Genomic DNA, 57,671 nt, shown 5'->3' on the forward strand with positions numbered 1-57,671 from the left:
TGATCCAGTTAAACAGGAAGAATATTTACGTCAATATTCCCCTGAATATGCTAAAGCGAGTCAATCCAATCAAGATTGGGGCATGGGCGGTAATAAGAGTCGAGCGGTGAATGCGGTCACGATGGCTGTGACAGGTGCATTGGGTGGACAAACGGATATGCAGGTTGTAGCGAATACACTTGCACCTTATGTTGCACAAGGAATCGGGCAGCAGTTTGGACATGGTGAAGACAAGAACAAAGCGGCTCAACTGGTCAGCCATGCGATTTTGGGCGCAACGCTTGCTTATGTGAATGGTGGGAATCCCGCAGCAGGCGGCAGTGCAGCGGTTGCAAGTGAAGCAGCAGCAGACTATTTAGCAAACCAGTATAAGGATAATCCTGCTTATCAAAATGAGAAGGGCGAATTTATGCCAAATCTGTTACCCGAAGATGTGAAGACACAAATTCGAGATTTGACTGCAGCCATTGGAGCAGTGGTTGGGGGAACAGTTGGAGATTCGGCATTTGAAGCGCAGATCTCTGGTGTGGTTGGGCAAAATGCGGTGGAGAATAATTATCTTACATATAAAGAGGCGCTTAGTAGAGAACAAACAAAAGCTAAACTGGCTCAATGTAATCAATCAAAAAAATGTAATAGTGCGGAGATTAGTCAATTAGAGCTGTCGTTGCAGTTATTGGAACGAAAAGATCAAGTTACAGATGCTAAAATAATCGAGGTATGTGGTTCAAACCCAACATCATTAGGATGTCAGGCACTTAAAGCTCAACTAAAAGATGCTGCGACTTCCTTCTTCTTTAAGCAGACAGATCCTCAATATAAAGATGCTTTAACGCAAGAGCAGAAGCAAAATCTAGGGTTGTTGACTAATTTACCTAAACACTCTTTGTTGCCAGCAGATCATACTCAAGGCAATGGATTTATAAATGATGTGGCACCAAATGTTTTGACTGGAGCGGAGTTCTTAAGTGGAGCTGGGTTAGGTAAGATAGCTGGAGGAGCCATAGGAGCTCTGGTCGGCTCTGGCCAAGATGGTGATATCAAAGGAGCTATGATTGGTGGAGCATTAGGTGTATTAGGGGGAACTAAGGTACCTAAAGGTGGTACGACAACTGGTGCTGAAGCATTAAATTTAGTTGAAGCTAATGTTTCTAGTAAATTTACAGGTAAAACATCAAATAGTTATAGTGAGAAATCTATTTTTAATAAATACCCGAACTATACTGAATTGAAATTTAACTCAATAGATGAACAAGCAAAATTTCTGTCAAATTCAATTGAGGGATTATCTGTTAATCAAGCTAAGATTATTTTAGAAACAGGAGTGAATAAGAATACATCAATAGTGCTGGGCGGAAGTCGTATTAGAGGTGACAATACGATAAATAGTGATATCGATGTTGGGTTTGGTTCATTAAATTCAAATCAAGGCTGGAAGGCGATTAAACAAATTCAGAGTAAATCTAATAAACTGGAAGGAGCTCTTAAATTAGAGGAAACAAGAATTACACCTGGTAATTCAACAAAATCTATCCCATTAATTAAATCTCCTGAAGAGTTTTTTCAACGGAATGGTATTAGGGGAGTTAATGATAGTAAAGCTGGTCAAGTCTACTTGGGTTCAGGATCTATTAGTGTATTTCCAGATGGTCGTATAGAAATAATGCCACCAAATTACAAAGGAAATTAAAATGTTTGAAGTTGATGGTAATTTTTTTGATATAAAAAAACAAGTTAGTCATAGAGATTTAGGGTATGGTAGAAATGATTTAAAAGACAGGGCGAAGAATTTTGTTTGGACGGAATCTTTAGATTCATTTATGGAGGTGTGTGAGATAGATATTGATGACTTTATTGAGCAATGTCGGATTGATGATAGAAATCAAATAGAACCTGATATTGATTTTCTATATAGGTTGAATTACCCAGATTCTCGCAAACTATTAAAAGAAGATTCTACTTTATTCTGCGAATTATTGTATCAATATCCTATTATGCTTGTTTCTTATTTTGATAAGAACCCTAATGCTCTATCTGGTTCTGGGTTTTCAATTAATAATATTGATAGTGTGGTTGTTAAAGATGATTTTATAATAATAAAAGGCTTGGGATATTATTATTAATGTTAATAATGTTAATAAGGGTTTTAAAATATATGAAATTATTTGGGTTGAGGCTTTCAGTGCTGGTGTGGCGGCAGGTGGTACAGAAGCAGCAGCGGATTATTTAGCTAAACAGTATAATGATGGTAAAACAGCTATAAATCCTAAAACTGGTGAGTTTGACCCTAATTTATTGCCAGAAGATGCTAAGACTCAAATCAGAGACTTGACCGCAGCCATTGGAGCAGTGGTTGGGGGAACAGTTGGAGATTCGGCATTTGAAGCTCAGATCTCTGGTGTGGTTGCTCAGAATGCCGTGGAGAATAACTCTTTATTAGGTGACGATACTCGTAAAAAAGTAAATGAATTTTTTAACGGACTTTCATCTAAAGCAAAACATCCAATAGATCAAGGTGCTATCAAGGGTGTTGGTAGTGTTGCCGATGGTTTGTTGATGATAGCAGATGCATTTGGTGATACCGCCGTATCAGCAATACATTGTCCATTAGGCACATCAGCTTGTGCAGATGCGATGGAGAATAACCGTCAAAAAGGCCAAGCTGTCGTTGATTTTTTAACCAACTTAGATTTAAAAGAACAAGCAAATAAAATTAAACAATCTTATCAAGATTTAAATAGTGGAGATCCTGAAAAAGTAGCAAATGCTCAAAGAACTCAAGCGGAAGTGTTTACGAGTTTGGGGTTGAGTGCAACGAGTATTAAAAAACTTGGAGCTAATAATGCCTCTGACTTAAAGCTATTAGAAAAAGCAAGTGAGGCAGCTAAGCAAAAAGAAACGATTAAAGCAAATATAGCTGAGAGTCAAAAAGCCAGAGAGGCTTCTAATTTAAACAACTTTAATCAAAAAGCAAAAGAAATTGAGGCTTATGAAAAGTTAAAGAGTCAAATAGACTCTAAAGTTGCACAATCACAGAGAAAGCATATCAAAGATGATGCTCAACATAGCCATGGAAGTTATTTTAACAATACTCAAGAAGCACAAAAAGTATTAGATGCTTTTCACAAAGGAGAAGTAAAAATAGTTGGCTATAACAAACAAGGTCAGCCTATTATTAAATATGATGGAGTAAAAGGAGTATACGCAACAAAAAATAAAGAAGGCCAATCTTTTGAGTCAGCAACAAATTATTTTTTAATTAAGGGTACTAAAAAAGTTAGTATAGTTCCAGCAAGTCCTAAAGGTCCAAAATAGGTGAAATTATGAATATTTTTCAAATTACATTTTTTTTAAGTCGTAGTTGTTTAGGTGAAATTTCTGATAACTTTCAAAGGATTTATTTTGCAGTAAATGAGAAAGATATAACGGTATTTTTTTTACTGAAAGTAGAAAATCAGGATGAGATAGATGATATTAAATTTGAGATCATGCCTGATTTTGAAATGTTAATGGGTGATGAAGAAGATTTTGAAGACTACGATATTAATTGTGAAATAGTGATTGGGGCGGAGAAATATCTTAAAGATGAAGATTTTAATATATTGGTTGAGTTTTATCGTAAAAAGGAATGACATGTGCTTATATATTTAGAATTCAAGCGGTTTAGCTAATATCAAGCAGCTTTATACATAGAGTTCACCTTTGATCTGGAAAGATTGGTGTTGGTGTGTTTGTCTGCACCTATCGCGAGTGGTGCAGGTATTGCAGCCTCTACATTGAGTCCAGCTGCAAGCTATGAAATTGGTCAATACTTTAAGGGTAAAGATGCTGAAAGCAGTGCAGCGCATATCTTGGCCCATACAATTTTAGGTGCAGCAGTTGCCGCGACAGGTGGTAATAATGCCTTGAGTGCGGGTATTGCAGCAGGTGGTGCTGAGGCGGCGGCGCCGTTACTTGCGGAGTATTTGTATGGTAAGAAAGCTAAAGATCTAACCGCAAGTGAGAAATCTACAATTAGCTCTATTGTCGGTTTAGCAGGGAGTGCTGTTGGTGCAACCACAGGTGATGTATCAAGTACAGTTCAAGGTGGACAGTCTGCCCAGAATGCAGTGGAGAATAATAAAACCTCTGTTAAACAGGATATTAAACATGCTTTAACCTGTTGGGGAGCGGAATGCCGTCAGCGATATAAAGACTTAGATGTCGCACAGCAAGCAGCCTATCAGAAAGGTAAGGATCAAGCGGTCACTAAGTTTGTTAATGATTTGAAGAATTTACCTAATGTACCCAAAGAGCTATATGATGCTCTGAAAAATGATCCTCAAGGTACAGCGAAGGCAATCTATGAAGGGGTAAAACAAATCCCAGGAGACCTCATAGACACAGGTAAAACAATAGCCACTGTGAATACAGTAGGAGATACCCCAGCCGAATTTGAAAAATTGGGCAATGTGGAAATGACGGTATCACTAAATGCTCTGACAGCGGCAATTAGTGCAGGCACTGTTACAGTAGCGAAAAAAGGTGGTGGCATTGTTATTGAAGCAGCTAAAGATATCAATCGTGTCTTAAAAAATGACCCAGCCAAATTACCTTCAGTTAAAGTATCATCTTCAGGGAACATAAGTGCTAAACAAATATCTGAAAATGGTAAGATCATTGATCCACCGAAAGAGGTTTTGAGTAAGCAACAGGAGTTGTTGAATAATTCAAACCATAATCAAACAGGTGCATTAAGGGAGCAGATTTCTGATAGTTACTTTAAGAGTGGTGGCTATACCAAGCTTGAAAGTAAGTGTGGAAGTAACTGTTTTGATGGTGTTTACACAAAGAATGGAGAAATTTATATAGTAGAGGTAAAGCCGTTGAAAGAAAGAGGTTCAGTTAAGTTAAGCTCAGCAAATCCGTCTACTGGGCTAGATGTACAGATGTCTGATGCGTGGATTAAAAGTCGAGCAAATGAACTTTCTAATCAAAAAAATAATTCAGCTGCTAAGGCTACTGGAGATAAACTTTTACAAGCGATTGAAAATGGAAAACCGATTAATAAGATTGTTGTTGGTGTTAATGAGGGGCGTGCTGTAACACTCAATTTGGGAAATAATGTAAAATGATTGTAAGTGTTGATAAAAAAGAAATTGTTGAAAATGGTAAAGAAGTTGCAGATGGACGAAGCGAAAGACGAATAGATGCTATTCGTTCCAATCTAAAAGAAAAAAAGCCAAAAGGTGTTCTGTATGACTTTTTGGCGATAGACTCTGTTTATTATGGATTCTATGAATTATATTCTAAACAGAATTCAGTGGATACGAAACAATGGTTCTATGTATCTAGCTTACTGCGAGCAGAAAGTTGTAAATATGATGGTGGTTGGAATATGTGGACGCCACATGCTTTTATATTTCCGCTGTTAACTGACAATGTGGATTTAATAAAAACCTATAGTACATTGAAAACAGTAAATGATAATGACCATCATAAATCATTATTAGAAGCAATCAATTATCCAACAGAAGGTCGTTTTAATGTTGCAAGATTTCAAGCAGTTTTGCGACAAGATTGGAATATGGTCAATCAAATGAAAGAAATATTTCATGAAAAAGTTAAAAAACCTAAAGACTTTGAAGTATGGGAAGTTGATTTCTATGATGCTTTACAAAATAAAGATGCAAATGCTGCAAAGCAGATAATTAATGAATATTTGCAGCCTAAAATACACAAATATTTAAATCAGCATCTCGTTGAAGAATTTAATGGTGAGATTTGGTCGCATCACCCAGTCATGTTTACTAAGCTTGCGTGGATGAATGGTCTAGAAATTGAAATAGATAATCCGCTTGTTCCCATGGAGTTAATGCCAGTAAAACCATTGGATCACTATGACTACCATTATGACTTTTTAGATCCGAACTGGAAGCCAAAAAGTTTTTGGTCTAAGTTATTTAAAAAATAAGTTTTTATAAGTACTGTTTTTAATTTTTGAAGGTTTTTTATGTTTGATTTTCTATTTAATTTTAATGGGAGAGTAGCTAGGCTTCCATACTTCCTTGCTCTGTTAAGTATTTTGGCTATTTTTTTAATTTTAATTTTTTTAGTAAAAAATATATCTGTAATTTATGCAGGTTTATTAGTCTGCTTATACTCTGCTGTCGTTATACAAGTGAAAAGGTGGCATGATATAGGTCTATCTGGATGGTTTATATTATTAAGTTTTGTTCCTCTGGTAGGCATAGTATCAGGATTATATTGCTTATTTAAAGGTGGAGAGAAAGGAGCTAATAAATATGGTATAGCTCCAATACCAAAGAAAATCTGGTAATTGACTGGATTGAAGAAATAGAAAAAGAATTATGGAGTAAATTTGATCTGAGATTAAAGTTTTTGTGAATAAAATAATTTTGATAGATTAAAAAGTTGAAAGGTATCTAAGTGTAGATACCTTTTTCGTTAGAGGTACATAGAGCTATGTAACCTGAACTCGGGATAAAAAAAGTAAGCGCGGTGGTGCTCAAAAATCTGTGTCAAAAGGTAGGGTTTAGAACTCTATGTCATTTCACTAAACTTGCGTTCTCGAATGTAGATTAAATGCTCTGACAGCGAAAATTAGTACAGGTACCGTTACAGTTGCCAAAAAAGGTGGTGGCGTTGTTATTGAAGCAGCAAAAAAAGTTAAGTTCTTAAAGCTGAAGAAATTGCCAAGAAAAAGCAGATAATAGAGAATAATATTCATCGAGATGATGATCTTTTGAATTTATCTAGCGCAGCTAAAAAAGTTTGGGGTGAAAATTTATCGAAAGTTACAAAGCCAGCAGATAGGCATTTATTTAGTAAATTACCGTATAAATGATGTATTTTATACTTTATGTGGCAGCAGTTTGGACATGGTGAAGACAAGAACAAAGCGGCTCAACTGGTCAGCCATGCGATTTTAGGTGCAGCGGTTCTTGTGATAGGTGCTAATAATACTTTTAGTGCTGGTATTGCAGCAGGTGGTTCTGAGGTCGCAGCGCCGTTACTTGCCGAGTATTTGTATGGTAAGAAAGCTAAAGATTTGACTACAAGCCAGAAAAATTACTCTAGCTCAAGCTGATAGTCATCTTTGGTGACTTTGATTTTAATCTTTTTATACTTTCTTTTATTGGGGTTTAAAGCCGAATCAGTGACCTCAGTAGCAAAGCTCGAATTTCCCATCAAGTCATAATAGGCTTTATAACCAATCAAAATCTTTTGTGGTCTACCACTATGCTCATGACTATAGCTTTCAATGAGTTGAGTTAACTGTTCTAAAATCGAAGTTTGCGTCATATCTATCTCATTCGCCTACGTAGCTCATAGGCTTAAGCTAATCGAACTTTGTTAAGGAAATAAGACAGGCAGTCTACTCACAATACAGTTACTCCTATCAGCTTGAGACCATGGTCTGATTTAGCCAGATAACCAATTCCTCTTTAATAGCGACCTTTCATTGGCAGACTCAAATAGCAATAAAATTACACATAACATAATTTAATTATGTATTGCATAAATTCAGACTTTCTTGTAGCATGAATTTATAGCTGAGAGCCAAGATCAAGAATCATGATTTCTTCATTTGGCTGACTTATGGACGGAAAGGGCTTTAACACGGATGCTTTTACATACTTATAAAAACACCGGTTGCCTTTTCTAATAACGCATGTATAGGTTGATGCTTTTAGATAGCGATTAAGCAATTGAAGAATAAGACCTATACAGAGCATTAAACGGATGAATTTATCTAAATAAGGGAAACTAGATGGACATTTTAGATAACCCATTAGAACTATGTGGTTTTGCTTTTATTGAATTTGTTTCGACGGAAAACGGATTAGATCAGATCTTTGAGACCATCGGTTTTTCTAAAGTCGCAAAGCATAAGTCTAAAAAAGTTTATTTATGGCGTCAGGGTAATATCAACATTATCTTGAACTACCAGCCTGAATCTTATGCTTCATTCTTCTTTAAAGAACATGGTCCTTCAGCCTGTGCAATGGGTTTTAGAACCCGCGATGCAGCCAAAGCATTTAGCAAAGCCGTGGAGCTTGGCGCAGAGCCAATGTACTCTCAAGCTGGGCCGATGGAACTCAATATCCCAGCGATCAAAGGGATTGGTGGCATGCCAATTTTCCTTGTGGATCGTGATATCTATGAAAATGACTTCGTTTTCTTTGATGATGCGGACAGAAATCCTAAAGGCGCAGGCCTGAACGAAATCGACCATTTAACCCATAACGTCTATAAAGGACGTATGGAGTATTGGGCGAACTTCTACGAAAAAATCTTTAACTTCCAAGAAATCCGCTACTTTGATATCAAAGGCGAATATACAGGTTTAACATCTAAAGCCTTGACTGCGCCAGATGGCATGATTCGTATTCCACTGAATGAAGATTCAGACAAGGGCAACGGTCAAATCGCAGAGTTCTTGGCAGATTTCAATGGTGAAGGTATTCAGCATATCGCGTTTATTACCGATGACTTGCTTTCAACTTGGGATAAATTAAAAGGAATCGGCATGCAGTTTATGACAGCGCCGCCTGAAACCTATTATGAAATGTTGAAAGAACGTTTACCGAATCATGGCGAGCCAACAGAAGAACTGCAAAAACGCGGTATCTTACTGGATGGCAATACCAAAGATGGTCAGAAAAAACTGTTGTTGCAGATTTTCTCGCAAAACATGCTTGGGCCTGTGTTCTTTGAATTTATTCAACGTAAAGATGATGATGGTTTTGGCGAAGGTAACTTCAAAGCATTATTTGAATCCATCGAACGTGACCAGATCCGCCGTGGTGTATTAGAAGCAAAGTAATTGCATTCAAATGAAATAAAAAAGCCAAGAAGTTCGCTTCTTGGCTTTTTTATATGGATGAAACATTAACGGGTTTGAATATATTGATTGATTGCTGCAACTTCACGTTTAAACAGTTCTAAGTTCTCGCTGCCGTCATGCACCGAGAAAAACATTTCACTGTCCAGTGCCACAATACAAAATTCCATTGAATGATGCGCATTAAAGATTGGTAGACCCACCGCATTGATTCCCACCAACAAGTCGCCCTGAGCAATCGACATACCGTGTTGCAATACATGTTCTTTTAATACTAAGAATTCATCCCAATCAGTCGGTTTAATCGGATAATGGTTATGAGCCGCTTTTTCCCATTCCGCTTGCATCAACGGCTTAATCACGGCTTCAGGCATATAAGAGGCAAATACACGACCCGCTGCGGAATTGACCAAAGGCATGATTGAACCAACCTTGGTCACGATTGAAATCGGATGGTTGGATTCAATTGATTGCACCACTAAAGGCCCTTTAGGCGACCATTTGCTGATTTGAATACCACAGCCTATCTTGTTTTGTAATTCATAAATCAGGTGCTGAACCAGCTGTAACACATCGGTATGTTGAATACAGTTCAAGCCTAAACGCCATGCTTGATCGCCTAAAGCATACTGACCGTCGGTGAGTTGCTTGGCGTAATTCATACGAATCAGACTGACCAGATAACGGTGTACCTTGGCAGGGTGCATATCCAGTTTGCTGGATAGGTCTTTTAATATAATGGGCTTGTTGTGTTCTAAAAGGGCATTCAGTACGGCTAAACCGACCTCAAGTGATTGAACCCCACCAGATAACTTTTCTTCAATCATTCAATAACCCTTAAGCTGCGCGCATTCACGCAGTATTTGTTGCTTTCAATCATGGACAATTTACATCCAGCACATAATGCCTGAGCATCGGGCAAAATAGAAATCATCTTTTTAAATGTATCAAATCGGCGAATTGCATAAGCATACAATTGTTTTTAGAGAGATTGCACGCAATTTTGCTGAGCCTACTATGCCTTAAAAACACACAAAATGCTTTAAATTTAGACCATAAAAAAAGGCATTAGCATTTTACAACGCTAATGCCAATTTCATGGAACTGGATTTATGCACCAAGTTCATCTTCGTGTAAGAAATGAGTATGGTGCGGTGCACGTTTGGTGCGACTCCATTCATCTAGCATTTCTAATTTCATTTCTTCGGTAATGCGTGCAATCTTGGCATCGGCATGGACATCATTATAGGTCAGTTCTAGACGATGACCATTTGGATCGAAGAAGTAAATCGAATGGAAGATACCATGGTTGGTGACCCCTAATACCTTCACATCATTCGCTTCCAGATGCGCTTTTGCTGCCATCAGTGCATCTAAATCTTCCACTTCAAAAGCAATATGTTGTACCCATTGCGGTGTGTTTTCATCACGGCCCATATCTGGTTGAGTCGGCAGTTCAAAAAATGCCAATACATTGCCTTGGCCCGCATCTAAGAATAAATGCATATACGGATCAAAGGCTTTGGTAGATGGCACATGGTCTTCTGCAAAAGCCAGAATGAAATCCATATGCAGCATTTTTTTGTACCATTCGACGGTTTCTTTCGCATCTTTACAGCGATAAGCCACATGATGAATTTTTTTAATTGCAAAGCTCATGATAAAACTCCTTTTATCTCTATTCCCAATCTGGTTGTTGTTCTGGTGTGGCATTCAAGAATGCGGGAAGGGTTAAGCAATGTTGGTAGATCGACTCAATCTTGGGAAAAGCACTTAAATCAATTTTAAAGCGCTTGGCGTTATAGACTTGAGGAATCAAACAACAGTCTGCAAAAGTCGGTTGTGAGCCAAAACAGAATTGCCCATTGGAATGCTGTAATTGCATTTCTAAGCTGTGAAAGCCTTCTAAAATCCAATGGCGGTACCACAGTGTTTTTTGCTCGTTACTGATCGCAAGATCATTTTGCAGGTACTTCAACACTCTCAAGTTATTGATTGGATGAATGTCACAGGCAATGCTTTGTGCAAAAGCACGGACTTTGGCACGTTCAACCAGATCTTTAGGTAACAGCGCTTTGGTTGGATAACGTTCTTCCAGATATTCCAAAATGCTAAGCGATTGGGTAAAGGTCTGATCTTGGTCAAGCAGTGTTGGCACCAACTGACTTGGATTCAGTGCACGATAGCTTGCAAGCTGTTGCTCATTTTTAACGAGATGCACGGCTTCAGTTTCATAAGGCAGCGCTTTCAGGTTGAGTGCGATACGCACTCGATAAGCCGCAGAGCTACGAAAGTAACTATACAGTTTCATAGCGTTCGTCCTTTTGTTCATTAAAACGAAAGTGACGTGCTGGTAAAATGGTATTGGCAACTTCACCAAAACCCACGCGAATGCCATCTTTTTCACAGTAGCCTTTCATCACAACACGGTCACCATCTTCCAAGAAGCCACGCTTTTCGCCGTTGGAAAGGGTGAGTGGTTTAGTGGTATTCCACGTCAGTTCCAGTAAGCTGCCATAAGAATCTTCGGTTGGGCCAGAAATCGTGCCTGAACCCATTAAATCGCCGACTTGTACATTACAGCCTGCAATGGTGTGGTGGGTTAGTTGCTGTGACATTGACCAATACATATATTTAAAGTTGGTTTGGCAAATCACATCCGCTTGTTCTGAATGAGGTGTCTGCACTTCAACACTGAGGTGAATGTCATAACTGTTTGCGGTGTTTTCTTGTAGATAGCCCAGTGGTTGTGGCTGTTGTTCTGGACCTTTGACTTTAAATGGTTCAAGCGCTTCCATCGTTACCACCCATGGTGAAATGGCACTGGCAAAGGTTTTGGCGTTGAAAGGGCCTAAAGGGACATATTCCCACTGTTGAATATCACGTGCTGACCAATCATTTAACAACACCATGCCAAAGATATGTTCCCATGCGTTTTCAATGGCAATCGGTTCACCCAATTCAGTTGCTTTCCCCACTACAAAAGCGGTCTCGAGTTCAAAGTCGAGTTTACGTGTCGCCGAGAACACAGGGCGTTCTTCATTGGGTAATTTGATTTGACCTGAAGGACGAACAATGTCTTTACCACTGACAATTACAGAACTGGCACGACCGTTATAACCGACAGGCAATTCGCTCCAGTTCGGCAAGAGTGCATTTTTAGGATCTCTAAACATGGTGCCGACATTGGTGGCATGTTCTTTAGATGAATAGAAGTCGGTATAGCCAGGAACATGAATCGGTAAATGTAAGACCACATCTTCTTGTTTAAACAACACTTGCTGACGTAAATCTGCATCATCACGTAAGCTTGGATTTTCCGCAGACAATAAGTTTTGCAAAGTGCTGCGAACCTTATGCCAATTTTGCTTGCCTGTTTCAATGAATTTATTCAGTGTTGGTTGATTAAAGCAGTTTGCTGTCGTGAGCTGTAATAAGCCTTTTTGCTCTAATGCGGCAAGGTCAAGCACCCATTCACCAATTGCAACGCCGACGCGTTTTTCAGCTTGTGCGGTCTCGCTAAAAATACCGTATGGCAAATTATGTATTGTGAAATCTGATTGGGCATCAATCTCAAGAAAAGAAGTTAAATGATGGGCCATGATTCGCTTTCCTTGTCTTTAATTCTGTTGGTCTAATCTCTTTGTTTAGGGAGTATTTTGATTAAGTGGTTGAAAGATAAATTGATATTTAAGTTTTTATCTGCCAATTCTAGTTTACTTAGAGCAAAAATCCCTGCGTCTTCATTTCTATCATACTGAAAATAATTAATTACGCAATACATAATTTAATTACATTATTCATAATATTTGTTATTTATTGAATTTTCTGTTTATATGCGCGGTTATTCGAAAAGTGAATTAATTATTTTTCGAGTTAGATATAGGCATTTGTGATTAACTTATGATATACGTAATTTTAGACAGAAAAATTACGCGACACGGATGAGAATAATCATATGTCAAAACAGGAGCAAGGAAACCTGAACCCAGGTTTAAGCAATCGGCATATCCAGCTTATTGCGCTAGGTGGTGCGATTGGCACAGGTTTGTTTCTAGGTATCTCACAATCGATTAAGCTGGCTGGCCCATCGGTCATTCTGGGTTATGCGATTGCAGGGCTTATTGCATTTTTAATGATGCGACAGCTAGGTGAAATGGTGGTACAAGAGCCAGTCAGTGGTTCATTTAGCCATTTTGCTTACAAATACTGGGGCTCATTTGCAGGTTTCATGTCAGGTTGGAACTATTGGGTACTCAATGTTCTGGTCTGTATGGCTGAGCTCACAGCGATTGGGTTATATATTCAATATTGGTGGCCTGAAATCCCGACATGGGTTTCAGCATTGGCCTTTTTTATCTTAATTAACGGTATCAACCTTTTGCATGTCAAGTTTTTTGGTGAAATGGAGTTTTGGTTCTCTATCATCAAAATTTTAGCAATCTTGGCCATGATTGGTTTTGGTTCGTATTTACTTGCAACAGGAACGGCAGGGCCACAAGCTGGAATCAGCAACCTTTGGGCATTGGGTGGATTCTTTCCATTTGGTGTAGAGGGTCTAGTGATGGCCATGGCAGTGATCATTTTTGCTTTTGGTGGCATCGAGTTATTTGGTATTACTGCGGCAGAAGCACGTGATCCTGATAAAACCTTGCCGAAAGCAGTCAATCAAATTATCTATCGTATTTTGATTTTCTATATCGCAACGCTTTTCATCTTATTTGCATTGTTTCCTTGGAACCAAATGGCGCAAGGTGGTAGCCCATTCGTGATGGTCTTTGCATCATTAGATAGCCAAGGCGTTGCGACCATGTTGAACTTTGTGATCTTGACTGCGGCAGTGTCTGTTTATAACGGTACCAGTTACTGTAGTAGCCGTATGCTTTTAGGCTTGGCCCAACAAGGCAATGCACCTAAGTTCCTTAAGAGAATCAACAAACGTGGTATTCCGACCAATGCGGTCTATGTATCTGCATTCGTCACCGTACTGTGTGTCTTGTTGAACTATGCATTTCCTGAGAAGGCATTTGGTTTGTTAATGATGCTGGTGGTTGCTGCGATTGTGATTAACTGGGTGGTGATTTCATGGACGCATTTAAAATTCCGTAAAGCCATGCAAGCACAAGGGCTAACGACTAAGTTCCCAAGTATTGCATATCCATTCAGTAACTATCTATGCATTATTTTTATGCTGAGTATTCTGGTGGTGATGTCAATGACTGCAGATATGCGTATCGCGGTCATGATGATTCCTGCATGGATTCTCTGTTTGATGCTGGCCTATTATTTGAAGCAGCGAAAATTGAGAAATGCTCAACCAAGTGTGGCGCTGAATACGGATGCGTAAGTTGTAAATTGATTGTTAAAAAGGGCTGAAAATTCAGCCCTTTTTGTTTTTATGTTGGGAAAATTATATTGAATGAGAAAAACTCATGCATCTATTCGTTTTTCTCACTTTTTATCGATTGTGATTTATGAGACTTTATCGAAATTAAAAGAATGAAATAATTTATTACTTGGATAATAAGTTAATTGAGCAACATCACAAGGAAGTCCGTTTGAAGCTGTAGTCATCTTTACTTGAACAAGGTGGTTAACACAGATGTTCGACATCGACATAGAGGACAAATAAGGAGCGTCCATGAGAATTAAACCATTGCCACCTATGAATAGTTTGATTGTATTTGAGGCAGCAGCACGCCATTTGAGTTTTACTCAGGCTGCGAATGAACTGAATGTGACTCAAGGTGCAATAAGTCGTCAGATTAGGCAACTCGAAGAATATCTAGGGAAGGAGTTATTTGTCCGTGCCAATCGCAATCTTGTTTTAACGCCTACAGGCTTACAATATTATCAAACGATATACAGTGCTTTACAGGATGTGTCTAAGGCAACCGCCGAAATTAAAAAATGGCAGGGTGAGCATCAAGTCACAGTCGTTACAACCAATGCTATGGCAGCCTTGTGGTTGTTACCTAAAGTGGCTACTTTTCAGCAAAATGAAGGCATTGATTTAAGAATTTTAACTACCGAGAATATTCTTGACCTGCATAAAATGGATTGTGATCTAGCTTTATTTTATTGCAAAGTACCCCCAATCGAGATGAAAGTTACACCTTTATTCCCTGAAGAAGTTTTTCCTGTCTGTAGTCCTGCTTATCTTGCTCAATTTCACGACAAAAGCCCTGAAAATATCTTTGGAAAGAGTTTATTGTCTTTGGATGAATCGCAAAAAGATTGGGTAAATTGGGCTGAATGGTTTGCTTTGGTAGGATATCCGATGTTCAAGCCTAAAAGCAGAGTCAATATAAACAATTACCCATTACTCATTCAGGCTGCTATTAATGGGCAGGGTGTAGCTTTGGCATGGGGTTCTTTAGTCGATGATTATTTAGAAAGTGGGGCATTGGTTCGTCCTGTTGAAACTGTATTACGTACCCAAGCGAATTTCTGCATGTTAGAACCTGCCGATCGAGGGGTTATTCCTTCTACAGTCAAACAGTTCCGTCATTGGCTTTTAGAGCAGTTGCCGGGACAAGTTGGGCAAAAAGGGTTGAATGAGCTGTTAATGGACTAGCAAAGTATTTAAGCGAAAATAGCTTTTCCAGCTTATGCTATAAAAAAGAGAACCGCTTAAAAAGGGTTCTCTTTTTTATATGTAGATTCCAGAAAGTTAAATTTTGGTTTCACTTGCTGGATGCTTTGGCACAACACCAATATTAGCAATATCTTCCTGTTTAAATGCCTTCATTAAGGCAAACATTGAAATGGTGAGGAAAACGATAATTGGAAAGCCAAACAGAATAACAGCGGCTTGAATTGTTTTTAGGCCACCAGCATAGAGTAAACCTAAACTAATTGCGGTAACGAATAGACACCAAATGATTCGAATACGAATAGGTGTATCCTTTTCGGAACGCGTATCTAGAAAACACAGCACATGCGTACCCGCATCTTGTGAAGTAACGAGATAGGTAATCAGTAACAAACAGGTCGCCATACTGAGGATTGATCCGAATAATCCACTATCTATGGCATTAAATAATTCAAATACAGCCAGCGTATTATCTTGTTGAGTTGCTTTTACAATGGGTCCACCCTTAAATTCAACAGCAGCAGGTGTGATTGCTGATGCTTGAGGTGCAATCGTATTCGCAGATGGCGCGATTTGATTTTCAATCAATGCGGTTTGTTGTTCAAAACTTTTACGGGCATCTTGTTCAATTTTGAGGGCTGAACCACCAAATACTGCAAACCAAAAGAAAGTCACTAAAGTTGGAACAATTAGCACACCTGAAATGAGTTGGCGAATGGTACGTCCTTTAGAAATTTTGGCAATAAACATTCCTACAAACGGCGCCCATGTCGGCCACCATAACCAGTAGAAAGCGGTCCACCAATTTTGCCATTCTGAATCTTTTTGGGCATCACTCCATAAACTCATCCCAATAAAGTGCGATGTATAGTTGCCAATGCCTTCGATATATGAATTGGTGATATAGCGTGCAGGGCCGATAAACATCAGAATCAAAATGAGTAGGATGGATAAGATAATATTAACTTCTGAAAGACGGCGCATACCTGTGCCAATACCACGCACTACTGAGAAGGTTGCAATACTCGACAATGAAATCATGAGAATAAATTGAACAGTAACGCTGACTTCTATATCAAAAACTTTATGCAAGCCTGCATTAATCTGTAATACACCGATGGCGAGTGTTTGTGAAATGCCGAAGGTTGTAATAATAATCACAAGTATGTCAACGATATGCCCGATTGGGCCATAAATACGATCGCCAATAATAGGATGCAAAATTGAACGTAATGAAAAGGGTAAGCCTTTGCGAAATGAAAAGTAGGCAATGGCTAAAGCGGCTAAACAATAAATGGACCAGGCGTGTAAACCCCAATGAAAATAGGAAATTTGCATTGCCATGCTGGCTGCTTCATCGCTTAAGCCTTTGGTGAATGGGTTGCTTGCATAATGGTTCATCGGTTCGGCGACCCCCCAAAACACCAAACCAACTCCCATAGCACAAGAAAATAGCATGGAGATCCATGCAAAATAGCTATATTCAGGTTTATCTGTATCTTTCCCGATTTTAAGTAAGCCGTATCTGCTACACATTACATACAGCAGGAAAAAGCACATTGCCGATACAGAAGACAAAATAAACCACTTCATATTGTGTAATAAAACACTGGATAGATCGGCGAATATTTTTCCCGCGGAATCTGCGAAAACAGCACAAAATATAACGAATGCAACTACAAATACTTTTGAAATTATTGAAACAACTGAATGAGAATCAGTGGCCCCTGTTGTTGTACGCATAACTCCTCCTTGGATGCGTTGCAAATAGCTAAAAACTATTAGCTATCAGATGCGAATAATACAGAGTAGTAATGAGGAGGAAGAACACTCAACTGATTTATTCTCATTCATCCGTGAGTTTTAATCATGGGAGATGATTAGCGCTCTTGCATAAGTCATTTTTAAGCTGTAGTGAATTCGCAACGAAAGTCCCTTTTCCTGTTAAAAGGATGAGCATCGTTACGCGCAAGCGGGAGAGAGTTTATATGAAGAATCCCCCTCATCCTAATAAGGAACTCTCAGCAACAATTTTTATTAATGATGGATCATTCTTCGATTTTTCAAAGAACGCTATTTTTTAATATTTAATTTGATCATAAAAAATAAATCTGAAGAGCATGATTAAAACTCATAGATACCTAGCTAAAAAGTCGTTTGTGAGACAACTCGATATTTAACACAATCTCCAAAGAAATAGCAGAGTGTGCAAATCATCTCAGCGCAGGGAGTTCTGCATTCATTCAAATATAAGGGAGATCATCAGATGAATAGTCGAGTTAGCCAACAATTAATTACGGTTCAGCAAGTTGATAATGTTTTAAATTCAATTACTGAATCTAATGGTATGCCAAATTTAGCTTATACCAGCAATGAATATTTTAACTTCGAACGCGACAATATTTTAAGTAAAACATGGGTGTGTGTGGGTTTTGCTTCGGATTTACCTAAAAATAGTTATGTAAAGCCCGTGAATTTTATGGGTATGCCATTGGTTATGATGCGTAACCGTGATGGCTTAGTTCAAGTATTTCATAATGTATGCAGCCATCGTGGCATGCAACTGGTACATGATCAAGGTGCGATTGAAGGCGTTATTCGCTGTCCATATCATTCATGGAGCTATGACCTGAATGGTAATTTAAAAGGTACTCCGCATGTCGGTGGAATTGGTCAGCACAAAGATGAACGTTTTAAGTGTGAAAAACATGGTTTAAAGGCACTTCGTTCAGCAATTTGGATGGATATGGTCTTCGTTAATATTTCTGGCGATGCCGCAACATTTGAATCGCATATTGCACCGTTGGTGGAGCGTTGGAAACCTTTCTTAGGTGAAAACGGTTTAGAGCTCATCCGCAGTAGCAATGTGGGTTCACATTTTGAACTTCCAGTAAAAAGCAATTGGAAGTTGACTGTTGAAAATTATTGCGAAGCCTATCATTTGCCTTGGGTACATCCAGCGCTAAATACTTACTCCAAACTTGAAGATCATTACAACATTATGTTTGAAGATCGCTTTGCAGGTCAGGGTAGTTATAAATATAACCTATCAGCGACAGCAGGCACCCATTTACCAAAATTCCCAACTTGGCCTGAAGAACAATTACGCCATGCAGAATATGTTGCTGTATTTCCAAACGTATTGTTAGGTATTCAAGCTGATCATGCATTTGCCATGATGATTGATCCAATTGCGCCAGAACAGACCATAGAAAGGCTTCGTCTATATTACGTCAGCGATGAGTCTCTAAATGCCAAATATGATGCATGCCGTGAAGCAACATTGGAATCATGGAAGGTAGTTTTTGCTGAAGATGTTTTTGCTGTCGAAAACATGCAGAAAGGTCGTCATTCACCAGGTTTTGGTGGAGGGGTTTTTTCTCCTGAAATGGATTTACCAACACACTTTTTTCAAAAGTGGTTAGCAACTCAGGCCAAAGCTGCGTTGGAGGCATAACATGCAACATTACCTGAACTATGTGAATGGTCAGTGGCGAGATGCTGCACGCCAATTTGAGGTGATCAACCCTGCAACAGCTCATGTTTTTGCAACCGTAGCACGTGCAAGTATCGAAGATGCAGACGCAGCAATGGCTGCGGCTAGAGGTTGTGTAAACAGTGGTGCACTAATTGATGTACGTCCTGCACAACGTACAACTTGGATGTTAAAAGCAGCAGAAGCAATTCGTGAAATTGCAGAAGAGGGCGCATTAATCCTATGTCGTGAAAACGGTAAAAATGTTGATACGGCACGTGAAGAATTCGATGAAGCAGCTCGTTATTTTGAATACTACGCAGGTATGGCAGATAAAATTGAAGGAATCTCAGTCCCTTTAGGTAAAGATTATATTGATTTCACTTCGTATATTCCAATGGGTGTATCGGTTCAGATCGTACCTTGGAACTTTCCTGTTTCGATCTGTGCACGTTCACTTGCACCAGCTTTAGCAGCTGGTAATGCCGTGGTGATCAAGTCACCCGAAGTTTCGCCTTTAGGAATGGTTTTACTCATCAAAGCCATTGAGCAAGCTGGTTTTCCACAAGGTGCAGTGAACTTACTGTGCGGTAAAGGCTCCGAAGTGGGTACTCATCTGGTTAAACACCAAGAGACCAATCAGATTGTATTCACGGGTTCCGTTGCAACAGGCCAACACATTTTGAAAGATGCGGCTGAACGTGCAACACCTGCTGTAATGGAGTTAGGTGGTAAGTCAGCGGCTATCGCTTTTGCAGATGTTGATTTAGAACAGTTACTGCGTAGTGTTAAAGTCGGAATTTTTTATAACTCAGGGCAAGTTTGCTCAGCAATGTCACGGTTATTAGTACACCGTAGTCGCTATGAAGAAGTTAAAGCAGCGGTCGTTAATCTTGCAGAAAGCCTAACAATAGGAATTGGTGAAAGTAATGCCGAACTTACACCAGTTGTTTCTAAAGATCAGCAGCAACAGATTCTTGCCATGATTGATAAAGCGCGTGAAGAAGGTGCAAAAATCTTAACAGGTGGTAGAGCAGCAGATCTAGACGGCTATTTTGTCTTACCTACGATTATTGAAGCAAAAGATGACATGTCGATTGCTCAGGAAGAAGTGTTTGGTCCAGTCATGGTGATTATGCCTTTTGATGATGAAGACCAAGCAGTTGCAATTGCTAATGGCACGGACTTCGGTCTTGTTGCTGGTGTGTTTGGTGAAAATCTAAATCAAACACTTCGAGTTGCAAATCGTCTTATTGCTGGTCAGGTCTTTATTAACGAATGGTTTGCAGGTGGTATTGAAACACCGTTTGGTGGCGTGGGCTTATCAGGTTTTGGTCGTGAAAAAGGGCAGGAAGCCATCTACAGTTATGTTCAGACTCGTAACATCGGTATTCGTTTGAGACATAGCGTGTAATGTGTAAGAAATAAGGAAATAGACAAGATGAGAAAGTGGTTATGTATTGTCTGTGGCTGGATCTATGATGAAGCGAAAGGCTGGCCTGATGATGGGATAGCACCAGGAACGAAGTGGGAAGATGTTCCTGATGACTGGATGTGTCCAGAATGTCAGGTGGGTAAAGCTGATTTTGAAATGCTCGATATCACAGATGTTGAGGAGGACGAAATCCCTCAAGTAGCAGCGGCATTGATTGAACCCGTGGTGATTATTGGTAGCGGTCATGCGGGTTATCAATTGGCTTCGGCTTTACGTGCCAAATCTGCAGACTTGTCTATTACCGTATTTACTGCTGATGATGGTGCTCTATATAGCAAACCCGCATTATCGAATGCTTTGGCATTAGGTAAAGATGGAGATAGTCTAGTTCGTGAATCTGTTCTGAGCTGGGAACAACGTTTAAATATCCGCGTTTATCCACATACCAAAGTGACTCATATTGATCGGGAAAATAAAAAGCTTCAAACCACAATTGGTAATTATCCTTACGGCAGACTCGTACTTGCTACAGGTGCAACACCAGTTGTCATTCCGATTGATGGCGATTCTACGGCAACTATAAGCGTAAATGACCTCGCGGATTATCGCCGTTTTCGTCAGCAATTATTAGATAAACAACACGTCACAATTCTTGGGGATGGTCTGATTGGTTGTGAGTTCGCAAATGATTTAGCTGCATATGGCATTAAAGTTACGGTTGTAGGGCTTGGCAAATGGGCAATGGAACGTCTTATTCCAGAACCTCTAGGTCATGCATTACAAAATGCGCTAAGTGAGTTAGGCGTAGAGTGGAAATTACAAAATAGTATCCGTTCTATTCATTCAGCTAATGGTCATTACCAATTAACTCTCCAGGATGGTCAATCCGTTGAAACTGACTTGGTATTAAGTGCAGTCGGTTTAAGACCAAATATTGCACTTGCTCAAGCCGCTGGCCTAGAAACAGCACGCGGAATCTGTACGGGACTAGATCACCGCAGTAGCGATCCTACGATTTTTGCTTTGGGTGATTGTGCGGAAGTGAATGGTCAGTGGGCGCCTTATATCAATCCAATCACGCAAGCCTTACCTGCTTTAGTGAATAATCTTTTAGGTCAGTCAACGGCTGCGGATTTGAAATCAACACCTGTTTTAGTAAAAACACCAATTTTGCCGCTCTCTGTTTTACCTGCAATGGGGACAGGTGAGTGGAGAGTGGAACAACATGACGGAGAGTTTGCTGCTGGTTTCTACAATGAACAAGGCAGGTTAACAGGCTTTGCCTTACTCGGTCGTCAATTACAACATCATCGTAGTGAATGGCTAGAGAAACTAGATTCGTGTTCATCCACAGTTTAAGTTAAAGGAATAACAAAATGATTGCTTTACCAAATGATGATAGTACCTGTGGTTGGTATACAGCATTGCCTCCAGCGGGTCCTGTTAAAAAGTTAATCGGTCCACAAAAAGCAGACTATGTCGTTATTGGAGCGGGTTTCACAGGATTAGCCGCAGCCCGTAGATTGGCGGAACTCAAGCCAAATGCCCGTATTATTCTAGTAGATGCTCAGCATGTGGCTGAAGGTGCCTCAGGTCGTAATTCAGGGTTTGTAATTGATTTACCCCATAAATTTGCATTATCACATTCAGATCCTTCGCATAAACAAAAGCTGTTAAGTCTAAACCGATCTGCAATTGCACAATTACAAGGTTTAGTCGAGCGCCATAATATTGATTGTCAGTGGTCGGCAGCAGGTAAATATCAAGGCGCAGTGGGTGAAAGAGGTGAAGCTCATCTCAATCATTTTGAACATTTGATGAAAGATCTAGGTGAACCCTATCGTTGGGTTGAAAAGGCCGAGCTGAAAAAAGTATTAGGGACAGATTTTTATAGTCGTGCAATTTTTACTCCTGGTTCCTACCTAATGCAACCAGCAGCCTTAGTAAGAGGTATGGGGGATAATCTACCAGCTAATGTTGAATTATTAGAGCAATCACCAATCCGTGATTTAAAAAGAAATAATAATCAATGGGTATTAGAAGGTGATCATGGCCTGATCGCCACGCCAAAAATTCTTCTAGCAACAAGTATTTTCACGCGTGAATTTGGATATTTGAAAAATCGCTTATTACCCGTCATGACCTTTGCGAGTTGGACACGTCCACTGACAGACCAAGAAATGAATATTTATCTAGGTGAGTTGGATTGGGGACTAACACCAGCAGATCATGCTGGAACAACATTACGTATGACAGCAGATCGTCGTATCTTGATCCGTAATACTTATAAACATGTACCGAAATACGGCGCCAATGTCAGTGATGATAATCGTCACTGGATACAGGCTGATCATCGTAAAGCCTTTTTAGCACGTTATCCAGAGTTAGCGGATGTGCCCTTTACGCATACTTGGGGCGGTGTTTACGCGATTTCTCGAAACTTCACCAATTTCTTTGGTGAATTAGAAGAGGGTGTTTATGCAAGTGCTTGTGACAACGGGGTTGGAGCAGCTTGGGGCACAATTTCAGGAACGCTTTTAGCTGATTTGGTTGTAGGTGCAGACTCTCAAGCGCTAAGTGATATTCAATTTGTGACGGGTATGCCCAGTTTAAACCCACCTGAACCATTTTTAGGTCTAGGCGTGAAGACCCGTATTCGATTTGAAAAATGGCGTAGTCGTAGTGAGTTGTAAGGTAAAAGATAATGAGTGAAGTTCGTTTAGTTGATAGTAAACAATTGATTTTTAACCTACGTGGTGAAACACCTCAAGGTACTGCTTATGTTGCTAGAGCATTAGGAGCCGATGTTTCTCCAAATATGGGTATCGGTTTTGCACGTTGGGAAGGGGCGGAAGTGAGTTGGAAGTTACTTTATGACGAAGTCATTTTTGTCATTGAAGGCTGTTTTGAACTCACTGCAAATGGACAGAAGTACGAAGTTCGGCCAGGGCAGATGCTCTGGATACCTGAGGGTACAGAACTTATTTATGGTGGGCATGCGTGCTTTGGTTATGTAGTATATCCAGGTAATTGGAAAGAAATACATGGTTTATCTTGAACTTAATTCCACCACTTTAAGCTGAAAATTAATTTTCAGTGTTGGTTTTTTTAGATTATGACTCATATGAGCAAAGTCTCTTGATTAAAAATGAGGGAGAAATAACCACAGATTTCTCTCCAACATCTATACAAGGAGATATGAATGCATACCGTATTTAGCAAGTTAAGTGTAGGATTATTTGCAGCTGGGGTGACACTTCCTAGTTTTGCCGCAATGACTTTAGGTGACCCAAAAACTGATACAGGTGCTGTGACGGTTTCAGGTGCATTGCGAGCCAAATATAATTATAAAGATTATGGTCCAAATATTGACTCGGATAATAGTATTAAGTTTGATGCTGCGATTGTGAATATCGCTTATGAATCACCTAAAGTATTTGGGAGTGTACAGTGGCGTTGTTATCAATGGTCTGAATTATGTGACTTTTCAACCTTAGTGTCGGCCTATGCGGGTTATCGTTTAAACAGTACAGATCACATTACACTGGGCTTACAGCCTGTACCTTTTGGTCCTAGTCGGTTTTGGGATAGCAGCTTTTATGCAGGACTCAATTATACAATGGGGCTTCAAGATGTACTCAATCTAGGGATTAATTATCATACTGAATTACCTTCAGCCACTAAGATTGATTTAGCATACTTTTCTCGCGATGGTGGTCATTATACTGGGACCGCAGATAAAGATACGGCTCGTTATTCCGCAAATATGGTGAAAACCAATGATTCTGAAATGACAAGTTTAAAAGAAAAAAATATGTTTGTAATGAGAGCCAAACAAGAGCTTAGCTTTTTCAATAATGATGACTTAGATATGGCTGTTGGCGGAAGTTATTGGTATTCAACACTTGAGAATCAACAGAATCATAAAGACGGCAATCGTAAAGCTTGGTCATTATTTAATTCGCTCAACTATCAGAACCTGGGAATAACCCTGACTGCTGGACAGATCAAAATTGATAACAAGGATGTAATCTCTAATTACTCCACATTTGGTTCATTTGATACTGCGTACAACATTGCAAATAGTGGCACTTTTTATTCCGTGGATGTGAATTATACTTTTAAAGATGTCATAAATGGCCTGAATATTACGCCTTATGTGGTCTTAAGTGGATTGGATAAAGATGAGCAGAATTATAAAAGCTCTCAACGTAATATCATCGGCGCAGCTTGGAATTATAAGCAAATTTCGCTTTATTCAGAATATATCATCAGTAAAAATGACCCATTTATTGGGGGAACTGCAAACTCATTAGCGGGCGGCGATGATGGTCAGTGGAACAAGCTGCTGAATGTCATGTTTGTTTATAACTTTTAATCACTTGCAAACAACTGTATGGACTCAATCTTCCGTAGAAAGTTGATTAACCTCTTGAAGACGCATTGGAGTGTGGGGCGATGACCTCTTCTTATCTGAGCACATTTCTCTTATTTTTCTCATTGTTGAATCCATTTCTGATGAGTATTTATATGATTGGATTGATTCGACATACAGAGACCAAAATATTTAATCGTGCACTGATACAAGGTGGGTTGATTGCTTATGTTGTGTTTATACTTTTTGCTTGGGGAGGAGAGGCAATTTTTAGTAAGTATTTAAATGTACGATTTGAATCGTTCCAGATATTTGGTGGCCTTATTTTTTTGGTCATTGGCTATCGCTATGTTTTCCAAGGGGCGGATACGATTGGCGAAATGCGAGGTGCTCCAGAGCATTTAGCGGGTACAGTGGCTATGCCTTTTATGATTGGCCCTGGAACAATCAGTGCTGCCGTTGTAACAGGCATGAGCATGTCAATGGCTGAAGCAGCAATTGTGATTGCATGTACGCTTTTTTTAACATGTAGTGTATTAATCGTGATGAAACTCTCGCATGATCATTTGCGTTATAAGCATGCTAAATATATTGATCGTTATTTTGACATTGTTGGCCGGTTGGCGGCATTGCTTATTGGCACAATTGCAATTGATATGATTGTGAATGGGGTTACCAGATTGGTGATGAAAACGGGTTAGCAGATCTAGCTTGAATGCTATTTTTTATGATGGGAAAATTATATTGAGGTGTTCTTTTCAGTTAGTATTATTACTGCAATCGTAAGTCGCCATAATAGTGCTGATATTCTGTATAGGATCTCAAATAACTTCGTCCAGATAAAAGGTATTACATCATGATTGAGAGTTTAAATTTAGCGCCGATAGTCGGTGTTGGCGTGATGATATTGGATGATGCAGATCAGGTCTTGTTGGGCTTGCGTATTAAAGCGGGTGAAGAGGCTTCTTGGTGTTTTCCTGGTGGAAAAATTGAAGCTGGTGAAAGGTATGAACAATCAGCGCTAAGAGAAGTATTTGAAGAAACAGGCTTAAAATTAGAAGAACAGAATATTAAACCATTTACGCTACTTATTAATCAGTCTTCGCCCGTTGTAAATACTACGGTAGGGCTGTCGTGTCAGTTGCACAATAACAAGATGAAAGCGCAAATTGTGGTCACCGAACCAGATATTTTTGATAAATGGGCTTGGTTTAGCTTATCAGACTTACCCTCTAATTTATTTCCCGCATCGGAAGCAATGCTAAATGTTTGGAAAGAAGAAAAGCTACATGAGTCATGGATTTCTTATCCGATCATGGCTTGGGATCACCGTAGACCATGATTTACTCTGATGAATATATGATTTAAAAAGTTTTTTTAGAGTTTAAACTTTGGAGCTAGGGCCATCGCAAAAGATGGTTTTGTGGGATGCGAAAATAAATAACAATGATGAAGTTTTATTCACATTGAAATGAACGCAGGCTCTATATTCGGATTTATGTTCATCGGATCAATTATTCGAGATAGTTTAGGGGTATGATGCTTGGATACAAGCCAGTATGAATGACGAAAGCATATATGTTTGAATGCGAGTTGAAGCTTCAAATAGAACGATATAAGCCGTTATTTCAGGTTTAGCCAACGAATAAAATGAATCAATGCCATCACTAACCATCAATACCAGACTCGCAGGTTTCTACTTCTTCTACTACGCCATAGTCGGGACATTCATGCCGTATTGGAACTTGTATCTACAAGATCAAGGTTTCAATTATCAAGAGATCGGCATTCTTTCTTCAATTGCGATTATTACCCGTTTTTTTGCACCGCTGATTTGGGGCTGGATTGCCGATAAATCAGGTAAACGAATGCTTTTGGTTCGTATTGCGACATGGATGGAAGCCTGTATCTGGTTTGCCATCTTCGTCATCCCGAATAGCTTCCAATCAGTGGCTTTATTGATGCTGATTTTCAGCTTCTTCCAAAATGCCATTTTGGCGCAGTTTGAAGGCGTGACCCTATTTTGGTTAGGTGAAAAACGTGCAGAACTCTATGGCAAAGTACGTAAATGGGGTTCAGTCGGGTTTATTGTGGGGGTATTTGTCATAGGGGCTTTGTTGGAAATCATTCCGATTTCAATGCTGCCAATCTTACTGCTCTCTGTTTCGTTTCTGGCTTTCCTCTGGTCATTTAGTATCAAAGAACCAGAGCATGCACCAAGTTCACAAAAAACACTTGAACCGCTAATGCCGATTTTAAAACGACCTATTGTGGCGGCATTTTTTAGCATTGAATTTATTTTGCTGTTTTCATTGGCGCCGTTTTATAGCTTTTATAGTAACTATCTAAAAGAAATAGGCTTTAGCACTACACAAATTGGTAGTTTATGGGCGATGGGGGTGATTGCTGAAATCGTCATGTTTGCTGTGGCACAAAAGCTGTTCTTTACCTGTTTTTCATGGCGGACGTTGGTGGTGATTTGCTTAGTGTTGACCAGTTTACGTTGGTTCTTGGTTGGTATCTTGGAGAGCAATTATATTGGGCAATTGCTTGCTCAATGCTTGCATGCCTTTAGCTTTGGCCTGTTCCACCTGATTGCGATGAAAGTGATTTTCCAAAACTTTACACCCGAGCAGCAAGGCCGAGGACAGGCATTGTATAGCACCATGTGGGGCTTAGGGGTGGCATCTGGAAGTTTATTGGCAGGGCACTATTGGCAAGTTTTTTCAGGTGCGACGATTTTCTTCTGCGCCAGTATTGCCGTGTTATTAGGTTTGTTGCTTGTAGTATGGCTGCCGAATCACGTGGAAACAGCAGCCAAAAGTTAAGCTAGATTTGGATATTCTTATATTGTGGCAGCCACGGTTGTGCTTGTTCGAGTTGAGCAGCAAGTTGCAACAAGCGGTCTTCACGTCCAAAAGGTGAAATAAACTGGCTACCGAGTGGCATACCATGTTTATTCCAGTATAATGGCACTGACATGGCAGGTAGGCCTGTTACATTGGCGAGCTGGGTAAAAGGTACCCAACTTAAATTGTCCTGCACCATTTTCTCAACCAGTTTACCTTGCGCCAGATAATGCGCTTTACCAACTTTGAGCAAGCCTTTTAGAATGGGTTTCTGCCAAGCGGGTGTGGCGATTTCACCATTTTTGGGTGCGACAGAAGCCGTAGTTGGGGTGAGGTACAAGTCATAATTTTCAAAGAAAATATTCATCTGGGTACTGTATAGCCCCCAATTATTTAAGGTATGAATATATTCTGTTGCCGTGGTCTTCGCTCCAAACGCGGCCAAAGCAATCGAATCGAGTTCAAAATCACGATCAGTCGCGCCTGCCATTTGTTTGATTTGTTTCTGCATATAGGAGAACTGACTGAACCATGTGGTGACGAAATCTTTTGCCAGTTCCAGCCCGTCAATTTGCGGACGATCTTCAACCACAATATGACCCAATGATTCCAACAACTTCGCTGTTCGTTGCACGGCTTGGATAGCGTCTTTAGAAATCTTACTGCCAATAGGTGATTGGGTATTGAAAGCAATGCGGAGTTTCTTAGGGGCTTGCTGAATAACATCTAAATATTTTTGTTCAGGGGCTTCAATTCGAAATAATGAAGTTTGTTCAGGACCTTGCACTGCATCCAGCATGGCTGCACTATCTCGCACGGTTTTGCTGAGTACATGTTGCATAGCAGCGCCGTGCATGGCTTCACTAAATTGTGGTCCCCACGGTGTACGTCCACGACTTGGCTTTAATCCAAATAAACCACAATAAGATGCTGGGATACGAATTGAGCCACCACCATCGCCAGCACCTGCAATTGGTACTAACCCAGCTGCAACGGCAGACGCTGCACCACCTGAAGAACCACCGCTATTATGTTTTAAATTCCATGGATTGTGGCATGCACCCCAAGCATCTGGTTCTGTAATCCCTTTAATACCAAATTCGGGGGTGTTGGTGCGACCAAAGCTAACAATTCCAGCTTGCTCCCAACGATTGACAATTTCTGCATTAAAGTCTGGTGTGTAATTGATTTTTTTGAGTGCTTGACTGCCATAAGAGGTGGGCACACCTTGATATTCTTGAAATAGGTCTTTAACTAAAAATGGAACACCTGCAAATGTACCTGTCAGGTTTTGTTGCGCTCGCCGTTTGGCTTGTTCGTACATTGGGATAATGATGGCATTCAGTTTCGGATTGACCTGATTGCTCCGTTCCAATGCAATTTCAAGCAACTCGGAAGGATGAACCTCTTTGTTTTTGACCAGCTGGGCTAATCCAAGACCATCGTACTGTATATATTCTGAAAATTTCATGGCTTTTATCCCTAAAGCTAAATCTTTATAAAGTAAAAAGTTACATACAAGTTGAAAAATAGCATACCTGAAAAAATGCCAAACTAAGCAATTAAATGATATGGTAAAAATATTGTGTTTATATGGTTATGAATGCATGTTTTTATCCAAAAATATGCTAATTTAGGCCTATGCACCGTTAAGATGACGACTTAATTAAATCTATGAAAAATATTTATATTATTGGATTATTATGGGCTTGCTCAACATGGACTATGGCAGAGACGGTCGTAAATGACAAAGCAGCAATAACACCGCAGCAGATCGCCAAAGCGAATGCAATTCGTGTCACTACTCGTCCAGAAATCATGGGGTTGTGGGGAATGGAAATTCCGAACAATAAAAAATGTGTCGAGTACTATAATTTCCGTGGCGCAAGCGATGTTGTGGTTAAAAGTGGGCAAGAATGGTCTTATGGCTTATATGACTATCAGCCATCTGAAGATCATAAAGAGCGATTACCTGCACTGATTTTACAAATCAAATATGACAATAATGAAATGGACTGTTCGGGTCAAAAGCAAGACCAAACAGGTGAGGTTTCTCAATATTTCGTGAAGTGGGCGAATGATTCGACCATCGATTTTTGTGCCAGTGAAAAAGGCGATAAATGCTTTGCAACGCTACGCCGTGTTTTACCTTAAATTGATTGCGTTATAAAAAAAGCCTCTTCAATAAGAGGCTTTTTTTATTTAGGCTTTTTCAGCTTGTTGTTCAAGCTGTTTCAGCAAATGTTTTTCAAGATAATGAATATCCATTGCCTGTTCACAGAAGTTTTTATCCTTCAAGATCAGATCTTTATGCAATGGAACATTGGTCTTAATACCGGTTAGAATCATTTCATCTAAAGCTTGGCGCATACGAGCCAAAGAGGTTTCACGATCTTTACCATGCGCAATTAATTTTGCAATCATTGAATCATAGTAAGGCGGAATGTTATAGCCTTGATAAATATGTGAGTCCAAACGGATTCCTGCGCCACCAGGTGCATAGAAACTTTCAATTTTCCCTGGAGATGGCAAGAAGGTGGTTGGATCTTCAGCATTGATACGGCATTCAATCGCATGACCTTTAACTTCGATTTGCTCTTGTTCAAGTTCTAGACCTAAACCAGCTGCAATACGAAGTTGCTGTTCAATAATATCAACACCTGTCACCATCTCAGTGACAGGATGTTCCACCTGAACACGAGTATTCATCTCGATAAAGAAGAATTCACCGTCTTCAAATAAAAACTCGAATGTTCCAGCACCACGATATTGCATTAACTTACAAGCATTGACACAGGCTTCAAGAATATCTGCACGTGCTTGTTCTGGTAAGTTTGGAGCAGGTGCTTCTTCTAGCACTTTCTGGTGACGTCGTTGCAAAGAGCAGTCGCGATCATATAAATGGATTGCATGACCATTGCCATCACCGAGAACTTGTACTTCGACATGGCGTGGTTTCTGTAAAAAACGTTCCATATAGACTGTATCATCACCGAACCACATTTCAGCATCACGTTGTGCCGCTTGAACAGATTCAAGCAGGGTATCAACACGCTCTACGATACGCATTCCACGACCACCGCCACCAGAAGCAGCTTTGACGATCAATGGGAAGCCAATTTCTTTGGCTTCAGCAAGCGCATTGTGAATGGTTACTGCATGGTCGCAACCTGGTACAGTGGGTACACCTGACTTTTTCATGGCGATAATCGCAGAAACCTTATTCCCCATCAGGCGAATATGTTCAGGACGTGGGCCAATGAAGATAAAGCCGGAGCTTTCTACAATTTCAGCGAATTCAGCATTTTCAGATAAAAAGCCATAACCAGGGTGGATGGCATCCGCACCAGTAATTTCCGCAGCAGTAATAATTGCAGGAATATTTAAATAGCTTTCACTACTTGCGCCCGGTCCGATACATACTGCTTCATCAACGAAGCGTAAGTGCATTAAATCTTTATCGGCATCTGAATAAATACCCACTGTTTTAATGCCAAGAGTTTTACAAGCCCGAGTAATTCGTAAAGCGATTTCACCACGGTTTGCAATTAATACTTTTTGCAACATAGGAATCCCCAGACTAATTAGGCACGGTAGCGGAAAAGTGGTTGACCGAATTGGATCACTTCACCATTTTTCACTAAAATTTCTTCAATGACACCGCTCTTAGTCGCTTCAATCGGGTTCATGATTTTCATCGCTTCGATGATCCCCAATGTTTCACCCGCAGAAACTGTTTGACCTACATTTACAAATGGCGCTTCGCCTGGACTTGGTGCTGCATAGAACACACCAACCATTGGAGACGTTTCAACAGCACCACGAGGGGTTTTTGCTGCTGGCGCTGGAGCAGAAGCGGTTGGCGCTGCTGCAACTGGCGCTGCTGCATAAACAGGAGTAGGACGAGTTAATGAGATGGATTGGTCACCTTCCTTAACTTCAATCGCTTGTAAGTCAGATTCAATCATCAAATCGATGAGTTTCTTGATTTTACGGATATCCATGAGTGAGCATTCCTAATGTGTTTAAAATTAGTTAGAAGATTGAATTTTTTCGATAGCGTAATCGAGAGCAAAGGAATAACCCTTTGCACCTAAGCCACAAATTACGCCAATGGCTTTATCTGATAAATATGAGTGATGACGGAATGATTCACGGGCGTGAACATTTGACAAATGAACCTCAATAAATGGGATGGCGACACCAAGTAGGGCATCGCGTAAAGCAACAGATGTGTGGGTCAATGCAGCAGGGTTGATGATAATAAATTTCACACCCTCGGTTTGTGCTTGATGAATGCGATCGACAATCGCACCTTCCCAGTTACTCTGAAAAGAATTAAGTGTAAGTGATGCGTGTTGAGCTTGAGCAGTGAGTTGCTGGTTAATATCATCCAAAGTGAGATAACCATAAACCTCTGGTTCGCGCTTTCCTAGCAAGTTCAAATTCGGTCCGTGAATCACCAAAATGGTTGAGCTCATTCAGCCTGCTCCAATTCTAAATCTGCAAAAGTTTTTTGCAAGATGTCTGCAAAGTTTGCTTATTATGGCACAAAATTCTGCAATTTTTTTATAATTTGTTTTAATCCATGAAGAAATTTGCATGCCAATCATGCTGCATATAATGAAAACTTTGCAAGGAATTGGCAATGTTAAAATATGACAAAATTCAGCGTAATTTAATTTTTAAACATTTTAAACTGAATTGCCCCATTTCGTTCATGGGAATTGTGTAACTCAGCAGTCAAATGATTTAGATTTATATCGATTGACCTGAATTAAATATCAGCAAAAAAACAGGTTACTGTGTATCTAAATAAGAAAAATCTTCTGACTTTAAAATAATAACATATTGTTTTTTCATGTATTAATAATTTTTTTGCAGATGTTCCACTTAAAGTTGAAAAAATCTGCAGATCCACTGTTAGCGACTATACAACCAGAGAAAAGCAAATGAAATATTGCCTTGAATGGTATTGACTCTGGTGATTATGGATTGAACGTTTATATGCATGATTCAGTTGGCAGAAATGATGAAATTTCACATTTGAGATGGCAGTTAATGACATAAAAATGTCCGAAAAAGATATCCATGCTTTGAATAAGATAACACTACTTAAGAGCTTGCTTTTGATTGGGGCAGTCTCTTATGGGTCTTTCAAAGCTGTCTTGCTATGTCAAGACAGCTTTTTTTTTTAGTTTTGCTTTTATGACAGGAGCGAAGCTGCTTGAAAGGTTTCAGCGAGTAAACAGTTTTGTGCCTGATCACGATAAGTCGTTTCATCGAGTGCGAAGCCATTCCATTTCTGCATTTGTTGAAACAGCCATTCAAAATCTTGTGCTTTAGGTTCGGCACTAGCTTGTACAAAATTCCGAATGATATTTTGGATGGTGAAGTATTTTTCAACATGGACTTCTGGCGAGCAATCGAATTGAATCACATCAAATTCAATCAGAAGTTGCCATACTGGACTGAAATCATCCAGCAGTCGCAATTCATGTTGGGCTTTCATGATCGCGCTGGTTAAGGCAATCAAGGTATCTGGGTGTTGTTGCGCCCATTCCTGCGTGACCGCTAAGACTTTATCTGCAACATTGGGAATAATGTGCTGACTCGAACAGACGAGGTGACTTAAACCTTGTAACTCGGCTTGAGTATTCCACGGTTCTCCGACACAAAATCCATCTATGAGATGGTTACTGATCGCTTCAACCATGTAAGGAGGCGGCAGGGTTTTCATTTGAATGGATTGCGCCAGTTTAGGATCGGCCAAGGCTAACCATTCTCGCAGACAATAGTGATGAATCGAGTGTTGGAATACATGTGCTAAAGAGACGTTTTGGTGCTGGTGAATATAATCCGTCAGCTTCTTGGCTGAACTTTCCGCAGAATCTTGTTTCTGAATATCCAGTGCATAACAGAGCTTTTGACTTAAGCTGATAAAGGCACGGTTTTCACTGAGCACTAACGGGGTTTGCAGTGGAATCCCGATTTGATCTGTTCCGACCGCTGCTGCTGGCAGCATGGCAGACAGGCAATGCGCGGCATCGAGTAAGCCAAAAGCTAAACGATCACGTAGGCTGGCCCAAGATGCTTCTTTGACTAAATTGACATTTAAGCCGACCTCTTCAAAAAAACCACGCTGTTTAGCCCAGAGTAATGCAACACAATCAAGTAATGGAATATAGCCCAGTTGTAATTCGGTTTTTTCTACTTTCTTTAATTCGACTAAATGGCTCATCTATTCATCCTTTAGTTGATTATTTAAAAGCTGTTGGGCATCCAGTAAACGTCGAGCCATTTCTCCAATGGTCATACGATGGCTCATAGCATTTTTTCTGAGTAATTGAAAAGCAGTATCTTCGCTTAAGCCATGCAGTTGCATCAGCAATACTTTGGCTTTTTCAACATCTTTACGGTCTGCAAGTTTGGTTTTGGCATCTTTGAGGTCACATTCCAGCTTTTTATGCTTTTTATATTGCTCAATCGAAATGTCTAAAATGGTGTGTAAGCGACTGGGATCAATGCCATCGACGATATAGGCGGTAATCCCTGCATCAATGGCTTGTTTAATGGTGTCTTTATCAGTGTTCTTGGTAAACAAGACTGTTGGTAGGTCAAAGTTGCTGACACAACTTTCAATCACATCACGATGAGGATGATCCATATCAAGCAGAATGACGTCCGCTTGAAGATGTTCGAGTTTAAAAATATTGAGATGATCGAGGGTAAAACAAGCAACTACATCAAAGTCATGTTCAATTAAACAGTTTTTTATGTATTCAGCCCGAGCCTGGTCGTCATCAATAAGTGCGATCTTGAGTTTCGGCATAGTATTTAGGTCAAACGATGGGTTGTGCACAGATATAAAGTGCTGTGCGTATTGTTTTTGAAGCAAAATTAGTGCCAGTCAACGTGTTTTGATTTCTTATTCGGTGCAATCGCTCCATTGGCGTATTGTTTATGCGCTTTATTGTACCGTTATGAAGGAAGAGAAGAAATGGAGAAAATGGATTTATCTATTTCAGAATAAGGATTGCACTGTTTTGGTGCGTAAAAGAGTTGTTTTGAAGCAGTGCAGATTGTGATTTAAAACAGGGCGTTGCACTGAATGTATCAGATAGAACTCGCTTGATGATATTTCTTAATAAATTAAAAATATATAAATATGATATAAAACAATGATTAATGGTTTTTTTAGGTTGATTATCATACTTGGCACAGCAATTGCTATTTATTTTCTGAGTCAAAGATGACTTGCAAAATTGTAAGACGGCCAACGATGTCCGATCTGATCGGTTTGTTGATACAGCGTGATGTGTCAACAACACAAGATACGTTCAGTATGGGAGATGGCAATGTCTTTAGATTTATCGGCGAAAAAAGCCACATCAATTAAGTTATTCAACTTTTCTGCACCTGCGATGCGCGCATTCCACATGAGTTGGCTTGCTTTCTTCGTGTGTTTCTTTGCTTGGTTTGCTTGTGCACCTTTAATGCCCGTGATTGCGGGTGAGTTTCATCTCACCAAAGATCAGATTGCCAATATTAACATTGCTGCTGTCGCAATCACGATTGTGGTTCGTTTGATTGTTGGCCCATTGTGTGACAAATATGGCCCACGTAAAACTTACACCGCTTTACTCCTGCTTGGAAGTATTCCCGTATTTGGTGTTGCTGCAGCAAACAGTTATGAGTCTTTTCTGTTCTTCCGCTTATTGATTGGCGCAATTGGCGCCAGCTTTGTCATCACTCAATACCATACTAGCGTCATGTTTGCCTCTAATGTTGTTGGAACTGCGAATGCCGCTTCAGCGGGTTGGGGTAACGCAGGTGGTGGTGCGACACAAGCCTTGATGCCTTTACTGTTAGCGGCCTTAGTGATGTTCGGTGTTGAACAAGCCATGGGCTGGAGAATTGCATTACTTGTGCCCGGTGTGATGATGGTGATCGTTGGTGTGCTTTATTGGAAGCTGACCCAAGACTGTCCACAAGGCGATTTTAAAGAACTGCGCGCGCAAGGTGTGGTGGTGGGAAGCGATAAAAAAGGTGGCTTGGCAATCCTAATGCATGCAGCGCGTAACTATCGGGTCTGGATTCTATTCTGCTCTTATGCGGCATGCTTTGGTATCGAAATTTTCATGCACAACATCATTGCGATGTATTACGTCGAACACTTCAACTTTGGCTTAAAAGAAGCGGGACTGGCAGCAGGGGTTTTTGGTTTGTTAGCACTGTTTGCCCGTGCGCTTGGCGGTATTGTTTCAGACAAAGTCGCACTGAAAAAAGGTTTGGATGGTCGCACCAAAATCTTGTTTCTGTTGATCTTGGGTGAAGGACTTTTCCTAATGCTATTCGCGCATATGAACAGTGCAGTTCTTGCAATTCTCAGTATGACTATCTTTGCGCTGTTTACCCATATGGCATGTGGCGCAACTTATGCCTTGGTTCCATTTATTGATCGTGAAGCACTCGGTGGTGTGGCAGGCATTATTGGTGCAGGTGGCAATGTCGGTGCAGTCGCAGCAGGATTCTTGCTAAAAGGAATGGTCGATTTTCAAACCTGTTTAATGGTTTTAGGTGGCTTGGTGGTGATTGCTGCAAGCTCAGTAATGCTCATTCGGTTTTCGGTAGAGCATAAACAAAAAGAACAACAGCTGTTTGAACAGGCGGTATTGGAACGTCGTTCAGAACAAAGTAGCGCAGCTTAATCAAAGATTAGATTTGAGGAGAAACACAATGAAATTAGTGATGATTGGTCACGGTATGGTGGGGCATAAATTCATCGAAGCCATCTTAGAGAAAGCTGATGATGAACTAGAAATTACCATCCTTGCTGAAGAACCACGTATTGCCTATGACCGTGTCCATTTGACTGAATATTTCTCTGGTAAAACAGCCAAAGATTTATCCTTAGCACGTTTTGATTTCGCTGATGCACATGGTATTGACCTCAGACTGAACACCAAAGCGGTGGAAATTAATGCAGCTGAGCAAACAGTGACCACCAATTTCGGTGATGTGATTCATTATGACAAACTGGTCTTAGCTACAGGTTCTTATGCCTTTGTTCCACCGATCTCAGGTAATGATCGTGAAAACTGTTTTGTCTATCGTACCATTGAGGATTTAGACGCTATTCGTGCTGCAAGTTTAAATGCTAAAACAGGTGTGGTGATTGGTGGTGGCTTATTAGGTCTTGAAGCGGCTAAAGCACTGCGTGATTTAAATCTGGAAACGCATGTAGTGGAGTTTGCTCCGCGTTTGATGGCAGTACAAATTGATGATCTTGGCGGTAAAGTATTACGCCGTAAAATTGAAAATCTTGGGGTCAAAGTTCATACCCAAAAAGCGACACAATGTATTGAGTCGGGTGATAGTGCAACCCATGTCATGAAGTTTGCGGATGGTAGCGAACTGGAAACAGACATCATTTTATTCTCGGCAGGTATTCGCCCACGTGATGAATTGGCACGACTCAGTGGGTTGGCATTGGGTGAGCGTGGCGGGATTAAAATCAATGATTATTGCCAAACCTCAGATCAACATATCTATGCGATTGGTGAATGTGCGCTGTGGGATAATAAAATCTATGGTCTGGTCGCACCAGGTTATGACATGGCACGTATTGCCGCAAAACATATCCTAGCCGAAGAAACCCATTGTTTTGCGGGTGCAGATATGAGCACCAAGTTGAAATTGATGGGGGTTGATGTTGCCTCTGTCGGTGATGCGCATGGCATGACACCAAACTCACTCAGCTATTTCTATGCCGATGAAGATAGCTTGGTCTATAAAAAGATCGTGGTCGATGCAGATAAAACCAAGTTGCTCGGTGCGGTCTTGGTCGGTGATGCCAAAGAATACAATGACCTACTACAAATGATGCTGAATGGGCTGGCACTACCAGAAACGCCTGAAAGTTTGATCATGCCAGGCTTTGCTGATTCTGGCGCTAAAGCAGGTGGCAGTGGTGTCGATTTATTGCCTGATAGTGCCACCATTTGTTCATGTAACAACGTTTCTAAAGCTGATATCTGCCAAGCGATTTGTGATGGTTCAACCTCTTTGGGTGCTTTGAAAAAATGTACCAAAGCAGCGACAGCCTGTGGTGGTTGTGCACCTTTAGTCACACAAGTGTTGAAGTCTGAGCTACAACGCCAAGGCGTAACGGTGAATAACCATGTTTGTGAACACTTCCCATACTCACGCCAAGAGATTTATCACTTGGTTCGTGTCAATGAAATCAAGACTTTTGATGATTTGATTCATCAACATGGTCATGGTTTAGGCTGTGATATTTGTAAGCCAATGGCGGCTAATATTTTGGCATCGTGCTGGAATGATTTTGTACTGGAACCAAGCCATGCGGGTCTACAAGACAGTAATGATTATTACTTGGGTAATATTCAAAAAGATGGTTCATACTCGGTTGTGCCGCGTATGGCAGGTGGGGAAGTTACACCTGATGGCTTAATCGCTGTTGGTCAAATTGCCAAAAAATATAACCTATATACCAAAATTACCGGTGGACAACGTGTCGACTTATTTGGTGCACAAATCCATCAGTTACCATTTATTTGGGAAGAACTCAATGCCGCAGGTTTTGAATCTGGCCATGCGTACGGTAAATCCTTACGTACCGTGAAATCCTGTGTCGGTAGTACATGGTGTCGTTATGGTGTTGATGATTCTGTTGGCTTGGCGATTGAACTTGAGAATCGCTATAAAGGCTTACGTTCACCACATAAATTGAAAATGGCGGTGTCGGGTTGTACCCGCGAATGTGCCGAAGCCCAAGGTAAAGATGTTGGGGTGATTGCCACTGAGAAAGGCTGGAACTTATATGTCTGTGGAAATGGCGGTATGAAACCACGCCATGCCGAGCTATTGGCGTCAGATCTTGATACCGAAACATTGATTCGTTATATCGACCGTTTCTTTATGTTCTATATTCAAACCGCAGATCGTTTACAACGTACCAGCGTATGGCGTGACAATATGGAAGGCGGTTTGGATTATCTCAAATCTGTGATTGTCGATGATTCCTTAGGATTGGCTGAAGAGCTGGAAAGCCGTATGAGCCATGTGATTGGCACTTATCAAGATGAATGGCGTACTGCGGTTGAAGACCCTGAGATTCGGAAACGTTTCCAAACCTATATCAATGCCAGTGCAGAACAGCAAGCTGATCCACATATTCAATTTACCCAAGTACGTGACCAGATTCGCCCTTTGAATGACGCTGAACGCTCAGTCGATCGTATCCCAATGGTTGAAGCATAAGGAGAACTCAAATGACCAGTTTAAAGAATATCGATATGCTGCCAGAAAATCAATGGGTTGAGGTATGTGCGTTGGATGACATCACACCAAACACAGGCGTAGGCGCACTAATTGAAGGTCAATCGGTTGCACTGTTCCGTGTCGGGCATGAAAAGCGAATTTATGCGCTCAGCAATAAGGATCCGTTCAGCCAAGCCAATGTGATGTGTCGCGGCATCATTGGTGATTTACAAGGTGAGCGTGTGATTGCATCGCCGATTTATAAACAACATTTCAGCTTAGCGACGGGCCGTTGTTTGGAAGATAAAGATCAAAAGCTCTTGGTTTTCCCAACCAAAATTGAAAATGGTCGTGTTTGGGTCGGGTCTGTTCCGCAAAAGACTTATATTACCAACAATGGTGCCGCTCAAGAAAAGCTGAAACTGGTGCTGATTGGCAATGGTCTAGCGGGGATGCGTTGCCTAGAAGATTTACTGGATATGGCGCCAGATCGCTATGATGTGACGGTGATTGGTGAGGAACCTTGGGGCAATTACAACCGGATTATGCTATCGCCAGTGCTTTCAGGTGAAAAAACCATTGATGACATCATGCTGCATCCACATGCATGGTATCGCGACAAAGGGATTCAATTCATTGCGGATGATCCTGCGATCAAAATTGATCGTACTCGTAAAGTGGTACATACCGAGAAAGGCGAAAGCGTCGATTATGATCGTTTGATCATTGCAACTGGTTCATCGCCGTTTATTCCACCTGTGCAAGGTGTGGATTTAAAAGGCGTGATTAGCTTCCGTGATATTTATGATGTCAACACCATGATCAAATATTGCGAAACCAAAAAGAATGCGGTGGTGATTGGTGGTGGTTTGTTGGGTCTGGAAGCGGCCTATGGCTTGAAACAACGTGGTATGAATGTGACGGTTCTACACCTGATGGATCGTATTATGGAGCGTCAGTTGGATGGTCGTGCCAGCCGCATGTTGCGCCATAGTATTGAGCAAAAGGGTATCAATATCATTACGGAAGCCAATACCGAAGCGTTGATTGGCGAAGAGGGACACGTCAGTCAAGTCCGACTTAAAGATGGAACTGTGTTGGATGCTGATTTGGTGATTTTTGCTGTTGGGATTCGTCCGAATATTGCTTTAGCGCAAAGTGCTGGACTGCGTTGTAACCGAGGTATTTTAGTCAATGACACCATGCAAACCTTTGATCCAAGTATCTATGCTGTGGGCGAATGCATCGAACATCGTAATCAAACCTTTGGTCTAGTTGAGCCGTTATGGGGACAAGCATTCATCTGTGCAACACATTTGGCTGAACATGGCAGCTTAACCTTTAAATCACCGACGGTACCAACGCAGTTAAAAGTCAGTGGTGTCGACGTATTCTCTGCTGGGAATTTTGAACCGAAAGAAGATTATGAAGACATCATCCTCAATGATGATAAGCGTCAAATTTATAAACGTATCATTATCCAAAAAGACAAAGTGATTGGTGCGGTTCTGTTTGGTGATACGGAGGATGGCATGTGGTATGCCGAGTTAATTGCAGATCAAACACCCGTTTCAACATTTAGAAACAAGCTGTTATTTGGTAAGGATTTTGCAATGAAAAAGGCAGGGTGAAAGCTGACCCCATTCGAGAAGAATAGGTTAAGGATGAATGGCATTGCCGCATATGTAATGTATGAGCAGTTAATTTTTGTAAAGGCATTGCCTTACTTTTCAAGGATGAAAAGTAACAAAAATCCTTTGTAGAGCTGACGGTACATCCTTGCTACCGCAGCTCTACAAGACGGCATCCATGCCGCCTATCACGATAGTGTGTGATGAGAAAATCTAGTTTTAGAAAGTTTATCCATAAGCTGAAACTGGAGAAGAACTCAGAATGATTTTTTTAGTTGAGTGTAAAGTTCAGCGGATTAACTAGGTAAAAGGGGCAGTCATGAACAGTATTCAAAATTTAGAACACAGTCGCTCCGATCAAGCAGAAACAAACATAACAAAAACAACATGTCCCTATTGTGGCGTGGGCTGTGGTGTGGATGTCAGTGTCCAACATAAAACGCATGGCACGACGGTACAAGTCGCCGGTGATATGAATCATCCTTCAAACTTTGGACGACTCTGCATTAAAGGTAGTAACTTAGCAGATACCCTAGGTTTGGAAACTCGTGTCTTGCATCCGATGTTTGGTCGTAAAAACCATCGTCAAGTGAAGACATGGGATCAAGCTATCGAGAAAATTGCAGATCAGTTTCAAGCCTGTATTGACCAGTATGGAGCAGGCAGTGTTGCTTTCTATGTTTCAGGCCAGTTATTGACTGAAGATTATTATGTGGTGAACAAGTTTGTTAAAGGCTATTTGGGTACTGCCAATATTGATACCAATTCACGCTTATGTATGTCATCTGCGGTTGCAGCGCATAAACGTGCTTTTGGTGAAGATATTGTTCCAGCCAGCTATGAGGATTTTGAACATACTGACATGGTGGTTTTAGTTGGTTCCAATACCGCATGGTGTCATCCCGTGCTGTATCAACGGATTATGCAAGCAAAGAGCAAGAATCCAGATTTGTTTGTGGTGGTGGTCGACCCTCGTTTTACCAGTACCTGCGAACAAGCAGATTTACATTTACCGATTTTACCCGGTCAGGATGTGGCTTTATTCAATGGCCTGTTTCAGCATCTTTATCATCATGATTACACCGACCATCATTTTGTAGAGACTTACACTGAGGGCTTGGAGGCTTTATTAGCAGCGAGTGAAAGTGAGCAAGATGTTAATGCTTTAGTGAAGCGCACAGGAATATCCGCAGAAAAATTACAGCTGTTTTTTGATAAATTTGCGCAAACAGAAAAGGTGATCACCTTATTTTCGATGGGGGTTAATCAATCCTCTCAAGGGGTGAATAAAGCCAATAGCATTATTAACTGCCATTTACTCACTGGAAAAATTGGTAAATTAGGTGCAGCGCCATTTTCAATGACGGGTCAACCCAATGCCATGGGTGGTCGTGAGGTCGGTGGACTCGCTAATATGCTGGCAGCACATTTAGATTTAGATAATCCTTCGCACCAACATCTGGTACAAAGTTTTTGGAACAGCCCTGTGATCGCCAAAAATGCAGGCTTAAAAGCAGTGGATTTATTCCAAGCTGTGGAAAGTGGCAAAATCAAAGCGATCTGGATTATGGCAACCAATCCTGTGGTGAGCTTACCCGATGCAGATCAGGTCAAACGCGCATTGGAAAAATGCGCGTTTGTCGTGGTCTCAGATATTTGTGCAGATACCGATACCACGGCTTATGCAGATGTATTGTTACCTGCGCTGGGTTGGGGGGAAAAAGATGGCACAGTCACTAATTCTGAACGCCGTATCTCACGACAACGTGCTTTTTTAAATCCGCCAAAGCAAGCCAAAGCGGATTGGTGGGCGGTGGCAGAAGTTGCAAAAAAACTCGGTTTTACTGGTTTTGAGTTTAGCAATGCCTGTGACATTTTTAATGAACATGCGGCTTTATCGGCTTATCAAAATGCCAGTGTTGACCAACGAGACCAAGTTGAAAATTTCCGTTATTTCAATTTAAAAGGTTTAATGAATCTAAGTCTTGATGAATATAACCATCTGCGCCCAATCCAATGGCCAGTCTGGGAGAAAGGGCAAAGTGTTGCGGTTGAACAGCTGTTTGATCGGGGGCGTTTTAGCCATCAAAATAAAAAAGCCAAACTGATTCCCACTGTTGCCATCGATCCAGTGCATGCGATCTCTGAAGATTATCCATTGGTATTGAATACGGGGCGGATTCGTGATCAATGGCATACCATGACCCGTACCGGTTTATCGGCAAACCTCACCACACATCGTGCTGAACCATTTTGCGAGATCCACCCGAATGATGCTTTAAAATTTGGTATTCGTGATAAAGCTTTGGTTGAAGTCCGCTCGGAATGGGGCTGCTGTGTGTTACGTGTAACCTTGGCGCAAGGGGTGCGTCGTGGTCAAATCTTTGCACCGATTCACTGGACTGAGCAAGTGGCCTCTGATGCGCGGATCGGCAAAGTGGTTAATCCTGTGGTGGATGCGATTTCAGGCGAACCTGAGTTTAAACATACCCCTGTGGCCATTCAGCCATTCCATACCACTTGGCAAGGGGTACTCTATGTCCGTGAAGGCTTTGAACATCAGATTAAAGCATCCTTGCAACGTTGTGCGTGGTGGACCAAAATCAAAACTGCAAAAGCCATCCGTTATGAAATTGCTGATCGTCACAGTATCGATGAGACCCAAAAGAATCTGAAAAGCTTCCTGCCTTTTGTGGATGAAACTTATGAATGGTTAAGTCTAGAGGATATTTCATCGCAGCTCAGTCATAGTGTGATCTTAAAAGATGGGATTCTGATTGCCAGTTTTTATATTGCACCTGCGGATTTATTGCCAGATCGGGATTGGGTGGCGAGTCTGTTTAAACGTGAGCGTTTGAGTGCATTGCATCGTAAAGCTTTGCTGGCTGGGATGCCGATGTCTGCTGCAAATAACGATGGACCATTGGTCTGTAGTTGTTTTAAAGTGGGTAAAAATAAGATTATCGAAGCCATTAAAACGCAAAATATCACGCATGAAAAGCAGGTCACGGCATGTTTAAAAGCAGGTGGCAATTGTGGTTCTTGTTTACCTGAAATTCGTGGTCTGATTAAAACTTGTCAATTGGAGGCAGAAGCATGAATACCGAATATCCCGCTACAGATCTGGTGATCTTGGCGGGAGGGCAAGCTCGCAGGATGAATGGTATGAACAAGCTGTTGCAACAGTTTGATGATCAGATTCAACTGTTAAAAATCTGCGAATATTTTAAGACTGAGGTACAACAGCTTTGGGTAAATAGCCATCGTGATCGTTCGATTTACAAACAAATTGAACCTGATATTCAATGTTATATAGATGACCAAAATGGTTTCCTTGGTCCGTTGATGGGGATGAAAAGTGCATGGTCACATTTGCAAGCCAACTATGCTTTATTCATTCCCTGTGATGTGACTTATATTCCCAATCAGGTTGTGCTCAAACTGCATCGTGCTTTGCAAAAGCAGCCGCAGTCACAAGTGGCTTATGTCAATATCAATGGAGATGCTTTATATCCATTTTGTTTGCTAAAGCGAGAGAGTTTGCCTGTGTTGGCGCACGCCATTGCTGAGGATCGTTTAAGCCTACGAGACTGTTTCAAGCAGCTCAATGCCCAAGTAGTACATTTTCAAAAGCAAAGTCTGTTTTGTCACAGCATTAACTCCTTGGATGAGTTACAGCAATACAAGCAGATGAAAGCCTTTAAGCAGATGTTTTCAGATTAATCTGTGCATAACTTATCTCATTCAATTACGTCGCTTTTAGGCTGATCGCTGTGGCAATTAATAAAGCAGAACATGCCGCCAGCAAGGAACTGTTGAGTGTGTGATAAATAGAAAATAATACATTTGATAGCATTGGACCAATGATCTGCCCCAAGCCATAGACGACGGTCATTAAGGCAATTAAATTACTTTGTGCTTGGCGAGCGATACGCTGTGCCACAGGCATGGCAATGGTCACCGTTCCCATAAAGGTTCCACCCACCAGTAATGCACTCAACAGATAACCCAAAGCGGTTGGCAATATGATGGGTAATACAACGCCGACAGCCTGTACTCCCAGATTAGAAGATAAAGCGATTCGAGTCCCAAGTCTGTCATGGAGATAATGCCAAAAAAAACAGGAAGGGATCGCACCCAAGCCGAAGATCGCCCAGATCTGTGCTGCATCAATATTCGGTAAGGCCTGTTTGACCAGTAAAGGTAAATAAGTTGCCGTGATAATATAGCCAAAGCCTGCCAAGGCATAAATCAGAATCAGGGCGTAGGCATGGGGAGCTTTGCGATTTGTACTCAAGATCTGCTGAGTTGAAACAGCGTTAGGTTGTTGAGCCTGTGATAAACCAAACATTGCAATACAGCTAAAGACCAGACTTGATAGACCGAGCAATAACCATAGTATTTTGCTGTGCCAACTCAGATGTGTGCCAAAAACCAAAAGCTCGGCAGAGAGGGCAATCCCGAGACCAACTCCTGCATACAAAATAGGGGCTTGATGTGTTTGTTTCTGCTGTTCGAGCAACCATAATGAGGCGGATACCATGGCGAAAGCACTAAAAACCCCAGCCAAACCACGAATCAAGATGATTAGGCCAATCGTGTCAATACAACTGAGTAGGATCAGACAAACTACCGTACCCAAAGTGGCAATAATGCTACCGAGATAACTCTGCTGGGATTTAATCTTGATCGCAAATAAAGCCCCAAATAAATAGCCTGCATAGTTCGCTGAAGCAGCTAAGCTGGCATGCTGTAAATTGATGATGCCTTCATCAATCATATGTGGGTAAACTGCCGTAAAAGCAAAGCGCCCGAAACCCATACCAATTGCCATAATCAGTGCGGCACAGATTGCTGATTGTAGTGAGCTGCTGCTGTTTTTTCCTAGTTCTGTCATGACGTGTTTATTCCAAACCTTAGTCGCTATGACGCATGTGTTCTAGAGGTGGAGCCTTGGCAAGAAATTTGTAATCAAGTAAATAAAGTCCATAGCTAAAGCAACTTAAAATACAGATCAAAAATAGAAGTTTAGAAGTGTTCATTTTGAATCATTTTTACATCTTGAAAAATTCAATAAGATTTAAACAAGAGATATTAATCATGTAAAATGATTTGAATTGATACCAACTATCTCTAATAGTGATGGAAATGCAGATTAAGTCTTTAGAAATTTTTATGATGGTGGTGAAGTTAGGGAGTTTCTCTGAGGCGGCAAAAACGCTTTATACGGTGCAATCGAATGTCACAAGTCATATCAAAAAACTGGAAACAGAATTGAATGTCGAATTGCTTCATCGGCAGAACCCAATTCAACCCACCAGAGCTGGGCAGCAGCTGTATGGTTATGCTGAAAAAATGCTGCATCTACAAAAAGAGCTCTTGGATAGTTTTTCCAATCATCATCTTGCCGCCAATTTGCCTTTGGAAATCGGGAGTATGGAAACCACGGCAGCAGTTCGGCTACCCTCTTTATTTCGCAATTTACAACAGCATGCGTCAAACTTTCCGTTTGCGCTCAGCACTGCACCAAGCCGAGACTTAATTGATTTAGTCACAGCATCTAAATTGGACTGTGCATTTGTCGCGAATCACGAGCCAATTGCAGGATTGTTCAATTTGCATGTCTGGACGGAGCAACTGGTACTAATTTCCTCAAAACATGCACCGCAACAGCTCTCAAACGAATATTTAACGCAAAAGAAGTTTATTGCTTTTAAGCAAGGCTGCAGTTATCGCAAAGCTATTGATCAGTTCTTATCTGCTCATTATTTGCCTGCGGCCAATGTGATTGAAATGGGCAGCTTAGATGGCATTATTAGCTGTGTTAGTTTGGATGTTGGTCTTGCCATCCTGCCGATGAGTTATGTCCAGCAATCCCATTTTGCCCAGAGTGTGAATATTCATCCCATCGACTCAGCTACAGCGCAGATCAATACCTATCTGATTGCGCATCGGGATATGAGCACATGGGCGACCAATATGCATCATTTCTTTAAACAATTAAAATTGATGATCTAGTCAATATCAAAAGCGAAACTAGCTTGATTCAAGCGATGAACAGAGAAGCATAACTTCTCTGTTCATCGCTCAGATTGAGATAGGTTTATGCTTTCGCCAGATAGTTTTGCATTTCTTCTGAAGGAACCATCCCACCTCCAGTTGCCCATACAATATGATTGGCATGCTGTAACTGCTGTTCAGTAAATTGATGCAAATCGATATAAGCTTGATGTTGGTTGACTAAAATCGGCCCTAGCATACCTGCAAGCGCAGAAGGCTCAAGTTTTAGGTTTTCAGACTGGTTGAGCATCCCGAGCAAGCGATACATGGTTTGATCATCCAATGTATAAAAACCATCTAATAATCGTTGCATGGCACGACCAACAAAGCCAGAAGCACGTCCTACTGCAAGACCGTCTGCCGCCGTAATATTGTCAATACCGATATCCTGAACTGAAATTTCATCATGTAAACCAGTGGCTACACCGAGTAACATACAGGGTGAATGAGTGGGTTCGGCAAAGATACAATGCACGTGATCGCCAAAGGCCATTTTGAGACCAAATGCAACACCACCAGGCCCACCACCGACACCACAAGGTAAATAAACAAATAAAGGATGTGCTTGATCCACAATAATATGATGTTGATCCAGTTGTTTCTTTAAACGTTCACCCGCAACGGTATAGCCTAAGAATAATGTTTTGGAATTTTCATCATCAATAAAAAAACAATTTGGATTTTCTAATGCTGCTTTTCGGCCTTGTTCAACTGCCACACCATAATCTTGATCATATTCGATAACATTTACACCATGTGAACGTAACTTGTCCTTTTTCCATTGGCGGGCATCAGCTGACATATGTACCGTCACATCAAAGCCTAACTTTGCGCTCATGATGCCAATCGAAAGGCCAAGATTACCTGTAGAGCCAACTGCAATGCTGTATTGACTGAAAAAATTTCTAAATTCTGGGCTGTCCAGTTTTGCATAATCATCGTCAAGAGTAAGTAGATTGGCTTCTAATGCAAGTTGTTCTGCTCGATAAAGTACCTCATAGATACCACCTCGTGCCTTAATTGATCCCGAAATTGGCAGATGACTGTCTTTTTTCAGCCAGAGTTTGCCTGCAATTTTTTGCTCAAAGTACGTTTCAAGAGACCGCTGCATATTTGGGATATCAATTAGCTCAGATTCGATAATACCTTGAGTTGCAAGCGTTTCTGGAAAAACAGCCATGAGGTAGGGTGCAAAACGCTGTAAACGGTCATGAGCATCATCAATATCATGTTGCGTCAACCCAACATAGGGCAAGCCTTGCTCAAGTGTGGTGAATTCAGAGTTAAACCAGATTGTCTCTTTAAGTTCGATCAAGTCTTTAACAATTGGGTAACGTGAAACAAGGTCTTGAACGTAATTCGAATTCATGTGCTTTCTCATAAAATTTAAATACATCAATAACAGCGAATTGTCCAAAGCGATTCTATACGCTTAGATAAGTCTTCCAGTACAGCTGAGATTAAACTAAGCATTATGATTTTTCACGCTGTAAACGCAGATTTTTTGCGAGCGGCATGACTTTATTGATTCGCTTTCTATGAATTTCTGACCGAAGGGCTTGACCTTTGCTAAAATGAGTTCTATTTTGGAACTTAATTAACTTTTGACCATATCAGGCATATCTAATCAGGACTAGAATTAACCCAAATATGGTTTGAAAAGTGAGAAAAATAAAAGGAACAGGAGTTTCATATGTTTGCGATTCGTTACCAGCAGATTCCATGGCAATTTTTATTTGAACATCAGGCAACTTTGGCAGGACTGGGGAAAATAGGCTTACGCAGTCTAAAAAAATCCAAGATTGCTCAAGTCGACTGGCAGACACTTGCACCGATCAATAAGGTGATTGATGCGCCGAGTCAAGATTTGATTGAGCATTACATCCAATGGAGTGGTGCTGAGCCTGGTAAGTATCAAGACTCAATCCCCCCACATATGGTGTCACAATGGGGACTGTCCTTTGCAACACGATTATTGCTCCAAACTCACTACCCACTGAGTCAAGTGATCAATCAGGGTGTCAGCCTGAAAATTCATGGCATGATTCCACGAACTGAAAAACTCATGATTCAAGCCAAGATCGCACAGGTGGATGAACGTAATGGTTTGGCACGTGTTTCAGTTCAAATTACCACAGGTACGATTGCTGAACCTGAATTGGTAGAAGCAGTACTACATATGGCTTTTATCCTGCCTCATTTTGAAAAAACCAAACGCTCGGAAACGAGCGACACTAAGCTTTGGCAGACACTAGGCGAATGGTCGACTCGTTCAGATGATGGTTTGAAATTTGCCTTACTCACAGGTGACTTTAATCCGATTCATTGGATTACACCATTAGCCAAACTCTCAAACTTTGGTCAAAAAGTGCTGCATGGCTTTGGGGTGTTTGCACGTAGTTTTGAATTACTGCCACAACCGATTCAGCAAATTGATGTCCGATTTCTAAAACCTGTCAAACTTCCTTCAGAGCATAACCGTGTTGAAACCAGTACCGAGCAGGAACAAAAGTATCTCCGTGTTGTTGATTCAGCAGGGCAAATCTGTTTAATGGGACAATATTCATAAATAATAAGGTGAGACCAATGACGACACTAACAGTAGCAAGACAGGATGTAACGGCTTGTATTTTGTGTTCACGCAATTGTGGGCTCAGTGTAGAAATTGAAGATAACAAGTTTAAGAAAATTAAAGGGGATGATGATCATCCTTTCTCGCAAGGCTATATCTGCCAAAAGGCCGCACGTTTGCAGCATTACCAACAACATGCTGATCGTTTAACTTCGCCGTTAAAACGTCAGGCAGATGGTTCGTTTAAAGAGATTGGCTGGGAACAAGCCATTCAGGAAATTGCTGAGCAGTTGGTACAGATTCGGAATAGTCATGGTGGAACTGCCTTTGCATCTGTAGGTGGTGGCGGTCAGGGTAATCATTTAGGTGCTGCGTATGGTCGTCAGTTGCTTTATGCCATGAAAAGTTTCTATTCCTACAATTCTTTGGCGCAGGAAAAAACAGGTGATTTCTGGGTGAATGGTCGTTTGTTCGGCAGTCAGGCTTGTCATACCACCGAAGACGTTGAACATGCGGATTATGTGCTGTTTATTGGCACTAATCCTTTTCAGGCACATGGGATTCCAAATGCACGAGACACTTTAAAACATATTAAAAAAGATCCGAATCGGACCATGGTGGTGTTTGATCCACGCGTAACTGAAACCGCTAAACAAGCTGATATCCATGTGCAATTAAAACCAGGAACAGATGCTTATCTGATGTCGGCTATGATCGCAATCATGCTGCAAGAAGAGCTGTATGATCAACAATTTATTCAGCAACATACGCACGGTTTTGATCAGGTCAAACAAGCCTTCTTGGCGGTTCCAATTGAAGAGTATATCCAAAAAGCTGATGTTTCTGTGGAGCTGGTTTATCAGATCGTCCGTGATTTTGCTAAAGCGCAACGTGCTTGTGTCCGGATTGATCTTGGTATTCAACACACCTTAAATACCACTTTAAATGGTTATTTGGAAAAGCTTTTATATTTACTCACAGGAAATTTTGGTAAGCAAGGTGCTAATAACCTGCATACCATGTTTATTCCAATTCTAAGTAATACCGATGAACGTAATCCTAAATATCGCCGTACTGTACATCATAAAATGTTCCCGATTTCAGGCTTCTTTCCTCCGAATATTTTGCCTGATGAGATTCTAAAAGCAGGAGAAAAGCGAGTTCGTGCGGTATTTGTAGATAGCTGTAATCCTTTATTGACCTACCCAGATACGGCTGCCTATGAACAGGCTTTTCAGTCCTTAGAGCTTTTGGTGGTGGTCGATGTGGCCATGACTGAAACAGCGCGGATGGCGCATTATGTGTTGCCTGCACATAGCCAATTTGAAAAGTGGGAATTTACAGGATTTAATCTGGAATTTCCGAAGAATGGCTTTCATTTACGTCACCCCTTATTTAAGGCTCAAGGTAACAGTCTACCTGAAGCAGAAATCTATACCCGTCTGCTCGAAGCCATGCAGGTCATTCCTAAACGATTTCCGATATTGAGTAAAATTGCAGAAAAAGATTCAGCCAATACGGCTTATCTTGCCTATTTTGGTGCGCTTGGTGTCAGTTTTGCGAAAAATAAAAAGTTAATTCCCTATGCCGCGTCAATTGTATATCGCACTTTAGGCAAAACGTTGCCGAATGATGCCGCATCAACTGCCTTATTATTGCCTTTATGTATGCAATATGCAGCTCAACATTACCAAGCGGTTAAGCAAGCAGGCTATGTCGGCAATCGTTTAAACCTAGGCGTTAAGTTATTCCAGAACATTTTGCAGCAACGCTCAGGTGTGGTGTTATCACAACATGACTATGCTGATGTTTGGGAATTGATCGCCTATAAAGATAAGAAAATTCGTTTGGCAATTCCTGAAATGTTCATTGAGCTGGCCCAACTGAAACAAGGTTCAATGACTTTAACCACAGATTATCCTTTTATTCTATTGGCAGGTGAACGTCGCAGTTATAACGCCAATCAAATTTATCGTGATCCTGCTTGGCGTAAAGTTGATGCAGAAGGGCGTTTAAGGATCAATCCTGAAGATGCTCAGACTTTCGGGGTCGAAACAGGACAGATGCTGCACTGTATTTCTGAGCATGGCAAGATTCAGGTCACGGTCGAACTTGATGAGGGAATGCGCAAAGGCGTGGTGTCATTGCCGCATGGATATGGATTACGCTATCGCGGTGGGGAACCGATTGGGCCACAACTGAATCGTCTTACTTCTGCTCAGCATTGTGATCCATTATCTAAGACACCCTATCATAAATATGTGCCTGTACGTTTAGAGCGGTTCACCGCTTAGACCTTTAGCCTATTGATATTTTTGCTTAAATGCACCAAATTCTTTCATGTTGTTTAAATTATGTTTGAAATTGGTGCAATATAAACTGAACAAAAATATGCTGACAGGCGCTATTTTTATTTGTAGATTGAAAGTGTGACTAATTCAATTAAATAAGCAACATCATCATAAAGTTGCTGTGTGATTGGAATAATTATTGCTTTAAAAAAATAATTCACTGTGATGAGCAAAACAAGGATGCACAGAAGCTGTGCTAAACCCAGTAAAAAGATTCACAAAATGAGTGCGTATGATGAAGCATGAGAGACCTGAAACGAGCTTACCGATCTTGCAAGATCAGTATGGTCGCACTAAGCGTAAGTTACGGATTTCGGTGACGGATCGCTGTAATTTCAAATGCGTTTATTGTATGCCTGAGCACCCGCAATGGATGAAAAAACACGATTTACTTAGTTTTGAAACCTTATTGGTTTTTTGCAAATATATGGTTCAACAAGGGATTGAAAATATTCGTATTACAGGGGGGGAACCTCTTATGCGACAAGGTGTGGTGCACTTTATTCGGGATTTACAGGCATTTCGGGCTTTGGGACTCAAACGCATTTCAATGACCACCAATGGCCATTATTTAGCGAAGTATGTGGAACAATTGAAGCAAGCAGGCTTGGATGATCTGAATATCAGTCTGGATAGTCTTGATCCAATTCAATTTAAGCAATTGACTAAAAAAGAGCTTAGCCCTGTATTGAATGGTATTGAAGCAGCAAAAAAGGCAGGTCTTCCGTTCAAAATTAATTGTGTTTTGATGCAAAGTCAAAACCATGACCAGATTTTGCCAATGGTAAAGTGGGCAAAGCAGCACAATATCCCATTACGTTTTATTGAGTTTATGCCGCTGGATGGCGATCAGCATTGGAGCAATCAAGCGGTGGTGAGCGAGGCTGAAATTTTAGCGCAGCTCAAACCTTATTATGACATTCAAGTCTTGCAACAGCAGCATGAACCTGCACGGATCTACCAATTGGATGGTCAATATCTGTTGGGCATTATATCAACCATCACGCATTCTTTTTGTGGTGACTGTGATCGTATTCGCTTAACGGCTCAGGGTGAACTATATAATTGTCTGTTTGCACAGCAGGGGCTTAATATCAAAGCTGACTTAGAAGCCGTTAAGCAGTCCAATCTGGATATTAAACAGCATGCATTACAACAGCTTGATCAAAAAATTAAGCCTTATATTTGGCATAAGGCCAAAGGCTATCATGCACTACAGCATCAACAAGCACGTAAAATCAGCATGCATATGTTGGGTGGTTAAATAAAAGTGGTCTGGAGAATCTATGCAAACCATTGAGATTAAAATAGAAGCGTTTGGAGCAATCGAAAGATTATTACCAAAGCCGCTGGCATTTGAGTTTGCAACAGACCGAATGGTCAAAGATGTATTGGCGCATATTGTGACACTTTATCCTGAGGCAAATCATGCCATGGAAAAATGTGCCTGTGCGATAGGCGAAGATATCATTACACGGCAAACCGCTTTAGAAACTTCGTGTACCTTGGTGTTGTTGTCGCCAGTAGCGGGGGGGTAAACATGCGTGAATTTGCTAGAGTTCAAGATCAGGCTTTAAGCCTAGACAGCTTTGATCCAATTCAGTCGTTTCCTGAATGCGGTGGCATTGATATATTTATTGGTACAGTACGTAACCATCACGAAGGTAAAGCGGTTAAAGCCTTAAAATATACCTCATATACACCTGTTGCAGAGAAAATGATCCGTGAGATCGAACAGCAAATCCAAAAGAAATATCAAGTCTCTTATGTTCGGGTGATGCATCGGATTGGCTATTTGGATGTCAGTGAAACTGCGATTATTGCCATAGCCTACGCAGCACATCGCCGTGAAGCTTTTCAAGCCTGTGAAGAGGCCGTGGAGCGGGTCAAACATGAAGTGCCGATCTGGAAAGAAGAATTTTTTATGGATGGCACCAGTCAATATGTCGAAGGCTGCTGTATTCGTAAAGATACAGTCGAACCGAATACTCCAGTCAAGGCGCATCAACATGCACACCACCATGAAAATTGTAGCCATGAGCAGATACACGAATAAGGGTTTAGGACGTTAAAATGAAAAATGTTGGGATGAAACCCGAGAGTTATCGTGTTGCAGAAGCACAAGCGATTTTACATGCACCCGCGCATTGCATTCAGTTACTCCGAGATGGCAATACTGAAAAAGGCGATGCCTTAAAAACAGCTCGTATTGCAGGGATTTTAGCGGCTAAACGTACGGACGAGCTGATTCCACTCTGCCATCCATTACCGATCTACCGCGCCGATGTTGATTATGACCTATATGATGATCATGTGGTGATTCTGACCACAGTTGAGACCATTGGCCCAACAGGCGTGGAAATGGAAGCGTTAACCGCTGCAAGCCTAGCTGGTTTAACGTTGTATGACATGCTTAAGCCACATTGTGAGCCCGAAGAACTGTGTTTGGATCAATGTAAATTGCTCAAGAAAAAAGGCGGTAAATCACATTTTAAACGTACGTTACGTCAACCTGTCTCAGCGGCAGTAATTGTACTGTCAGATACGGTTGCAGCAGGGCGTAAACCAGATACTGCGGGTAAGTCTGTTGTTGAAACCTTAACCGAAGCAGGTTTTGATCCGATTCATTATCAAATCTTGCCTGATGAAGCTGATCAGCTTAAAGATTTAGTCCTAGAACTGACCAAATCTTATGCTTGTATTATGACGGTGGGTGGAACAGGCATTGGCAAGCGCGATATTACCGTGGATACCCTAGAGCCACTATTGGAGCGCAAACTCGATGGCTTAATGGAGGCAGCACGCTCATTTGGACAAAAACGAACACCCTATGCGGCGATGTCTCGCGGTGTTGCAGGTTTTATAGACCGTTCATTGCTAGTGACCTTACCGGGAAGCCGTGGCGGCGCAAGTGAATCCATGGCGGCAATTTTGCCTGCACTGGTGCATATTTTTGATGTCTGTCGTGATCTACCCCATCCGGGAGGTTATGAATAATGTCAGGATGTGGTGCTGAAAAAGGTCTGATCAGTATTGATGAAGCATTAGCATTGGTGCAAACCCAACCTAAAGCTTTAAAAGTTGAGACATTGCCTTTAGCCGATGGACTGAATCGTTATTTAGCCAAAGCGATCAATTCCAATGTCGATCTACCAAGTTTTTCGCAAAGTGCGGTGGATGGTTATGCCTTGAATAGTTCTGTTGAGAATCTTCAGGGCACGGTATATGACGTGATAGGTGAAATTAAGGCAGGCAGTGAATCTGAGCATCAGCTTAAAGATGGGCAAGCAATTCGTATTTTCACAGGTGGGAAAACCCCTGAGGGAACAACGCATGTTGCACGACAAGAAATCGTCGCCGTTGAAGCTAATCAAATGATTCGATTAACTGAACATATTTCAGCGCAAGCGGATATCCGTTTTGTGGGTGAAGAAGTACAACGAGGTCAGCAACTGGCAGATATTGGGCAGCGCATCAATATTGGCGCACTCGCAGCACTCAGTATGGCAGGGGTACAAAGTATCGATGTTTTCCAAGCACCTAAAGTAGCTGTGGTCATTACTGGGGATGAGGTTGCGGAAACGCCAGAAGATTTGCAGGCAGGGAAAGTTTTTGATGCCAATGGGCCGCTATTGAAAGCTTGGTTGCAAGACTATGGCATAGATGCGGAAATCTTGCACATTGCAGATACAGCCCTGGAGGTAACGCAATGTTTTGAGCGCCTAAAACAGCAATATGATTTGATCATTACCACAGGTGGTGTTTCTGTTGGCGATTATGATTTTGTTCGCCCATGTGCATTTGAAACAGGTTTTGAGCAAATCTTCTGGAAAGTAAAGCAAAAACCAGGTAAACCACTGTTCTTTGCCGAGTACACACAGCAAGCCCAGAGTTGCTATTTATTGGGTTTACCTGGCAATCCTGCTGCCGTGTATGTGTGTATGCAGGTCTATGGCAAAGCCTTGCTAGATGCCTTGCAAAACCAACGCCAGCCCTTGCAATGGTTGAGCGGTGTGCTGACCCATGATTTAAAATCGGATGCGCGTGAACGTTTTTTAAGAATGCAGGCTTATTTTGATCAAGGGCAACTCAAGTTCCAAAGCTTGGCGAAACAACAATCGCATATGCTGAGTAACCTCATGCAAGCAAATAGTCTGGTGCGTATTCCCGCCAATACCCAACTGGAAGCAGGACAGCTCCTTTCTGGGTTATTCATTCATAACTAAATTGTTTTGATGAATTTATGTAAAATGACTGAATATTGGTACTTTTAGCCAAGTGCCAATATTGCATCTGATGGATAAGGTGGTTTAGTGTATATTTTATATTGTTTAGTTTCTAAACATGACGGTTCAAGACATAGAAGTCTTTTAAATAAAACTTTAAAAAAATGATTAGGTGATAATAATGAAATGGGACGAAATTGGCGACCAGCCGTGTTCAGTGGCGAGGACGCTCTCAGTGTTGGGTGATCGTTGGACAATGCTCATCTTAAGAAATGCATTTATGGGTATACGCCGCTTTGATGATTTTCAGCGGAGTTTGGGACTGACACGTCATGTACTTTCTGAGCGTTTAAAGCGTTTAGTTGAACATGATATTTTAACCAAAGTGCCTTATGTTGATCGTCAGGAGCGGTTTGAATATCAACTGACGGACAAAGGTTTAGACCTATATCCGATTATTCTTTCAATGGTGCAATGGGCCGATAAATGGATGGATATGGGGCTAGGTAAACCTGTTGAGTTCACCCATAAAAGCTGTGGTCGGAAAATTAACCCCAAAGTGGTGTGTTCGGAATGTGATCAACCGATTCAGGCCAAAGATGTACGTGTAGCAGCAGGTCCAGGCTATTTTGCCTTTATCGAACAAAAGCAAAAAACAGCATGATTTGTTTATACCCTTTGTCGTTCTATTTCATGCTGAATAGCATGGGATAGGACCTCAAAGATCTTAGCTTCAAGTGATTGCGCCACATTAAAACGAATAAAATTCTTAAAGTTTTGATTTTGGCTAAATGCATTTCCTGGGGCTAGAATCACACCGTGTTCTAAGCAATTCTGCGCGATACGTGCGCTATCGAAATGTTCAGGCAACTCACACCATAAAAAAATACCGGCGGATGGTTTAATCCATGTTTTGATGCCGAGTTTCTCAAGTTGTTTTACGGTTGTATCCATCGCTTTGGCCAAGCGAACTTTCAATTCCTCTAGATATTTACGATAATTACCATCAGTCAATGCAGCATATAAAATTTCCGAGGACAGGTTATTCCCCCCAAAACAGGTGGCAATTTTTATATCGGCTAGGTCCTCAATCCATTCTGATTGGGTTGCGATATAACCGGTACGAACAGAACCAGACAGCGTTTTAGAAAAACTGCCAATATGAATCACACGCGACAAGCCATCCAAAGCTGCAAGACGCGGAGCACTATGTCGTTCTAGATCTGCGAAGATATCATCTTCAATGACAATCAAATTGGACTGTTCAACCAGTTTTAAAACCTGATAAGCCGTTGATGCAGTGAGCACAGCGCCAGTCGGATTATGAATGCCAGAATTGGTAATGTAGAGGCGTGGATTATAGTTTTTTATGGCTTGGGAGAACGCTTCCAGATCTGGTCCATTCGGCGTATAAGGCACACCAATAATTTGGATTTGGTGTACTTTAAGTAGCGCATGAAAGTTGAAATAACAAGGATCATCAACCAGCACCACATCATTCGGTTTAAGGAAATAACGACAAATTAAATCAATTGCCTGCGTGCCAGAATCAGTTAATAGGATTTGGCTGGGACGTGCTTCGATACCTTTGCTCAAGATTCTGCGTGAGAGCAATTCACGTAAAGGTGCCAGACCGAGTGGGGTTGAATAATCAGTCAGAATGCTAGCAGGAGCTTTAGATACCTTACGAATGGCTTTACGGATATTTTCATGGGGCATCCAGTCATCAGGTAACCAACCGCAACCCGGTTTTAAAACACCTTGTTTGGCTTCGAGGGCTTGTCTTGAAATCCAAAGTGGATCAATACTTCGATCAATTTTTGGATGAATTTCCGAGATGGATAGAGGTGCAAGTGGACCTGCGACGAAAAAGCCTGAACCTGTCTTTGCTTCAATAATGCCTTGAGAAGCAAGACGTTCATAGGCCTCAACAATCGTTGAAACAGATAAATGCAGCAAGCTAGCTAA

The 57,671-nt window shown here is 41.0% G+C and carries 50 protein-coding genes and 1 pseudogene (1 of these 51 running past the window's edge); 36 read left to right on the forward strand and 15 right to left on the reverse strand.

The window, feature by feature from the left end; genetic code table 11:
• From NG55_RS21320 to NG55_RS16220, 8 genes are all read left to right on the forward strand, one after another.
• On the forward strand, positions 1–1,690 hold a 1,690-nt coding region (locus NG55_RS21320; protein WP_171257993.1), incomplete at its 5' end, for a VENN motif pre-toxin domain-containing protein.
• A gap of 1 nt (position 1,691) precedes the next feature.
• The gene (locus NG55_RS16190) at positions 1,692–2,123 is read left to right on the forward strand and encodes a hypothetical protein (RefSeq protein ID WP_065343804.1); all 432 of its coding nucleotides are present in this window, start codon (positions 1,692–1,694) and stop codon (positions 2,121–2,123) included.
• Between the two features lie 67 nt (positions 2,124–2,190).
• Positions 2,191–3,315: a VENN motif pre-toxin domain-containing protein gene (locus NG55_RS21140; RefSeq protein WP_228704191.1), complete on the forward strand. Its 1,125-nt coding sequence runs from the start codon at positions 2,191–2,193 to the stop codon at positions 3,313–3,315.
• A gap of 8 nt (positions 3,316–3,323) precedes the next feature.
• The gene (locus NG55_RS16200; RefSeq protein WP_065343805.1) at positions 3,324–3,632 is read left to right on the forward strand and encodes a hypothetical protein; all 309 of its coding nucleotides are present in this window, start codon (positions 3,324–3,326) and stop codon (positions 3,630–3,632) included.
• Positions 3,633–3,731: 99 nt separating this feature from the next.
• Positions 3,732–5,114, forward strand: coding sequence for a VENN motif pre-toxin domain-containing protein (locus NG55_RS16205; protein WP_213029725.1), 1,383 nt, complete (start codon positions 3,732–3,734; stop codon positions 5,112–5,114).
• Positions 5,111–5,953: an immunity 49 family protein gene (locus NG55_RS16210; protein ID WP_081409011.1), complete on the forward strand. Its 843-nt coding sequence runs from the start codon at positions 5,111–5,113 to the stop codon at positions 5,951–5,953. The genes NG55_RS16205 and NG55_RS16210 overlap by 4 nt, the downstream gene beginning before the upstream one ends.
• A gap of 39 nt (positions 5,954–5,992) precedes the next feature.
• Positions 5,993–6,319, forward strand: coding sequence for a DUF805 domain-containing protein (locus NG55_RS16215; protein ID WP_065343807.1), 327 nt, complete (start codon positions 5,993–5,995; stop codon positions 6,317–6,319).
• A 543-nt stretch (positions 6,320–6,862) separates the two neighbouring features.
• Positions 6,863–7,090 (forward strand): hypothetical protein, encoded by a 228-nt coding sequence (locus NG55_RS16220; RefSeq protein ID WP_065343808.1) that lies wholly within the window; start codon positions 6,863–6,865, stop codon positions 7,088–7,090.
• Here NG55_RS16220 and NG55_RS21145 read toward each other — a convergent pair.
• Entirely contained in the window at positions 7,072–7,305 is a 234-nt protein-coding gene (locus NG55_RS21145) for a hypothetical protein (protein WP_004653215.1), read from the reverse strand. The two genes, NG55_RS16220 and NG55_RS21145, sit on opposite strands and share 19 nt — an antisense overlap.
• 469 nt (positions 7,306–7,774) lie before the next feature.
• Here NG55_RS21145 and hppD point away from each other — a divergent pair, with 469 nt between their 5' ends.
• Positions 7,775–8,830, forward strand: a complete 1,056-nt coding sequence (gene hppD / locus NG55_RS16230; RefSeq protein ID WP_005189102.1) for a 4-hydroxyphenylpyruvate dioxygenase — start codon at positions 7,775–7,777, stop codon at positions 8,828–8,830.
• 65 nt (positions 8,831–8,895) lie between these two features.
• Here hppD and NG55_RS16235 read toward each other — a convergent pair whose 3' ends face one another.
• The 4 genes from NG55_RS16235 to fahA form a co-directional block, all read right to left on the reverse strand.
• Positions 8,896–9,675: an IclR family transcriptional regulator gene (locus NG55_RS16235; RefSeq protein ID WP_023269921.1), complete on the reverse strand. Its 780-nt coding sequence runs from the start codon at positions 9,673–9,675 to the stop codon at positions 8,896–8,898.
• 283 nt (positions 9,676–9,958) lie between these two features.
• Positions 9,959–10,507 (reverse strand): VOC family protein, encoded by a 549-nt coding sequence (locus tag NG55_RS16240; protein WP_004653219.1) that lies wholly within the window; start codon positions 10,505–10,507, stop codon positions 9,959–9,961.
• A gap of 19 nt (positions 10,508–10,526) precedes the next feature.
• Entirely contained in the window at positions 10,527–11,159 is a 633-nt protein-coding gene (maiA, locus tag NG55_RS16245; RefSeq protein ID WP_016540342.1) for a maleylacetoacetate isomerase, read from the reverse strand.
• A complete protein-coding gene (fahA, locus tag NG55_RS16250) occupies positions 11,146–12,450 on the reverse strand; it encodes a fumarylacetoacetase (RefSeq protein ID WP_065343809.1) in 1,305 nt (434 codons plus the stop codon). Before fahA ends, maiA begins: the two co-directional genes overlap by 14 nt.
• Positions 12,451–12,806: 356 nt before the next feature.
• Here fahA and NG55_RS16255 point away from each other — a divergent pair, with 356 nt between their 5' ends.
• Both NG55_RS16255 and NG55_RS16260 read left to right on the forward strand, forming a co-directional pair.
• Positions 12,807–14,195, forward strand: a complete 1,389-nt coding sequence (locus NG55_RS16255) for an amino acid permease (protein WP_065343810.1) — start codon at positions 12,807–12,809, stop codon at positions 14,193–14,195.
• A 294-nt stretch (positions 14,196–14,489) separates the two neighbouring features.
• A complete protein-coding gene (locus NG55_RS16260) occupies positions 14,490–15,425 on the forward strand; it encodes a LysR substrate-binding domain-containing protein (RefSeq protein ID WP_065343811.1) in 936 nt (311 codons plus the stop codon).
• A 96-nt stretch (positions 15,426–15,521) separates the two neighbouring features.
• Here NG55_RS16260 and NG55_RS16265 read toward each other — a convergent pair whose 3' ends face one another.
• Positions 15,522–17,186, reverse strand: a complete 1,665-nt coding sequence (locus NG55_RS16265; RefSeq protein ID WP_065343812.1) for a BCCT family transporter — start codon at positions 17,184–17,186, stop codon at positions 15,522–15,524.
• A 523-nt stretch (positions 17,187–17,709) separates the two neighbouring features.
• On the opposite strand from NG55_RS16265, the gene NG55_RS16270 reads away from it, so the two are divergent.
• The 10 genes and pseudogenes from NG55_RS16270 to NG55_RS16310 all read left to right on the forward strand — a co-directional run bounded on the left by NG55_RS16270 (position 17,710) and on the right by NG55_RS16310 (position 27,556).
• On the forward strand, positions 17,710–18,900 hold the full coding sequence (locus NG55_RS16270; RefSeq protein ID WP_065343813.1) for an aromatic ring-hydroxylating oxygenase subunit alpha: 1,191 nt from the start codon (positions 17,710–17,712) through the stop codon (positions 18,898–18,900).
• Position 18,901: 1 nt separating this feature from the next.
• Complete coding sequence (locus NG55_RS16275) at positions 18,902–20,332, forward strand: aldehyde dehydrogenase family protein (RefSeq protein ID WP_016540336.1); 1,431 nt, start codon at positions 18,902–18,904, stop codon at positions 20,330–20,332.
• A gap of 27 nt (positions 20,333–20,359) precedes the next feature.
• A pseudogene (locus NG55_RS21325) lies at positions 20,360–20,521 on the forward strand (rubredoxin); the annotation flags it as partial.
• Positions 20,510–21,712 (forward strand): FAD-dependent oxidoreductase, encoded by a 1,203-nt coding sequence (locus NG55_RS16280; RefSeq protein WP_228704194.1) that lies wholly within the window; start codon positions 20,510–20,512, stop codon positions 21,710–21,712. The pseudogene NG55_RS21325 and the gene NG55_RS16280, both read left to right, overlap by 12 nt.
• Positions 21,713–21,729: 17 nt before the next feature.
• A complete protein-coding gene (locus NG55_RS16285) occupies positions 21,730–23,046 on the forward strand; it encodes an NAD(P)/FAD-dependent oxidoreductase (RefSeq protein WP_065343815.1) in 1,317 nt (438 codons plus the stop codon).
• Between the two features lie 11 nt (positions 23,047–23,057).
• Positions 23,058–23,411: a cupin domain-containing protein gene (locus NG55_RS16290; RefSeq protein WP_016540333.1), complete on the forward strand. Its 354-nt coding sequence runs from the start codon at positions 23,058–23,060 to the stop codon at positions 23,409–23,411.
• Between the two features lie 144 nt (positions 23,412–23,555).
• The gene (locus NG55_RS16295) at positions 23,556–24,731 is read left to right on the forward strand and encodes a hypothetical protein (protein ID WP_065343816.1); all 1,176 of its coding nucleotides are present in this window, start codon (positions 23,556–23,558) and stop codon (positions 24,729–24,731) included.
• An 80-nt stretch (positions 24,732–24,811) separates the two neighbouring features.
• Positions 24,812–25,429 (forward strand): MarC family protein, encoded by a 618-nt coding sequence (locus NG55_RS16300; protein WP_065343817.1) that lies wholly within the window; start codon positions 24,812–24,814, stop codon positions 25,427–25,429.
• A 155-nt stretch (positions 25,430–25,584) separates the two neighbouring features.
• Entirely contained in the window at positions 25,585–26,070 is a 486-nt protein-coding gene (locus tag NG55_RS16305; RefSeq protein WP_171257994.1) for a nucleotide triphosphate diphosphatase NUDT15, read from the forward strand.
• Positions 26,071–26,386: 316 nt separating this feature from the next.
• Positions 26,387–27,556 carry an MFS transporter gene (locus NG55_RS16310; RefSeq protein WP_081409012.1) on the forward strand — a complete coding sequence of 390 codons (1,170 nt, stop codon included), beginning with the start codon at positions 26,387–26,389 and terminating at the stop codon, positions 27,554–27,556.
• Position 27,557: 1 nt separating this feature from the next.
• Here the strand turns inward: NG55_RS16310 and NG55_RS16315 are convergent, their stop codons facing one another.
• Positions 27,558–29,048, reverse strand: a complete 1,491-nt coding sequence (locus tag NG55_RS16315; protein ID WP_065343820.1) for an amidase — start codon at positions 29,046–29,048, stop codon at positions 27,558–27,560.
• Positions 29,049–29,251: 203 nt separating this feature from the next.
• On the opposite strand from NG55_RS16315, the gene NG55_RS16320 reads away from it, so the two are divergent.
• Positions 29,252–29,731, forward strand: a complete 480-nt coding sequence (locus NG55_RS16320; RefSeq protein WP_065343821.1) for a hypothetical protein — start codon at positions 29,252–29,254, stop codon at positions 29,729–29,731.
• Positions 29,732–29,779: 48 nt separating this feature from the next.
• On the opposite strand, the gene accC is transcribed toward NG55_RS16320, so the two are convergent.
• The 5 genes from accC to NG55_RS16345 all read right to left on the reverse strand — a co-directional run bounded on the left by accC (position 29,780) and on the right by NG55_RS16345 (position 34,409).
• A complete protein-coding gene (accC, locus tag NG55_RS16325) occupies positions 29,780–31,144 on the reverse strand; it encodes an acetyl-CoA carboxylase biotin carboxylase subunit (protein ID WP_016540326.1) in 1,365 nt (454 codons plus the stop codon).
• 17 nt (positions 31,145–31,161) lie between these two features.
• Entirely contained in the window at positions 31,162–31,581 is a 420-nt protein-coding gene (accB, locus tag NG55_RS16330) for an acetyl-CoA carboxylase biotin carboxyl carrier protein (RefSeq protein ID WP_016540325.1), read from the reverse strand.
• 27 nt (positions 31,582–31,608) lie between these two features.
• Positions 31,609–32,058, reverse strand: a complete 450-nt coding sequence (gene aroQ, locus NG55_RS16335; protein WP_065343822.1) for a type II 3-dehydroquinate dehydratase — start codon at positions 32,056–32,058, stop codon at positions 31,609–31,611.
• A gap of 725 nt (positions 32,059–32,783) precedes the next feature.
• Positions 32,784–33,818 (reverse strand): ABC transporter substrate-binding protein, encoded by a 1,035-nt coding sequence (locus tag NG55_RS16340; protein WP_065343823.1) that lies wholly within the window; start codon positions 33,816–33,818, stop codon positions 32,784–32,786.
• The gene (locus NG55_RS16345; protein ID WP_016540322.1) at positions 33,819–34,409 is read right to left on the reverse strand and encodes an ANTAR domain-containing response regulator; all 591 of its coding nucleotides are present in this window, start codon (positions 34,407–34,409) and stop codon (positions 33,819–33,821) included.
• A gap of 526 nt (positions 34,410–34,935) precedes the next feature.
• Here NG55_RS16345 and NG55_RS16350 point away from each other — a divergent pair.
• The 5 genes from NG55_RS16350 to mobA all read left to right on the forward strand — a co-directional run bounded on the left by NG55_RS16350 (position 34,936) and on the right by mobA (position 44,217).
• A complete protein-coding gene (locus NG55_RS16350) occupies positions 34,936–36,288 on the forward strand; it encodes an MFS transporter (protein ID WP_065343824.1) in 1,353 nt (450 codons plus the stop codon).
• A 28-nt stretch (positions 36,289–36,316) separates the two neighbouring features.
• The gene (gene nirB / locus NG55_RS16355) at positions 36,317–38,863 is read left to right on the forward strand and encodes a nitrite reductase large subunit NirB (protein ID WP_065343825.1); all 2,547 of its coding nucleotides are present in this window, start codon (positions 36,317–36,319) and stop codon (positions 38,861–38,863) included.
• 11 nt (positions 38,864–38,874) lie between these two features.
• On the forward strand, positions 38,875–40,494 hold the full coding sequence (nirD, locus tag NG55_RS16360; RefSeq protein WP_016540319.1) for a nitrite reductase small subunit NirD: 1,620 nt from the start codon (positions 38,875–38,877) through the stop codon (positions 40,492–40,494).
• Positions 40,495–40,813: 319 nt separating this feature from the next.
• Positions 40,814–43,594 (forward strand): nitrate reductase, encoded by a 2,781-nt coding sequence (locus tag NG55_RS16365; protein ID WP_065343826.1) that lies wholly within the window; start codon positions 40,814–40,816, stop codon positions 43,592–43,594.
• Positions 43,591–44,217, forward strand: a complete 627-nt coding sequence (gene mobA / locus NG55_RS16370; protein ID WP_065343827.1) for a molybdenum cofactor guanylyltransferase — start codon at positions 43,591–43,593, stop codon at positions 44,215–44,217. Before NG55_RS16365 ends, mobA begins: the two co-directional genes overlap by 4 nt.
• Before the next feature lie 25 nt (positions 44,218–44,242).
• Here the strand turns inward: mobA and NG55_RS16375 are convergent, their stop codons facing one another.
• The gene (locus NG55_RS16375; RefSeq protein WP_065343828.1) at positions 44,243–45,391 is read right to left on the reverse strand and encodes a YbfB/YjiJ family MFS transporter; all 1,149 of its coding nucleotides are present in this window, start codon (positions 45,389–45,391) and stop codon (positions 44,243–44,245) included.
• Positions 45,392–45,636: 245 nt separating this feature from the next.
• Here NG55_RS16375 and NG55_RS16380 point away from each other — a divergent pair, with 245 nt between their 5' ends.
• Positions 45,637–46,512, forward strand: a complete 876-nt coding sequence (locus NG55_RS16380) for a LysR family transcriptional regulator (protein ID WP_065343829.1) — start codon at positions 45,637–45,639, stop codon at positions 46,510–46,512.
• Between the two features lie 85 nt (positions 46,513–46,597).
• Here the strand turns inward: NG55_RS16380 and dsdA are convergent, their stop codons facing one another.
• The gene (dsdA, locus tag NG55_RS16385) at positions 46,598–47,923 is read right to left on the reverse strand and encodes a D-serine ammonia-lyase (RefSeq protein ID WP_065343830.1); all 1,326 of its coding nucleotides are present in this window, start codon (positions 47,921–47,923) and stop codon (positions 46,598–46,600) included.
• A 324-nt stretch (positions 47,924–48,247) separates the two neighbouring features.
• On the opposite strand from dsdA, the gene NG55_RS16390 reads away from it, so the two are divergent.
• The 8 genes from NG55_RS16390 (at position 48,248) to NG55_RS16425 (ending at position 56,367) form a co-directional block, all read left to right on the forward strand.
• Positions 48,248–49,123, forward strand: coding sequence for a MaoC/PaaZ C-terminal domain-containing protein (locus tag NG55_RS16390; protein ID WP_065343831.1), 876 nt, complete (start codon positions 48,248–48,250; stop codon positions 49,121–49,123).
• Between the two features lie 17 nt (positions 49,124–49,140).
• Positions 49,141–51,420 (forward strand): molybdopterin-dependent oxidoreductase, encoded by a 2,280-nt coding sequence (locus tag NG55_RS16395; protein ID WP_065343832.1) that lies wholly within the window; start codon positions 49,141–49,143, stop codon positions 51,418–51,420.
• A 289-nt stretch (positions 51,421–51,709) separates the two neighbouring features.
• Positions 51,710–52,741, forward strand: coding sequence for a GTP 3',8-cyclase MoaA (gene moaA, locus NG55_RS16400; RefSeq protein ID WP_065343833.1), 1,032 nt, complete (start codon positions 51,710–51,712; stop codon positions 52,739–52,741).
• 22 nt (positions 52,742–52,763) lie between these two features.
• A complete protein-coding gene (locus tag NG55_RS16405) occupies positions 52,764–53,015 on the forward strand; it encodes a MoaD/ThiS family protein (RefSeq protein ID WP_016540296.1) in 252 nt (83 codons plus the stop codon).
• A 2-nt stretch (positions 53,016–53,017) separates the two neighbouring features.
• Complete coding sequence (locus NG55_RS16410; protein WP_065343834.1) at positions 53,018–53,533, forward strand: molybdenum cofactor biosynthesis protein MoaE; 516 nt, start codon at positions 53,018–53,020, stop codon at positions 53,531–53,533.
• Positions 53,534–53,550: 17 nt separating this feature from the next.
• Positions 53,551–54,474, forward strand: a complete 924-nt coding sequence (gene moaCB / locus NG55_RS16415) for a bifunctional molybdenum cofactor biosynthesis protein MoaC/MoaB (protein WP_065343835.1) — start codon at positions 53,551–53,553, stop codon at positions 54,472–54,474.
• Positions 54,474–55,703, forward strand: a complete 1,230-nt coding sequence (locus NG55_RS16420) for a molybdopterin molybdotransferase MoeA (protein ID WP_065343836.1) — start codon at positions 54,474–54,476, stop codon at positions 55,701–55,703. The genes moaCB and NG55_RS16420 overlap by 1 nt, the downstream gene beginning before the upstream one ends.
• Before the next feature lie 181 nt (positions 55,704–55,884).
• A complete protein-coding gene (locus NG55_RS16425; protein ID WP_016540292.1) occupies positions 55,885–56,367 on the forward strand; it encodes a winged helix-turn-helix transcriptional regulator in 483 nt (160 codons plus the stop codon).
• Between the two features lie 5 nt (positions 56,368–56,372).
• On the opposite strand, the gene NG55_RS16430 is transcribed toward NG55_RS16425, so the two are convergent.
• Positions 56,373–57,671, reverse strand: the 3' portion of a protein-coding gene (locus tag NG55_RS16430) for an aminotransferase-like domain-containing protein (protein WP_065343837.1). Its footprint extends 99 nt past the window's final position; the window shows 1,299 of its 1,398 coding nt (coding positions 100–1,398); its start codon lies beyond the right edge, outside the window; it ends in the stop codon at positions 56,373–56,375.

Origin of the sequence: Acinetobacter gyllenbergii (assembly GCF_001682515.1) — a bacterium.
Taxonomy (GTDB): Bacteria; Pseudomonadota; Gammaproteobacteria; order Pseudomonadales; family Moraxellaceae; genus Acinetobacter; species Acinetobacter gyllenbergii.

Bases quoted from the DNA above. Each gene is read 5' to 3' on its own strand.
- NG55_RS16190 (WP_065343804.1), top strand. From the start codon at position 1,692: ATGTTTGAAGTTGATGGTAATTTTTTTGATATAAAAAAACAAGTTAGT.
- NG55_RS16200 (WP_065343805.1), top strand. From the start codon at position 3,324: ATGAATATTTTTCAAATTACATTTTTTTTAAGTCGTAGTTGTTTAGGT.
- NG55_RS16210 (WP_081409011.1), top strand. From the start codon at position 5,111: ATGATTGTAAGTGTTGATAAAAAAGAAATTGTTGAAAATGGTAAAGAA.
- NG55_RS16215 (WP_065343807.1), top strand. From the start codon at position 5,993: ATGTTTGATTTTCTATTTAATTTTAATGGGAGAGTAGCTAGGCTTCCA.
- NG55_RS16220 (WP_065343808.1), top strand. From the start codon at position 6,863: ATGTGGCAGCAGTTTGGACATGGTGAAGACAAGAACAAAGCGGCTCAA.
- NG55_RS21145 (WP_004653215.1), bottom strand. From the start codon at position 7,305: ATGACGCAAACTTCGATTTTAGAACAGTTAACTCAACTCATTGAAAGC.
- hppD (WP_005189102.1), top strand. From the start codon at position 7,775: ATGGACATTTTAGATAACCCATTAGAACTATGTGGTTTTGCTTTTATT.
- NG55_RS16235 (WP_023269921.1), bottom strand. From the start codon at position 9,675: ATGATTGAAGAAAAGTTATCTGGTGGGGTTCAATCACTTGAGGTCGGT.
- NG55_RS16240 (WP_004653219.1), bottom strand. From the start codon at position 10,507: ATGAGCTTTGCAATTAAAAAAATTCATCATGTGGCTTATCGCTGTAAA.
- maiA (WP_016540342.1), bottom strand. From the start codon at position 11,159: ATGAAACTGTATAGTTACTTTCGTAGCTCTGCGGCTTATCGAGTGCGT.
- fahA (WP_065343809.1), bottom strand. From the start codon at position 12,450: ATGGCCCATCATTTAACTTCTTTTCTTGAGATTGATGCCCAATCAGAT.
- NG55_RS16255 (WP_065343810.1), top strand. From the start codon at position 12,807: ATGTCAAAACAGGAGCAAGGAAACCTGAACCCAGGTTTAAGCAATCGG.
- NG55_RS16260 (WP_065343811.1), top strand. From the start codon at position 14,490: ATGAGAATTAAACCATTGCCACCTATGAATAGTTTGATTGTATTTGAG.
- NG55_RS16265 (WP_065343812.1), bottom strand. From the start codon at position 17,186: ATGCGTACAACAACAGGGGCCACTGATTCTCATTCAGTTGTTTCAATA.
- NG55_RS16270 (WP_065343813.1), top strand. From the start codon at position 17,710: ATGAATAGTCGAGTTAGCCAACAATTAATTACGGTTCAGCAAGTTGAT.
- NG55_RS16275 (WP_016540336.1), top strand. From the start codon at position 18,902: ATGCAACATTACCTGAACTATGTGAATGGTCAGTGGCGAGATGCTGCA.
- NG55_RS16280 (WP_228704194.1), top strand. From the start codon at position 20,510: ATGCTCGATATCACAGATGTTGAGGAGGACGAAATCCCTCAAGTAGCA.
- NG55_RS16285 (WP_065343815.1), top strand. From the start codon at position 21,730: ATGATTGCTTTACCAAATGATGATAGTACCTGTGGTTGGTATACAGCA.
- NG55_RS16290 (WP_016540333.1), top strand. From the start codon at position 23,058: ATGAGTGAAGTTCGTTTAGTTGATAGTAAACAATTGATTTTTAACCTA.
- NG55_RS16295 (WP_065343816.1), top strand. From the start codon at position 23,556: ATGCATACCGTATTTAGCAAGTTAAGTGTAGGATTATTTGCAGCTGGG.
- NG55_RS16300 (WP_065343817.1), top strand. From the start codon at position 24,812: ATGACCTCTTCTTATCTGAGCACATTTCTCTTATTTTTCTCATTGTTG.
- NG55_RS16305 (WP_171257994.1), top strand. From the start codon at position 25,585: ATGATTGAGAGTTTAAATTTAGCGCCGATAGTCGGTGTTGGCGTGATG.
- NG55_RS16310 (WP_081409012.1), top strand. From the start codon at position 26,387: ATGCCATCACTAACCATCAATACCAGACTCGCAGGTTTCTACTTCTTC.
- NG55_RS16315 (WP_065343820.1), bottom strand. From the start codon at position 29,048: ATGAAATTTTCAGAATATATACAGTACGATGGTCTTGGATTAGCCCAG.
- NG55_RS16320 (WP_065343821.1), top strand. From the start codon at position 29,252: ATGAAAAATATTTATATTATTGGATTATTATGGGCTTGCTCAACATGG.
- accC (WP_016540326.1), bottom strand. From the start codon at position 31,144: ATGTTGCAAAAAGTATTAATTGCAAACCGTGGTGAAATCGCTTTACGA.
- accB (WP_016540325.1), bottom strand. From the start codon at position 31,581: ATGGATATCCGTAAAATCAAGAAACTCATCGATTTGATGATTGAATCT.
- aroQ (WP_065343822.1), bottom strand. From the start codon at position 32,058: ATGAGCTCAACCATTTTGGTGATTCACGGACCGAATTTGAACTTGCTA.
- NG55_RS16340 (WP_065343823.1), bottom strand. From the start codon at position 33,818: ATGAGCCATTTAGTCGAATTAAAGAAAGTAGAAAAAACCGAATTACAA.
- NG55_RS16345 (WP_016540322.1), bottom strand. From the start codon at position 34,409: ATGCCGAAACTCAAGATCGCACTTATTGATGACGACCAGGCTCGGGCT.
- NG55_RS16350 (WP_065343824.1), top strand. From the start codon at position 34,936: ATGTCTTTAGATTTATCGGCGAAAAAAGCCACATCAATTAAGTTATTC.
- nirB (WP_065343825.1), top strand. From the start codon at position 36,317: ATGAAATTAGTGATGATTGGTCACGGTATGGTGGGGCATAAATTCATC.
- nirD (WP_016540319.1), top strand. From the start codon at position 38,875: ATGACCAGTTTAAAGAATATCGATATGCTGCCAGAAAATCAATGGGTT.
- NG55_RS16365 (WP_065343826.1), top strand. From the start codon at position 40,814: ATGAACAGTATTCAAAATTTAGAACACAGTCGCTCCGATCAAGCAGAA.
- mobA (WP_065343827.1), top strand. From the start codon at position 43,591: ATGAATACCGAATATCCCGCTACAGATCTGGTGATCTTGGCGGGAGGG.
- NG55_RS16375 (WP_065343828.1), bottom strand. From the start codon at position 45,391: ATGACAGAACTAGGAAAAAACAGCAGCAGCTCACTACAATCAGCAATC.
- NG55_RS16380 (WP_065343829.1), top strand. From the start codon at position 45,637: ATGGAAATGCAGATTAAGTCTTTAGAAATTTTTATGATGGTGGTGAAG.
- dsdA (WP_065343830.1), bottom strand. From the start codon at position 47,923: ATGAATTCGAATTACGTTCAAGACCTTGTTTCACGTTACCCAATTGTT.
- NG55_RS16390 (WP_065343831.1), top strand. From the start codon at position 48,248: ATGTTTGCGATTCGTTACCAGCAGATTCCATGGCAATTTTTATTTGAA.
- NG55_RS16395 (WP_065343832.1), top strand. From the start codon at position 49,141: ATGACGACACTAACAGTAGCAAGACAGGATGTAACGGCTTGTATTTTG.
- moaA (WP_065343833.1), top strand. From the start codon at position 51,710: ATGATGAAGCATGAGAGACCTGAAACGAGCTTACCGATCTTGCAAGAT.
- NG55_RS16405 (WP_016540296.1), top strand. From the start codon at position 52,764: ATGCAAACCATTGAGATTAAAATAGAAGCGTTTGGAGCAATCGAAAGA.
- NG55_RS16410 (WP_065343834.1), top strand. From the start codon at position 53,018: ATGCGTGAATTTGCTAGAGTTCAAGATCAGGCTTTAAGCCTAGACAGC.
- moaCB (WP_065343835.1), top strand. From the start codon at position 53,551: ATGAAAAATGTTGGGATGAAACCCGAGAGTTATCGTGTTGCAGAAGCA.
- NG55_RS16420 (WP_065343836.1), top strand. From the start codon at position 54,474: ATGTCAGGATGTGGTGCTGAAAAAGGTCTGATCAGTATTGATGAAGCA.
- NG55_RS16425 (WP_016540292.1), top strand. From the start codon at position 55,885: ATGAAATGGGACGAAATTGGCGACCAGCCGTGTTCAGTGGCGAGGACG.